Below are 54,777 nucleotides of genomic sequence, written 5' to 3' on the forward strand. Positions count from 1 at the left end.
GGCTGTGCGAAGAACTGAACATGCCCGCCGTCTCGATGGCGCTGGCGAACCTCGGTTTCCCGTACTGGCAGACGGGTCAGCTCGACGAGGCGCTCGCCAACTTCACACGCGCGCTGGCGGTCTCCGAACGGGACGGCGCACGGTTCAGCGTCGCTGTGCTACTGGTCGACCTCGGCAACGTCCACCGCGACCTCGGCCTTCCCGACGACGCCTACGACTTCTACACCCGCGCGCTCGCGGCCAACCGCGAACTGGGCTACACCTACGGCGAGGCGACCGCGCTGTCCGGCAGGGCCGTCCTCGAAAGCAGGCGCGACCCGAGCGAGCAGAACCGCACGGACGCGCTCGAAGCCGTCGAACTCACCCGCAAGATCGGCGACCGGGGCACCGAGGCCTGGACGCTCGTCGGGCTCGGCGAGGTCTGCCTGCGGCTCGGCCAGCCCGAGGAGGCCGCCGAGCACTACCGGCTCGCTTTGTCCATCGCGCGGACGACCAGCTTCTTCTGGTGTGAGGCCGCCGCGCGGACCGGGCTCGCGGAAACCCTGCTGAAACTGGGGAAGCTCACGGAAGCCCGGACACACGGTGAGCTGGCCCTCGAACTCGCCGCGCGCTCCGGTTACCGGCTCGTCGAAGAACGCGCGAAGCTGATCCTGGACGAGCTTTAGCTCTTCGTCCCGGACGACTTCACACTGCCGGCGATCGCCGCCGCGACCGCCGCGAGGACACTGAAGACGATCATCAGCGCCATCGCGGTGCTGTCGCTGTCGTCGAAGCTGAAGAGCCACTTGACCTGGCTGCTCAAGGGCGTGCCCCAGACGAGCGGCATCCCCACGAACACGGCCACCACGTAGAACACGCAAAACCCGAACAGCGTCCACACGCCGGGAATCCTGCGAGCGAACGTGAATCCCGCCGCGACCACCAGCACGACAGCGGACAGGGCGCCGCTGACCATGTTCTGCACCGTGATACCCGACAAGCCGCCGTTCGCCTCCGTGGCGACGAAGACGTTGTAGAGCGCGAACCAGACGAGCATGGCGGCGGCGAGCAACGCCAGGACACCGGCGATCACCGCCGCCGGGGCGTTGGCCCGCGGCTTGGGCCGCGCCGCCGGAATCGGTCCGGCGGCCATCGGCGGCCGACCGTACTGAGGAAAGCCGGGCCCCGGTGGATTCGGCTGCATCCGCTCTCGCTCTCCTCGCGCGTTCGGTCCCTGTCGTTCGCGACCACCCTAGCGATCGGGGCGCTTCGGCGGTGGCCGATGGCAGGAAGCTGTCGCGGGTTCGGAAGGGATCTTCATACATTGCCAAGTACATGAAGGGGGCCTTCACTGCGCCGGACTCCAGGGTCCCGGGAAAGTCGCATAAGTGCCGGCCAGTTCCACTCTCGGCGAACCGCGGATGACAGGAGGTTCACCCTGTTTCCGTCCACAAAGGACGCCGACAGTCGGGTAAATGTCCGTTTGATTCTTATTTGTACGGTTTCCGAGTGGGGTCGTGAGTGGCGATTGTCGTTAGAACGACCAAAAACACTCACGACCACCCCGGAAAACGCCCAAACCGGGCATGACCGCCTTGGCAGTGTCCCCTGTGGACGGTCGAGCGATGTGGGGATCAGCGTGACGAGCCCCCTGGCCGCCGCTTGACCGGCGCTTATTCGACTTTGCCGGGACCCTGGCGCTAGGCGCAACGAAGGGGGCCTTCCGGGCCGTTGGAGGGACTACGCAATCGGCGGTTTCGCGCGACTGGATGGACGACACACGTGACGGGAGGGACGACACGCGTGTCTGGGCGGACGACTCGCGGCGGCGACCGTGCCTCAGACGCGGACCTCCTCCACCCGCACCGGGCGGCGTTCGCGGCGCGAGACCTCGCACGCTTCGGCGATGTAGAACGCCTCCAACGCGTCAGCCGCACCGCACGGGCTCGGCGCGCGACCGGCGGCGACGTCGAGGAACGTCTTCAACTCGCTGACGTACGCGGGGCGGAAGCGTTCCATGAACCCGGGGTACGCCGGGCCGGGCAACGGCTGGACACCGGGTTCGACCGAGGTCAGCGGCGCTCGGTCGTCCAGGCCCACGACGACGTTGCCCGCCGAGCCGAGCACTTCCAGCCGGACGTCGTAGCCCGCGCCGTTGTAGCGCGTCAGCGAAACCACCGCGAGCGTTCCGTCGTCCAGCGTCAGGGTCGCGGCCGCGGTGTCGACGTCACCTGCGTCGACGAAGAAGCGCTCGCCCTTGTTCGTCCCCACGGCGTAGACCTCGACGACCTCGCGGCCGCTCACGAAGCGGACGACGTCGAAGTCGTGCACGCCGCAGTCGCGGAACAGGCCGCCGGAGTGCGCGACGTACTCGGCGGGAGGTGGTGCTGGGTCGAGCGTGGTCGCGCGCAAGGTGTGCAGCCAGCCGAGGTCGCCCGAAGCCACCGCCGCGCGTGCGGCCGCGTAGCCCGCGTCGAACCGGCGCTGGAAACCGATCTGCACCGGGACGTCGGCCCCGGAGATCTTGTCGATCACCGCGAGTGTTCCCGGGATGTCGGCGGCGACCGGTTTCTCGCAGAACACGGGGATCCCCGCGTCAACGGCCTTGAGGATCAGCTCCGGATGCGCGTCCGTCGCCGCGGCGATCACCAGACCGTCCAAAGAGGACGCGAACAGCGAAGGGATGTCCGCCGCCGCTTCGACGCCGAGTTTCGCCGCGGCGGCCTGGGCGCGGGCGGCGTCGACGTCGGCGACGACCACGGACGAAACCTCGTCGAAGCTCTTCAAGGTCTCGGCGTGCGAAGTGCCGATCCGGCCGGTGCCGGCGAGTCCCAACCTCATGTGGTTACCTTTCTGGAGCGGCGGTGGTCGATCGGACCACCAGCGACGGGTGCAGCAGATGACGGACCGGTTCGGCGCGTTCACCCCGGATCCGTTCGAGCAGTGCTTCGACGGCCAGCCTGCCCATCTCCGTACGCGGCTGGTCCACGGTGGTCAGTGAAAGATGGCGCAACGCGGCGAGCGAGGTGTTGTCGTAGCCGACCACGGAAACGTCTTCCGGCACACGCAGGCCCACTTCTTCCAACGCGGAGATCGCGCCGACGGCGTTGAAGTCGTTGCCCGCCACCAGCGCTGTCGGCATTCCGCCTTCCGGAGGATCGCTGAGCAGCTCGTGCACGGCCTTCTCCCCCGCGGTGTCGGTGTGCTCGCTGTGCACGATGACCGGATGCAGCCGATGCCGGCGCATGGCCTGCAGGTATCCCCGGCGCCGGGCCGCCGCGCCGGCGGCGAGCCCACCGTCCAGATGGGCGATCCTCTTATGTCCCAAGGAAACCAGGTGATCGACGGCGAGGGCGGAGCCGGCCTCTCCGTCGTCGTTCACCGTGTCCACGCCCGCCGCGCGCGATGTCCGCGACACCAGGACGACGGGACTTTGCGCGGCCGCCTCCTCGATCGCCGACGCGGGGACCACCGGCGACAGCAGGATCACCCCGGCAGGCCGGAAGGAAAGCAGGCTCTTCAGCGCCGCACGCTCCCGGGCGGGACTCCGGCCGCCGGTGTTGAGGATCAGATGGAACCCGGCCGCTTCGGCCGCCGCGTCGAGCCCCTCGACGACGTCGGCGAAGAACGCGTTGCGGAGATCGGAGACCATCACACCGAGGACGGTCGACGTCCGGCTCGCCAGCGACCTGGCCATCGCGTGCGGCTCGTAACCCAGTTCGTGCGCCGCACACAGCACGCGCGTGCGCCGCTCGTCCGAAACGTTCGGCGCGTTCCGCATCACCAGCGACACGAGCGCACGGGACACCCCCGCTTTCGCGGCGACATCCTCCATCGTCGGTCGCGCCATTTCCCTCGTCCCCCTGCCCTTGACTTTACTGTGACGGACGCTACATGATTAGAGCGCTCTAATCAATAGAGCGCTCTAACCCCGATCCCCCGGAGGCCGCCGATGACCGTCACGACACCCCGGATCCGCGTCGCCGCCGCCCCGATCTCTTGGGGCGTCTGCGAAGTCCCCGGATGGGGCCGTGTGCTCGACGCGGGGACCGTACTGGGCGAAATGGCGGAGCTGGGAGTGCGCGCCACCGAACTCGGCCCGCCCGGATACCTGCCGCGAGACCCGGCCGAGCTGCGCGAACGGCTGAACGGCCACCGGCTCGAACTGGTCGGCGGCTTCCTCGCCGTCGTCCTGCACGAGAATCGCGAAGCCGCGCTGGCGGAGGCCGAAGAATCCGCCGCGTTGTTCGCCGCCTGCGGTGGCGGCATGCTCGTGCTCGCCGCCGCGACCGGGCTCGACGGTTACGACGATCGGCCGGAGCTGAGCGACGCCGAATGGGCGACCCTCGTCGAAACCTCGGGCGAGATCAAGGAAATCGCCGCGCGGCACGGCCTCCGCACCGTGCTGCACCCGCATGTGGGGACGCATGTGGAGACCGAGCGGGAGGTCGAGCGTTTCCTCGCCGACTCCGATCTCCCGCTGTGCCTGGACACCGGGCACCTCCTGATCGGCGGGACCGATCCGGTCGCGCTGGCGAAACGCCATCCCGGGCGGGTCGGGCACCTGCATCTCAAGGACGTGCGCGGCGAACTCGCCGAAGACGTCCGCGCCGGAAGGCTTCCCTACGCCGAAGCGGTGGGCAAAGGTCTGTATGTCCCCTTGGGCGACGGGGACGTCGACATCGAAACGATGGTCAGGTCCGTCCACGAGGCGGGCTACGACGGGTGGTATGTGCTCGAACAGGACACCGCGCTGAGCGAGGGGAGCCCGGAGGGTCTGCCGAAGCGGGACGTCGCCAGGAGCCTGGCGCATCTCGATGGAATCGTCAGCCGGCTCCCGGCTGCCAGGTAACGGAAGAAGCGAGGAGAGACGACGATGTCCCATCGCTTGAAAGGGATTCTGGTGGTCGTGGCGGGGCTGCTGCTCCTGTCCGCGTGCACCGGACCGAAGGCCGAGGAGAAACCCGCCGCCGGCGCGGGCCCGGCGACGACCCAGCCCAGCGGGCCGCTGCGGGTGGCGGTCATCTCGCACGGCACGGCCGGTGACGCGTTCTGGAACGTGGTCAAGAACGGCGCCGAAGAGGCGGGCAGGCAGCTCGACGTCCAAGTCGAGTACAACTCGGACGGAGACCCCGGCAACCAGGCCAAGCTGATCGACAACGCGGTCGCCCAGCGGGTCGGCGGGCTGGTGGTGTCGATGGCGAATCCGGAGGCGCTCAAGACCTCGATCGAGAACGCGGTCCGCGCCGGGATCCCGGTCATCACCATCAACTCCGGTGAGGACAAGAGCGCGGCGTACGGCGCGCTCACCCATGTCGGGCAGAACGAGACCATCGCGGGCGAGGAGGCCGGGAAGAAGTTCCGGGAGCTCGGCAAGAAGAAGCTGCTTTGCGTGGTCCACGAAGCGGGCAACGTCGGGCAGGCGCAACGTTGCGACGGCGCCAAGACCGGTTTCGCGGGCGACGTGCAGACCCTGCAGGTGGACATCAGCAACCCCACCGACGCCGAATCCCGGATCAGGGGCGCGGTGCAGACCGACTCCTCCCTCGACGCCGTCCTGACGCTGAACTCGCAGGTCGCCGCCCGTGCGGTGAGCGCGATCAAGGCGGTCGGTTCGAAGGCCCAGGTCGGCACGTTCGACCTCAACACCGACGTGGTCGGCGCGATCAAGGCGGGCGACGTCGTCTTCGCGGTCGATCAGCAGCAGTACGAACAGGGCTATCTGCCGGTGCAGTTCCTCAAGCTCTACCGGGACAACGCGAACGTCGTCGGCGGCGGGAAGCCGGTGCTCACCGGGCCCGACCTGGTCGACAAATCCACTGTGGACACCGTCGGCCAGTACGTGCAAAGGGGCACGCGATGACAACCACCACCCTCGACGAACGGATCGCGAAACCGCGGCTGATGGACCGGCTGGTCGTCCGGCCCGAGATCGGCGCACTGCTCGGCGCCGTCGTCGTCTTCCTGTTCTTCACAGTCGTCACCGACCAGTTCTTCAGCGGCAGCGGCGTGGCGACCTGGCTGGACGACGCCTCGACGCTCGGCATCATGGCGGTCGCGGTGTCCCTGCTGATGATCGGTGGCGAGTTCGACCTCTCCGCCGGGGTCATGACGGCGTCCACCGCGCTCGTCACCGCGACGTTGGCGACGCAGGCGGGCTGGAACGTCTGGCTCGCACTGTTCGCTTCGCTGGTCTTCGCCCTCGCGGTCGGCGCGTTCAACGGCTGGCTGGTGATGCGCACCGGGTTGCCCAGTTTCATCGTCACCCTGGGCACCTTTCTTGCCTTGCAAGGTCTCAACCTCGGCGTCACCAGGCTGGTCACCGGCACCGTCCAGGTGTCCGGGATGCGTTCGACCGACGGTTACGAGTCCGCCGGTTTCGTCTTCGCGTCCACTGTGGACATCGGGGGCACGGCGTTCCAGATCTCGATCCTCTGGTGGATCGGGTTCGCCGTACTGGCGGCCTGGCTGCTGGTGAGGACCCGCTTCGGCAACTGGATCTTCGCCGTCGGCGGCTCCGCGCAGAGTTCGCGCGCGGTCGGCGTACCGGTGGTGCGCACCAAGATCATGCTGTTCATGACCACCGCGCTCGCCGCGTGGCTGGTCGGCTCGATCAACATCCTGCGGTTCGCGAGTGTCCAGGCGAACCAGGGCATCGGGCTGGAGTTCCAGTACATCATCGCGGCCGTGATCGGCGGCTGCCTGCTGACCGGCGGGTTCGGTTCGGCGATCGGCGCCGCGATCGGCGCGCTGATCTTCGGTATGGCGCGGCAGGGAATCGTGTTCGCCCGCTGGGACAGCGACTGGTTCATGCTGTTCCTCGGGGTGATGCTGCTGTCCGCGGTCCTGGTCAACAACGCCTTCCGGCGGCGAGCGGAAAGGGTCCGGCGATGAGTCGTCTCCTCGAGGTGAAGGACGTCGGCAAGACCTACGGCAGCGTGATCGCGCTGCGCGAGGTCTCCACCGTGGTCAACGCGGGCGAGGTCACCTGCGTGCTCGGCGACAACGGCGCCGGGAAATCCACGCTGATCAAGATCCTGGCCGGAGTCCATCAGCACGACAGGGGCGAGTTCCTGGTCGAGGGCGAGCCGGTCAAATTCGCCTCGCCGCGTGAAGCGCTCGATCGCGGGATCGCGACGGTGTACCAGGATCTCGCGGTCGTCCCGCTGATGAGCGTGTGGCGGAACTTCTTCCTCGGCTCCGAGCCGACGGTGGGTTTCGGCCCGTTCCGCGCGCTGGACCGGAAGAAGGGCCGCGAGACGACCAAGAAGGCGTTGTCCGACATGGGCATCGACCTGCGCGACGTCGAGCAGCCGGTCGGCACGCTCTCCGGTGGCGAGCGGCAGTGCGTCGCCATCGCGCGGGCCGTGTACTTCGGTGCGAAGGTGCTGATCCTCGACGAGCCGACGGCCGCACTGGGCGTCAAACAGGCGGGGGTCGTGCTCAAGTACGTCGCGCAGGCCCGTGACCGCGGTCTCGGCGTCGTGCTGATCACGCACAACCCGCATCACGCGTATCCGGTGGCCGATCGCTTCCTACTGCTCAAACGGGGCGTTTCACTCGGTGCCTACGAGAAGTCCGAGATCGACCTGGCCGAGCTGACCAGGCAGATGGCGGGCGGCGCGGAACTGGAAGCCCTCGAACACGAATTGCGAGCCGCGGAGTCCCCTTCATGACCGTTCTCGAAGCACTGACCGTCGGCCGGGTCGGGGTGGACCTCTACCCCGAGCAGAGCGGCGTGCCGCTGGCCGGGGTCAGCACCTTCGCCAAATCGCTCGGCGGCACCGCGACCAACGTCGCGGTCGCCGCCGCGCGGCTCGGTCGCTCGACGTCGGTGCTGACGAAGGTCGGCCCGGACGGCTTCGGCGAGTACGTGCGGCAGGCACTGCGGGAGTTCGGCGTCTCCCCCGAGCACGTCGGGACGTCGGAAGGGTTGCAGACGCCGGTGGTGTTCTGCTCGCTGGACCCGCCCGCGGATCCGCCGCTGCTGTTCTACCGGTCGCCGATCGCCCCGGATCTGACCATCGGCGAACACGATGTGCCCTGGGACGTCGTGGAATCCGTTCCCCTGCTGTGGGTCACCGGGACCGGTGTCTCGGTCGAACCGGCGCGCTCCACCCAGCGCCGGATGCTCGAACGGCGCGGCCGCCGGTCGCATACCGTGCTGGACCTCGACTTCCGGCCGATGTTCTGGCCGGACACCGCGACGGCACGCGCGGAGATCGGCTGGATGCTCGACCACGTCACGGTCGCGGTCGGCAACCGCGCCGAGGCGGACGTCGCCGTCGGCACGGCGGATCCCGACGAGGCCGCGTCCCGGATGCTGGCCAGGGGTGTCGAACTGGCGGTGATCAAGAAGGGCGCGGAGGGTGTCCTGGTGGCGACCGCCGAGGGCCGTTGGACGGTGCCGCCCCAGCGGGTCGAGGTCGTCTGCGGGCTCGGCGCCGGGGACGGTTTCGGCGGGGCTCTGATCCACGGCCTGCTCTCCGGCTGGGATCCGGTGCGCATCGCCACCTACGCCAACGCGGCGGGCGCGCTCGTCGCCTCCCGGCTCGCCTGCGCCGACGCCATGCCCACCGCCGACGAGATCGAGGAGTTGCTGTGAGCAAGCTGCACCGTCCACTCGGGACGCTTTCGGACGAGCGGGATCCGGTCCGGCTCACCCCGGACTCGGCGGGCTGGACCTACAGCGGTCTGCGGGTTCTCTCGCTGACAGCCGGGGAAACCAGGGTGGTGCGCACCGGCGAATACGAAGCGTTCGTCCTGCCGCTGGCGGGATCGTGCACGGTCCGGGTCGACGGGCAGGTCTTCGAGCTGGCGGGGCGGGATTCGGTGTTCACCCGCGTCACGGATTTCGCCTATGTTCCGCGCGACGCCGAAGTCGAGTTGTCGACAACGGCGGGGATCGAGGTCGCGCTGCCGATGGCCCGCTGCGGCCGCCGTCTCGAAGCGCGCTACGGACCGGCCGAAGACGTACCGGTGGAGGCGCGCGGGGCGGGCCAGGCGACCAGGCAGGTCACCAACTTCGGCGTACCCGGCGTCTGGGACCACGCGGACAAGCTGAACGCGTGCGAGCTGATCACCCCGGGCGGCAACTGGTCGTCGTACCCGCCGCACAAACACGACGAGGTGTCCGAATGCGAGGTGGTCAACGAGGAGATCTACTACTTCCGCATCGCCGGCCGCGACGGGGTGACCCCTTCCCGCGAAGGGTTCGGCCTGCACCGGACGTACACCGCCGACGGTGAGCTGGACGAGGACGTCGCGGTCCGGGACGGGGACGTCTTCCTGATCCCGCGCGGCTATCACGGTCCTTGCGTCGCCGCGCCGGGCTACCCGATGTACTACCTGAACGTCCTGGCCGGGCCCGCCGACGAGCGGTCGATGGCGTTCTGCGACGACCCCGCGCACGGCTGGGTCCGCGACACCTGGGACGACCAGGAGCTCGACCCGCGCTGCCCGGTCACGAGCCATGAAGGACGGGTCTCATGAAGCTGACCACGGCACAGGCCCTGGTGCGCTGGCTGCTCGCGCAGCGGTCGGAAACCCTGGACGGGCGGGAAGTCCCGTTGTTCCCCGGGGTCTTCGCGATCTTCGGGCACGGCAACGTCCTCGGCCTCGGCACCGCGCTGGAGGAGTATCGCGACGAGCTTCCCCTGTGGCGCGGACAGACCGAGCAGGGCATGGCGCTCGCGGCGGTCGGCTACGCCAAGGCGACGCATCGGCGCCAGGTGGGCGTGGTGACGTCGTCGATCGGGCCCGGCGCGCTGAACATGGTCACCGCGGCCGGGGTCGCGCACGCGAACCGGCTGCCGGTCCTGCTGCTCCCCGGCGACACCTTCACCAGCCGCGCCCCCGATCCCGTACTCCAGCAGGTGGAGCATTTCGGTGATCCGACGGCCACGGTCAACGACGCCTTCCGCGCGGTGAGCCGGTACTTCGACCGGATCACCCGGCCGGAGCAGCTGCTTTCGACGCTGCCGCAGGTCGCCAGGGTGCTGACCGATCCGGCGGACGCGGGGCCGGTGACGCTGGCGCTCCCCCAGGACGTCCAGGCCGAGACCTACGACTTCCCGGAAGCGTTGTTCGCGCCGGTGACCCATCGCCCGCAGCGGCCGCGGCCCGATCGCCGGGCACTCACCGAAGCGGCGGGCGTGTTGCGGGCCGCCCGGAAACCGTTGCTGGTACTCGGCGGCGGTGTCCGGTATTCCGGCGCGGGTGAGCGTGCGCTGGCCTTCGCCGGGCGGCACGGCATCCCGGTCACCGAAACCACGGCGGGACGCACGCTCGTGCCGCACGGCCATCCCCTGCACGCCGGTCCGCTCGGCGTCACGGGCTCGACCTCGGCGAACGTGCTGGCCGCCGAGGCCGACGTCGTGCTGGCCGTCGGCACACGGTTGCAGGACTTCACCACGGCGTCCTGGACGGTGTTCTCCCCGGATGTCCGGCTGATCACCTTGAACGCCGCCCGGTTCGACGCCGTCAAGCACGGCGCGCTGGCCGTCGTGGGTGACGCCGACGCGGGTCTCGTGGATCTGTCGGCCCAGCTCGAAAACTGGCGAGTCGATCCACTGTGGACAGAGCGGGCCGCGGCGGAGCGAGGCCGCTGGGACACGCATATCGACACCCTGCGCGCCGTTTCCGGCGAGGTGCCGACGTATGCCCAGGTCGTCGGCGCGGTCAACGATCTCTCCGAACCGCACGACTACGTGATGACCGCTTCCGGCGGGATGCCGGGCGAGCTCATCGGCGGCTGGCGCGGATCGGGCTCGATCAGCATGGACGTCGAGTACGGGTTCTCGTGTATGGGTTACGAGCTCGCGGGCGCCTGGGGTGCGGCGATGGCGCATACCGAGGGCCTGGTCACCACGATGCTCGGCGACGGTTCGTACCTGATGCTGAACTCGGAACTGTTCTCGGCCGCCTTCGCCGGGCATCCTTTCGTGGCGGTGGTCTGCGACAACGACGGTTACGCGGTCATCGCGCGGCTGCAGGAGGGACAGGGCGGCAAGCCGTTCAACAACCTCCTCGGAGACTGCCGGAGCGCGCATGCCACTCCCCCTCGGGTCGACTTCGCGCGGCACGCGGAGTCGCTGGGGTGCACGGTGTTCCCGGCGTCCACTGTGGACGACGTGCGCGCGTCCTACGCGAAGGCACGGGAAGCCGCGGTGGCCGGAAAGCGACCGGCGGTGGTCGTAGTGCGGACCCGGCCGGACTCGTGGACCGAGGCCGGTGCCTGGTGGGAAGTCGGCGTTCCGGAACACCTCTCGGGAAGGGAAGGAATCGAGCGCGGCAAGGCAGCCCAGGTGCGGTACCTGTCCGACCGCATTTAGAGGACTAAATGCGGTCGGTGAAGCTGGCGAAGTAGCCGGCCGCCATGTCCGCGTCGCCGTGTCCGGCCTCGGACGCGCGCGCGAAACGGGCTCGCCCGGCTTCGACGGCGTCCATCCGGACCCCCGCGCGGGCCGCGGCGGCCAGCACGAGCCGGGCGTCCTTCTCGGCGTTGTCGACCGAGAAGGCGGTGGTGTAGTCGTCGTTGAGGATCGCGGCGGATTTGGCCTGGAAGTAGCCGTTGTCCATCGGGCCGCCGGTGACGACGTCGACGAAGTGCCGCGGGTCGACGCCGAGCCCTTCGGCCAGCGCCAGCGCCTCGCCGACGCCGTGGGTCAGCGCGATCACCCAGGTGTTCAGCACGAGTTTGAGCCTGCTCGCCGCGCCGGTGCGGCCGTCTTCGCCGACCCACAGCGTGCGCTTGCCGATCGCGTCGAACAGCGGCTGGACCGTCTCGCGGACGTCGGCCGCGCCCGCCGCCAGCACGATCAACTGGCCCTGTTCGGCGGGCTGGCGGGTGCCCTGCACCGGCGCGTCGACGAAGACGAGCCCCTGCTCGTCGGCGTATGCGGCCAGCTCCTCGACGGCGTCGCCGACGGTGCTGAGCTGCACCCAGATCGTGCCCGCGGCGGGGGCGGCCGCACGAATCGACTCCAGCACCGCCTGGCCGTCCGTGAGGACCGTGATCACGACACGCGCGCCTTCGACGGCTTCCGCGGCGTTCCCGGCGACCTCGACACCATGCTCGGAGAGGGCTTCCGCCTTGGCCGCGGTGCGGTTCCAGGCCCGGACCGCGAACCCGGCCTTGCTCAGGTTGCGCGCGACCGGGGCGCCGATGATTCCGGTGCCGAGCACCGCGACGGTCTCCGTCATGAGTTTGCCTGCTCCTTGCCGATAGTGGAATGCTCGTTAAAGAACGAGACCAAAAGAAATCCGCGCGAGGGCGGGGTTCTGTCACGAAACCTGGAACATCACAACGCCTGGATGGTGGTTTCGACTACTTGGATGAGCGCCTGCCGGTCCGCGGTCTTGCCGAGAACCCGCAGGCCGTACATCGCGGCGAGGGTGAACCGTGCCAACGCCCGCGGATCGCCGCCGATCTCACCCTGCTCCCGCGCGGCGGCGAACTCGGCGTGGAACGCGTTCTCCACCCGCTCGAAGTTGTGGCGGACCCGGGCGGTGACCTCGTCGTCGATGCCGCCGAGTTCGAGGGCGGCGTTGACCGCCAGGCAGCCGCGATGCGCGTCGGACGGGTCCAGCTCGTCATCGACGACGTCCATCAGGACACGTCTGATCCGCGCCCGGATGGTCCCCGGCGCGGCCAGCATCTCCTCGACCCGGGTGGCGGACGTCTCCTCGTAGCGCCGAAGCGCCTGGCTGAACAGCTGTTGCTTGCCCGAAAACGTGTTGTACAGGCTGCCCCGCCCGAGCCCGGTGCCGTCGACCAGGTCCTGGGCCGACGTGGCGGCGTATCCCTTGCGCCAGAACGTGCCGACCGCGGCGTCGAGCACCTCGGTGGGATCGAAACCCTTGGGGCGCGGCATACCGCCCAGCATCCCACGTTCTGTAACGATCAGTCAAATACCGGTCAGTGCTCCGCCAGCAGGGAGCCGAAGCCGCGCACGCGATCGGCGACACCGTTCTGCCGCAGGGCGTGCCAGTACAGGACGACGTTGTTCGAGAGCACCGGTTTGCCGAGCCAGAACTCGGCGGCCGCCGCGAGCCGCGCCATGGCGACGTTGGTACCGACCTGGACGATGGCCTCGACGTCGGCGTCGTCGACCTCCTTGACCGCGTCGCGGAGCGCGGTCTCGGAGATGTGTGCGATCTTGGCCGGGCTGGGCATGCCGAGACCGTGGACACGCAACAGTTCGTAGCCGTTGTCGCCGAAGAAGCGGCGCACCGGATCGTCGCCGACCGGCAGGTACGGCGTGATGACCGCGATCCGGCGGACGCCGTGCGCCGCGAGCGCGGCGTCGATCGCGTCCGGGCTCATCGTCACCGGCCGCCCGCCCGCGGCCTCCCGCATCGCGTCGAGCACGCGGCCGTGCGCCTTCGTTCCCTCCCAATGGCTTTCCGGGGAGACCCCGATGATCACGCAGTCGGGGTCGCAGCCGACGACACCGCGGATCGCCGGCCGCGTCGACCGTCGGATCCCGTGCATGACGTGCTCGAACCCGGGTTCGTCGACCATCGGGTCGTCGTCGATCACCATCCGGCCGGTGTGGTTGGTGACGCCGTCGGGGCGCAGCGCGTCCAGTTCCGGCTGCGCCGAGGTGTTGGTGGACGGGACGACGACGCCGACCTTGAGGCGGGGACCGAGGGAGTCGGGCACTGGCGCTTCTCCTTAGCTCAGCCGGGCACGGATCGCCGAAACCAGTTCGGCGACCCCGTTCTCCTTGAGGACGCTGTAGTGATCGCCTTCGAGCGTCACCACCGCCGGTGGCGTGGCCGAGTACCCGGAGCTGTTCTCGACGAACGAGTAGTCGTCGCCGTCGGCCTTGAACAGCGTCACCCGGGCCGCGATCCGCCGCCGCGCGAGTTCACGGAAGGTGTAGTCGAACTCGTAGGTCTCCTCGACGATCCGGACGATCCGCCGGATCAGCTGCTCGTCAAGTGCGGGAAGCAGCTTCGCCACGAAGGCCACGAAGCCGTCTTCGTCGCGGACGGTTTCCCGGCAGGCCACCGTTTCCGGCCCGGAGATCGAGCCGACGAAGACCGACAGCAGGATCGTCAGGTACGCCGGGTTCGCGTAGCTCGCCACCCGCTCGCCGCCGACCTCGGGATTGCCCGGGCAGATCAGCAGCAGATCGGTCACCCGTTGCCCCTGCTGTTCCAGCTGCCACGCCGTTTCGAAGGCCACCCGCGCGCCGAACGAGTAGCCCCACAGCGTGTACGGCCCCTCCGGCTGGACGCGCCGGATCTCGGCGACGTCGGCCTTCGCCATCTCCTCGACCGTGGCGTACGGTGTCTCGCCCGCGTTGATCCCGTGGGCCTGCACGCCGTAGAAGGGCCGCCCCAGACCGCTTTCCGCAGCCAGCGACCGCAGGTTCATGGGATAGCCGCCGAGACCGGGCCAGCAGAACACCGGGCGACCACCGCCGGTCGCCAAGGGAACCAACCGTGAGGACGGCCCGGTGGAGTCCTCGCCGATGCGGGCGGCCAGGTCGGCCAGCTTCGGGCATTCGAAGACCACCTGCAATGGCAACCGGGTGCCGAACTCGCGATTGATCCGGTTCACCAGGGAGACCGCGGTCAGCGAGTTGCCTCCCGCGGCGAAGAAATCGTCGCGCGCGGAGACGTCGTCGTAGTTCAGCGCCTTGCCCCACACTCCGGCCAGCCACCGTTCGTGGCTCGTCGAGGGAGCGACATAGGGCGCGCCCGTGCTCGCGGAACGGACGGCGTCGGTCTCCGTCAGCGCGTGCGCGTCGACCTTTCCGTTGGCGGTCAACGGCAACGCGTCCAGCACCAGCACCCGGTTCGGGATCATGTAGTCGGGCAGGGTGGTGGCGAGTTCGTCGCGGATGATCTCCGCCGGGCCCTTCATGTGCACGGCGTCTTCGCGCATACCCTCGCTGAGTGCCTGCTCCGGGCTCACCTTGCCACCGACGAAGAAGTACGACGGCCCCGGGGCGATCCCCTGCCCGGCGAGGATGTCGTCGATCCGCCGGGCGGCGGGCAGCGGGTGGCCGCTCTTCGAGCTGTAGCCCGACGACATGAAACCGAACCCCGAACCGTTGCGCTGCAAATGATGCAGCTTCGCGCCGAGACCGATGTACGCCAGCCGCTCGTCGGCGGTGCGGCTCACCGCGGTGATGCCGAAGGCCGCGCGTCCGTACACCTGCTGGTTGATCGCGATCACGTGCTTGGCCTCGATGAGCTTGCCGGAGATCCGTTCGAAGTCCCCGCCGCGCCAGCGGTAGGTGCCGGCGGGCAGGCCCTCGACGCGGTCCGGATGCGCTTGGACGAACAGCTCGACGTCGTCCCGCCGACGCTCGCCATCGTTGGCGTGCAAGGAGAACGTGCCGAGGTAGTGGTCTTCGGCGGCGGCACCGGCCCGCGCGGCGACCGTGGGATCGGACGCCGCCGGACTGATCGCGAGGCCGTATCCGGGCAGGATCTCCTCGAACACCCCGACCATATGTCCGGTCTCGAACTCGAGGACCTCGCGGATGTTGTTCTTGTAAACCGGCTCGATGGCGCCGTTACGCCCGATGAAGTGCACCGAGTGCCCGGTACCCGTGCTCTCGCCGATCCGGACCAGCGTGTGGTCGATGGGGTGGTGGTAGTACAGCCCGGCGCCGAGACCGTCGAGACCGCTGGTCTCCAGGTAGAGCTGCGTCGCGTACAGCGCGCCCGGTGAGGCGTACGCGTACTTCGGCAGCAGCCGCTCGTCGCTGTGGAACCGGCCGAACCACCGGAGCAGCTCACCCAGTTCGGCGAACGCGAGCTCGCCGGGTTCGCGTGAATATGTGCGAACCGGCTCCGGTGCCAGGAGCGCGGCGAGGTCGTCGCGGGTGACCGCGCCGCCCTCGTAATAGCGATACGTCTTGCGGGCGAAGACTTCCCGCCGCTGAAGACCGGTCTCCCGCTTGCCCGGCAACGCGACGGCGAGGAAGCCCGCGACGTCGCGAACACCGGGATTCGACAGCTGCGCCTTGACCTGCAGCTTGCTGGCCTTCGACTGGTGGTGCCCGCCGTGGTTGCCCTGATCCATCACCGCGGCTTCGCGCGGATTCAGCTCCACACAGGCGACGAGCGCCTTCGAGCCGGTCCGCGCGTCGTCGGTCACCACCGCCGCGGCCCGGCGCACCCACGTGTGCTCCTCGATCGCCACCGCGATCTCGTCCAGCTCGACCCGGTAGCCGCGCAGCTTGACCTGGTTGTCGGCACGGCCGACGAACTGGAGGGTGCCGTCGGGGTTCCACTGGACGAGGTCACCGGTGCGGTACAGCCGTCCGGTCGGCACGAACGGATTCGGCACGAACTTCTCGGCCGTCTGCTCCGGCCGGTTCAGGTAGCCCCGCGCGAGCTGCACGCCGCCGATGTACAGCTCGCCCGTCTCCCCGATGTCGACCGGCGAGAGGGCGTTGTCGAGCACGAAGCATTCGGTGTCGTCGACCGGCACGCCGATCGGGACCGTTCCGGCGCTCTCGTCGATCGTGTCCGGGTCGACGACGTGGGCGGTCGCGTTGATCGTGCATTCGGTCGGCCCGTAGAGGTTGATCAGCCGTGCCGACGGCAGCTCACCGGCGAGGTCCTTCGCCAGCCGCCGCGAAAGCGCCTCGCCTCCGGAGAACAGTTTCCGCAGCGTGGTGCAGGTCGCGAGACGTTCGGTGTCGAGCAACGCCTGCAGCAGCGTCGGAACACACTGCAAGGTCGTGACGCCGTGCTTCACCACCGTGTCGATCAGGGCTTCGGGATCCCGGAAACTCCCCGGCGCGCTCATCACCACGCGGGCGCCGGCGGCGGGCGCGAGGATCTCCCATTGCGCGGCGTCGAAGCTCATCGGTGTCTTCTGCAGCACCGTGACGTCCACGTCCAGGTGACCGCAGGCCCGCAGCCAGCGCAGCTGCGACACGACACTGTGGTGCTCGATCATCACGCCCTTCGGTTTCCCGGTGCTGCCGGAGGTGTAGATGACGTACGCGAGCGACTCCGGCCGGGGGCCGCGCGGTACGCCGGTCGCTCGGGAGTCGGTCACCGAGACGATCCGGGTCCCGGCGGGCACCAGCCCGGCCAGGCGCCCGGCGAGATGGGGCTGCGTGACGACGACGCCGGTCCCGCTGTCTTCGAGCATGTACCGCAGCCGGTCTTCCGGATATTCCGGGGACAGCGGCAGATAAGCCGCGCCGGAGGCGAGAATTCCCCACGCGCCGATCATCAGGTCCGCGGAGGGCTCGACGTGCAGGCCGACGGTGTCGTCCACCCCGATTCCCAGCTCGGCGAGATACGCGGCGAGTCCCGCGCTCGCTTCTTCCAGTCCGCGGAAGGTCATTTCCCGGTCGCCGTCGACGACGGCCACCGCCTCCGGCCTTGTCTCCGACCAATACCCGAGCAGATCCGTGAGGCAGGTGCCGGAACGGACGCGATGCGGCGGTGCGAGGTGGTCGATCGGTGGCATGGTCATCCCCCAGTGCGAATTCCGTGGTTTTCGTTTCCACTGCCAAAGGAGTGATGCGCTCTTCGCGAGATACCGGCCGATGAACGAGAACGCCCGGCCGTCCCTTCTTTGCCACCCTTTGGGGCGACCGCCGGTTTCGGGCGTTCGATTCCGCCACAATCGAACGCATGATTCCCACTTTCGTCTTCGTGCACGGTTCGGGAAGTTCGGCACACGCCTGGACGGCCACTCAGCGGGAAATGGCGCTGCGCGGGCATCGGACGCTCGCGGTCGATCTCCCCGGCAGGGGCGCGGGATTCACCAGGGCCTATCACGAACAGGACCTCGAAACCTTCGCGGCCGAGCCGTCGGTGATGAGCGACGTGACCGCGGCCGACTTCGTCCGGCCGGTCGTCGAGGCGGTCCAGCGGGTGCGCCACCACGGCCCCGTCGTCCTCGTCGCGCACAGTTTCGGCGGGCTCCCGGTGACCGCCGCCGCCAACGCGATCCCCGAGCTGATCGACCGGGTCGTCTACGTCGCCGCGCAGTGCCCGGTGGACCGCCACCCCGGCGAGTACGCGATGTCGCCCGAATGGGCTTCCGGCGACTTCTTCTCCGCGATGGCGCCCCTTTTCGTCGGTGATCCGGCGCGCCAGGGATTCGTCCGGCTCAACTGGCGTGGCGCCGACCGCGCACAACGCGAGGCGCTGCGGAAGGCCATCGCCGCCGAACTCACCGAGGAGCAGTTCCTCCAGGTCGTCGTCACGAGCCAGCCCGACGAGGTCTCCTGGCTGACCGGTCAGGAGTGGGACCACCGCGCCGACAAGGATTCCTGGGGCCGGATCCCGCATTCGTTCGTGAGGCTGACCGGCGACCGGTCGATGCCGCTCGCCGTGCAGGACCGCTACATCGCCGAGGCCGACGCGCTCACTCCGGACAACCCGTTCGACGTCCACGATCTCGCGAGCAGCCACGCCGGTTTCTTCCGGCGGCCCGCCGATCTGGCCGCGATCCTCGACCGGCTCAGCGTCCGAGCAGGCGCCGGATCTCGGTGACGGCCGCGCGACCCGCCCGGTTCGCGCCGACGGTGCTGGCGGACGGGCCGTAGCCGACCAGGTGCAGCCGCGGTTCGGCGACGACGCGGGTGCCGTCCATCCGGATCCCGCCCCCGGTGGCGCGCAGGTGCAGCGGCGCCAGATGGTCGATCGCGGCACGGAACCCGGTGGCCCACAGGATGACGTCGGCGGGTTCGAAGGTGCCGTCCGCCCACTCCACACCGTCCGGCGTGATCCGGTGGAACATCGGGCGCCGGTCGAGGACGCCCGCGTCCAGCCCCGCGCGCACTTCGGGGGTCACGGCCAAATCGGTCACGCTGACGACGCTTTCCGGCGGCAGGCCCTCGCGGACGCGCCTGTCGACCTTCGCGACGGCCTCACGGCCCCAGTCCTCGCTGAACGGCTCTTCACGCCACACCGGCGGGCGCCGGGTCACCCAGCGCGTCGACCGCGCGAACGGCGCGATCTCCAGCAGCAGCTGGACGGCCGACGAACCACCGCCGACCACGACGACCCGCTTCCCGCGGAAAGCCTCGACGCCGGTGTAGTCGGCGGTGTGCAGCTGGCGGCCCCGGAAGGTCTCCTGCCCGGGATAGTGCGGCCAGAACGGCCGGTCCCAGGTGCCGGTCGCGCTGATCACCGCCCGCGCGGCCCACGTTTCCGTCGCGCTCGCCACCATCAGCCGATCTTCCCCCGCGCTCACCGACAGGACATCGACCGGACGATGGACAGGGAGGTCGTACGTGCGCTCAAAGCGGCCGAAATACTCGGAAACGACGTCGGCGGCGGGCAGTTTCGGGTCCGGGGTGCCGAAGGCCATCCCGGGGAGGTCGTAGATGCCGTGGACCTTCTCGACGATCAGCGAAGGCCACCGGTACTGCCACGCGCCACCGGGCCGTTTGCCGTGGTCGAGCACGACGAAACCCGCCTCGTTGGCGAATCCCGCGCGGCGCAGGTGATACGCCGCCGACAGACCGGCCTGGCCCGCCCCGATCACCGCCACGTCGACTTCGTGATCCGCCTTCATACCCGGTTCAACGGTGGCGGCCCCCGACTATTTCGTCCGCTGCGTCACAGCCCTGACGATGGCGACGATCAGCAGCACTCCGGCGACGGCCACCAGCACCGGAGCAACCCGTTTGACCACGGATTCGCCCGCGTACTCCATCAGATCGATGGCTTCGCCCTCCGACACCGGCTTCACCGCTTTCAACGGCGGGCGGTCCTCGGTCTTCTCGGGCTCGGGCGTGGTGGCGAGTTTGCCGGACAGGCACTCCGCGAACGAGTCGAGGATCTTGCCGCCGACCTCGGAGATCATCCCTCGCCCGAACTGCGCCGGCTTGCCGGTGACGGCCAGCTCCGTGGCGACGGCGCCGTGCGTGACGCCGTCCTTCTCGGTCAGGGTGAGCGTCACGGTCGCCGACGCCGTGCCCGCCCCTCGGGCGTCTTTGCCCGCGGCCTTGATCACCACTTTCTTCGCGTCGGCGTCCTTCTCGACGAAATGGCCGGTTCCCTTGTAGAGCAGGGAGATCGGCCCGAGCTTGACCTTCACCGTGCCTTTGAAGGCGTCCCCGTCGACCTCGGTGACGGTGGCGCCCGGCATGCATGGCGCCACCCGTTCCGGGTCGACGACGGCCTTCCAGACCTCGCCGACCGGGGCGGGAACGGTGAATTCGTGGTCGAGCCGCACGGGCCGACCTCCCTTCTGTGTCTTAGCCACCCGCGGCCGCGAGGACCGCCCGGCCGGTCAGCACCCGCGCGAGGTGCTGCCGGTACTCGACGTCGGAGTTGCCGTCGGCCGTGGGGTTCGTGCCCTCGGCCGCGCGTTCGGCCGCGCCGCGGATCGCCTCGGCGGTGGCCGCACAGCCGACCAGCGCCTCCTCGACCCCGGCCGCCCGCACCGGCGTCGAACCCATGTTGGTGAGCGCGACCCGCGCCTCCTCGATGGTGCCCGCCTCGGTGCGGACGCAGGCCGCGACGGCGACCATCGACCACGCCTGCGCGACCCGGTTGAACTTCTCGTAGTGGGCGTGCCAGCCGGTGTGCTTCGGCACCCGGACCTCGACCAGCAGTTCGTCCGCGGCGAGCGCGGTGGTGAACATGTCCTGGAAGAAGTCCGCCGCGGCCACCGTCCGCCGCCCGCCCGGCCCGGCGACGACGAGTTCGCAGCCGAGCGCGAGCACCGGCGCCAGCAGGTCACCGGCGGGATCGGCGTGCGCGATGGCGCCGCCGAACGTGCCGCGATGGCGGATCTGCGGATCGGCCACCGTGTCGGTGGCGGCCTTGAGCAGCGCGGCGTGCTCGGCGACCAACGCGTCCCGCTGGACGTCGTAATGCGTGGTCATCGAGCCGATCACCAGCGCGTCGCCGTCCTCGCGGACGCCGCGCAGCTCGGCGACCTTCCCGAGGTCGACCAGCGTGGTCGGCGTGGCGAGCCGCATCCGCAGCACCGGCAGCAGGCTTTGCCCGCCCGCCAGCACCTTGGCGTCCTCACCGGCTTCGGCGAGCGCGGTGATCGCCTCGTCCACTGTGGACGGAGCGACGTAGTCGAACGGGGCCGGGATCACTGGGCACCTCCGGTGGCGTCGATCGAACCGAGACCGCCACCGGCTTCCGAGCCCAGCCCGCCCGCGGCGGCCGACCCGTGCTGGATGGCGTGCCAGACCCGCATCGGGGTCAACGGCATTTCGATGTCGTTCACCCCGAAGTGCCGGACGGCGTCGACCACGGCGTTGACCACCGCCGGGGTCGAGGCGATCGTGCCCGCCTCCCCGACTCCCTTGGCGCCCAACGGGTTCGTCGTCGACGGGGTCTCGGTGCGGTCGGTGGTGAAGCTGGGCAGATCCGCCGCCGACGGGAGCAGGTAGTCGGCGAACGTCCCCGTCGTCAGGGTGCCGCCTTCGTCGTGGACGGCCTCCTCGAACAACGCCTGCGCGATGCCCTGCGCGAGCCCGCCGTGCACCTGGCCTTCGACGATCAGCGGATTGACCGCGACACCGACGTCGTCGACGCAGACGTAGGAGCGCAACCGCACGCGTCCGGTCTCCGTGTCGACCTCGGCCGCGCAGAGATGCGTGCCGTGCGGGAAGGAGAAGTTCTCCGGATCGAACGTGTCCGACGAGTCGAGCGAGGGCTCGACGCCGTCCGGCAGGTTGTGCGCCGAGAACACGGCCCACGCGATGTCCTGGATGGACGTCGAGGAATCCGTGCCCTTGACCGAGAACTTGCCCGCCGAGAATTCGAGGTCGTCCTCGGCGCATTCCATCAGATGCGCCGCGATCGGCTTGGCCTTGGCGAGCACCTTGTCCGCCGCCTTGACCACCGCGATCCCGCCGACCACCAGCGACCGGGAGCCGTAGGTGTCCATGCCCTTGTGCGAGGACTGGGTGTCGCCGTGGATGACCTCGATGTCCTCGAAGGGGACGCCGAGTTTGTCGGCGACGATCTGGCTCCACGCCGTCTCGTGGCCCTGTCCGTGCGCGGAGGCGCCGGTGATGACCTCGATCTTGCCGGTGGGCAGCACCCGGATCTCCGCGTGCTCCCAGCCGCCCGCCGCGTAGTCCAGCGAGCCGAGCACCCGCGACGGCGCGAGACCGCACATCTCGGTGAACGTCGAGATGCCGATGCCGAGCTGGACCGGGTCGCCCGATTCCCGCCGTTCCTTCTGTTCGCGGCGGAGGCCGTCGTAGTCGAAGAGCTGCTTGGCCTTCTCGGTGGCGGCCTCGTAGTTGCCCGAGTCGTAGGTCAGCCCGGCGATCGTGGTGAACGGGAACTCCTCGTGCTTGATCCAGTTCTTCTCGCGGATCTCCATCGGGTCCATGCCCAGCTCGACGGCGAGTTCGTCCATCATCCGCTCGATCCCGAACGTGGCCTCCGGCCGCCCGGCGCCGCGATAGGCGTCGGTGAGCGTGGTGTTGGTGAACACGTTGGTGCAGGCGAAGTGGTACGCCGGGAACTTGTAGATCGCGTTGAACATGAACGCGCCGAGGATCGGCACGCCGGGGCCGACGAGCCCGAGGTACGCGCCCATGTCGGCGAGCAGTTCGACCTTCAGGCCGGTCACCGTGCCGTCGCGGTTCGCGGTGATGGTGAGGTCCTGGATCTGGTCGCGGCCGTGGTGCGCGGCGACCATCGTCTCCGAACGGGACTCGTTCCACTTCACCGGTTTGCCGAGCCGCTGCGCGATGAGCGTCGCCATCATCTCTTCGGGCAGCACGGCGATCTTGCCGCCGAACCCGCCGCCGACGTCCGGCGCGATCACCCGCACCTTGTGCTCGGGCAGGCCGAGCGTGGCCGCCGTCATCGTCTTGAGGATGTGCGGGACCTGCGTGGCCGACCACATGACCAGCTGATTGCCCGTCGGGTCCACGACGCACGCCCGCGGTTCCATGAACGCCGGCACCAGGCGCTGCTGACGGAACCGCCGTTTGAGCACGACCTCGGAGTTCGAGATCGCGTCTTCGACGCTGGAACCCGTTCCCGCGTCGGCGGAATCGAAGACCCACACCGCGTTCTGGTTGGTGCCGAGCTCCTCGTGCACCAGTGGCGCGCCCTCGGCGAGCGCGTTCTCCAGGCCGAGGACGACCGGCAGCTCGTCGTAGTCGACGTCGATCGCTTCGAGCGCGTCGTGTGCTTCGGCCGACGTGCGGGCGACGACCACCGCGACCCCCTCACCGGCGAAGTTCACCGTGTCCGAGGCGAGGATGGGCCGCCTCGGCGATTTCATGTCCGGGGTGATCGGCCACGCGCACGGCATGCCGATGGCGCCCTCGGGGTCGAGGTCCTTCCCGGTGAAGACCGCGACCACGCCCGGCGCGGATTTCGCCTCGGTCACGTCGATCGAGACGATCTTGGCGTGCGCGAACGGGCTGCGGAGCACGGCGAGGTGCAGCATGCCGGGCAGGGTCAGGTTGTCGGTCCAGCGGGTCCGGCCGGTGATGAGGCGCTCGTCCTCCTTGCGGCGGCGGGACTTGCCGACCTCCGGTTCGATCGTGGAGGTCATCACTCACCACCCGCGCCGACACGGGAGGCGGTGTCCGAGGCGAGCCGCTCGGCTTCGGGACCGGCGCCGGGCCGCATCTCGTGGGCGGCGTCGCGGACCGCGCGGACGATGTTCTGGTAGCCCGTGCACCGGCACAGGTTGCCTTCGAGTCCTTCGCGGACGGCCTTCTCGTCGGGGTCGGGATTGTCGGCGAGCAGGTCGAGCGACTGCATGATCATGCCGGGCGTGCAGAAACCGCACTGGAGCGCGTGGTTCTCGTGGAAGGCCTTCTGCACCGGGTGGAGTTCACCGTCGCGGGCGAGTCCCTCGATCGTGGTGACCTCGCAGCCGTCGGCCTGGACCGCGAGCACCGAACAGGATTTCACGCTGTGCCCGTCGAGGTGGACGGTGCAGGCGCCGCAGTTGCTGGTGTCGCAACCGACCACGGTGCCTACCTTCCCGAGCCGTTCGCGCAGATGATGCACGAGGAGGGTCCGGGGCTCGACGTCGTCTGTGTAGCTGGTGCCGTCGACGGTGACGGTGATGCGCATCAGGCCTCCAAAAGCAAGAGAAACCCCGCGCTGGTCCGGGGTCGTTCGGGAGCGGCCGGTCATTCGGTTGTCACGGACCGACCCCGGAACGACCGTGATCGGACTCACAGTCGAGCGTGCTACGTCACTCCTGCCAGGGCAACCCCCACCAGGGGGTGACTCGCGAACAGGTCCGCAGATGCGTTGGCGGCAGCGGAAATCAGGCGCAAGTGCGGAGAAAGCGCGAGTGTCCATTCGGTACAGGTGGTCGTGAGTGGTAAGTGTCGTTAGAACGGCACTTACCACTCACGAGGCCAGGGGGCGTTCGCACCGGTGATCACGGTGGCGACCCGGTCACCCGGGATGTCGTGCACGGTCAGCGCGGCCAGGCCGGCGGCGCCCGCGGGTTCCGGGAGGACGCCGAGGGTTTCCGCGCCCAGCCGCATGGCCGCCCGCAGATCGTCGTTCCCGACCAGCACGAAATCGTCCACGAGCGACCGCAGCCGCCGGATGGATTCGGGTTCCGGCGTGCGGATCGAGATTCCGCCGGCGAACGAGTCGGCCCGGTCGACGGTGATCGGCTCACCCGCCAGCCAGCTCTTCGCCATCGCGGGCGCGGATGTGGTCCCGACGCCGACGATCCGGACGTCCGGCGTATGCGCCTTGAGCCACAGCGCCACCCCGGCGATCAGCGCGCCGTCGCCGACCGGGAGCACGACCGTGTCGATCCCGTCCTCCCGCGCGAGTTCCAGCCCGATCGTGCCCGCGCCTTCGGAGATCGCGGGCTCCCGGCCGTCGACCACGAAGACACGATCGGGGGCTTCGGCGGCGAAGGCGGCCGCGGCGGTCTTCGCCTCGCCCTCGACCCGGCGCACCCGCGCGCCCAGCGTCTTCATCCGCCGCAGTTTGACCGGGGAGATGTCGGCGGGGACGAACACCTCGGCCCGCAGATCGTGCTTCCTGGCGGCGAACGCGACGGCCTGCCCGAAGTTGCCGCTGGTCCCGCACACCATCGTGGTGCCCGGCTCCAGCCCGGCGGCGAAGTAGTCCGCGCCGCGGCCTTTGAAGCTGCGCAACGGGTTCAGCGTTTCGATCTTCACCAGCACGTGACGGCCGAGCCGTCCGTTCAGCTGTTCGTCGCTGTACTGCGGGGAGTCGAGGAAAACGGGGTCGATCACCTTCGCCGCCTCGGCGACGTTGTCCAGCTTCAGGTCCATGACACTCAAGCTAGGCCGGGAGCCGATCACGCCGATTGTAAATTCTCCCGCCCCCATGCAAGATTCTTGCGTGTCCCTAGACGAACTCGACCACCTGCTGCTCGACCTCGTCCAGGCCGACGCGGCCCGCCCCCTGCACGACTTGGGCGACGCCGTCGGCCTCTCCCCCAGCGCGGTCCAGCGAAGACTGACCCGGCTGCGCGCCGAGGGCGTGATCCGCGCCGAGGTCGCCGTGCTCGATCCGGAAGCGCTCGGCGCGGGGATGACGTCGGTCATCCTGGTCGCACTGACCGACGACGACGAGAAAAGCCACGCGGCCTTCCGCGAGCGCATGCTGGCCGAGCCCCGCGTGCAGCACTGCTACAGCATCGTCGGGCAGTGGGACTACGTCGTCGTGCTGCTCACCCCGGATCTCAAGGCGAGCCGGTACCTGTCCAGGAAACTGTTCGACGAGCACGTCAAACGGTTCGAAACCCTGCCCGCCTTCGAGGTGGTCAAGTCGAGCCAGGCGGTCCCGGTGCCCGGTGTCAGCCGTGGATCCGGCCGCTGAGTTCGGCGAGCCGCGATCCCGAACCGCTCCAGCGCAGCGCGATGATCTCCGCCGCGATCGACACCGCGGTCTCCTCCGGGGTCCGCGCGCCGAGGTCGAGCCCGATCGGCGAAGACAGCCGTTCGAGTTCCGCCTCGGTGACCCCGGCTTCGCGAAGCCGCGCGAACCGGTCGTCGTGGGTCTTGCGTGAACCCATCGCGCCGACATAGCCGACGTCGAGACGCAACGCGACCTCCAGCAGCGGCACGTCGAACTTCGGGTCGTGGGTGAGCACGGCGATCGCGGTGCGGCCGTCGATCCGGCCCGCTTCGGCTTCCGCCTTGAGATAGCGATGCGGCCAGTCGACGACGACCTCGTGCGCGTCCGGGAAGCGGCTCTTCGTCGCGAAGACGGGCCGCGCGTCGCAGACCGTGACCTGGTAGCCGAGGTACGCGCCCATCTTCGCCATCGCGGCCGCGAAGTCGATCGCGCCGAAGACCAGCAAGCGCGCGGGCGGCTCGAAGGAGTTGACGAAGACCGTCATCCCCTCGCCGCGCCGCTGCCCGTCCGGCCCGTAGTGCAGCGTGCCGGTGCGGCCGCCGGCGAGCATGCCGCGCGCGTCGTCGACGACCGCGTCGTCCATCCGCGACGAACCGAGCGAACCGGCGACGCGATCCGGCCAGACGATCAGGTGCTCCCCGACCATGCCCTCGCGTTCGTGCTCGATCACCGTGACCACGGCGACCGGCTGTCCACTGTGGACCGATTCGACGACGTCGCCGAGTTCCGGCATCGAGTCGCGGTCGATGTGCTGGACGTAGATGTCGATGATCCCGCCGCAGGTCAGCCCGACGGCGAACGCGTCGTCGTCGGAAACGCCGTAGCGCTGCAACACGGGCGAGCGTTCGGCGACCACCTGCTGCGCGAGTTCGTAGACGGCACCTTCGACGCAGCCGCCGGAGACACTGCCGGTGACCGTGCCGTCCGGGGCGACGAGCATCGCCGCGCCGGGGCTTCGCGGCGCCGACGAGAACGTCGCCACCACCGTGCCGACCCCCACCGTCTCGCCTGCCGCCCATCGGCGGTGCAGTTCGTCCAGTACGTCACGCATCGGCGATCTCCACGAGAAGTCGTTCCAAGGTGGCCAAGCTGTGCCCGGCGAGCAGCCGATCGAGGTACGGGAGCGCGGCCACGATGCCGGACTGCACGGGAGCGTAGCCTGCGCGCCCCGCGTGCGGATTCACCCAGAATACGACGTGCGCGAGCCGCCGCAGCCTGGCGAGCTGCTCGCCGAGCAGGGCGGTGTCGCCCCGTTCCCAGCCGTCGGAGAACACGGTGACCACGGATCGCCTGGCCACGCCGCGTTGTCCCCACCGGTCGAGGAACGCCCGCAGGGTCTCGCCGAGCCGGGTCCCGCCCGCGAAATCGGGGACCGCGGCGGCCGCGGCGAGCATCGCGTGCTCGGGATCGCGCAGCCGGAGCTGGCGGGAGACCCTGGTGAGCCGGGTGCCCAGCGTGAACACCTCGACCCGGCCGGGGGCGCGCCGGGCGACGACGTGCGCGAACCGCAACAGCGCGTCGGCATACGGCCCCATCGAACCGGAAACGTCGATCAGGAGGACGAGGCGGCGCGGTTTGGTGCTCCGTCGCCGATACGCCAGGCGGACGGGCTCGCCGCCGCCGGCCAGCATCGCCCGGAGCGTGCGCGACGGGTCGAGTGCGCCCCGCCGGGCGGCGCGACGGCGCGGTGACGAGCGCGGCGGGAGCGCCGGATGCAGTTTCGCGAGCAGTTCCCGCAGGTGGGCGCGTTCGGCGACACTCAACTCGGCGAGGTCTCGGTGGCGCAGGATCTCTTCTTCGCTCGCCGCCACGCGGAGTTCGTCGGGTTCCGCGCCGGATTCGCCCTGGCCCGCGTGTGCGAGGGTCGCGATCCTGGCTCGCTTCGGCGCCACTTCCCGGCTTCGCCGCCGCGGTGCGGCTTCCTTTTCGGTGAACCAGCCGTCGAACGCGGCGTCGTAGCGCGGGATGTCGTCGGGATCCGCGCACAGCGTCAGCCGTCCGGCCCAGTACAGCTGTTCCGGATCCACAAGGTCGATCGCACCGACTGCCTCGAGATACGCCTGGGTTCGGTGTGCGTCACAAGGCAAACCGGCTTCGCGCAATGTCTCCGCGAAGCCGACGAAGCCGGCCAGTGGATCGCTCACTCCTCCATTATGAGCCTCGGCGGGCGAAGGCCGGGGTCTTCTCGCGGAGGGGGCCGATGCCGCCCATGAACGCCGCCAGGGCGGTGAGCTGCGGGAACCGGTCCGAAATGCGGAGCGGAAGCGGCACCGTCCGCTCGTTCAGAGTCCCGTCCAGAGCGGGTTCGATGAGCATCTTGTGCTCCTCCAATTGCTGCTTCTGGGCGAGCGCGACGGCCACGGCCCGACGGCACTGCACGCGGGCGAGGTCCCGGGCGGTCAGCGTCCCGCGCAGCAGCGGGGCGGCGAGGATCCGCGCGGCCGCCACGGCGTCCTGCACCGCGATGTTGACGCCCATCCCGCCGACCGGTGACATCGCGTGCGCGGCGTCACCGATGCAGAGCACGCGGTCCGAGTACCAGTGCGGGAGCTTGGACATCCGCACGTTCAGCAGTTTGACGTCGTCCCAGCCGCGGATCTCGCTCAACTGCTCGTCGTTCCAGCCGAACAGGCCGCCGATCCGCTCCCGGAACTTCTCGATCCCTTCGGCCCGTTGCGCGGCGTCCTGTCCCTTCCGGATCAGGTACGAGGTCTGGAAGTAGTCGCCGCGGTCCATGGTCACGCCCGCGAGGCCGCCCTCGAAGCGGCCGAACACCTGGGCCTCCTTACCGGTGTCCTCGAGTTTCGGCACCCGGACCCACCAGACGTCCATCGGCACCTCGTACTCCTTCGGCGCGAGCCCCGCCTCCGCGCGGATCAGCGAGTCCCGGCCGTCGCAGCCGACCACGAGCGACGCCGCCAGTTCCCGCTCCTCACCGTCGGCATCGCGATAGCGCACGCCGCCACCTTCGCGCAGGCCGAGCACCTCGGCACCCATCTCCAGGGTGAACGTCGGCTCCTCGGCCGCGGCTTCGGCGAGCAGATTCAGGAAATCCCATTGCGGGACCATCGAGATGTACTTGTGCGGCCCGGGAATCCGGCTGAAATCGGCGGCGACGATGGTCGCGTCGCCGATCAGCATCCGCATCTTCTCCAGCCGCCGCGAAGGTAATTCCGCGAAGCGTTCGCCGAGCCCGAGTTCGTCGAGCAACATCAACGTCGGCGGATGCACCGTGTCGCCACGGAAATCGCGGAAGAAATCCTTGTGCTTTTCGAGAACGGTGACTTCGACCCCGGCCCGCGCCAACAGGAGTCCGAGCACCATCCCCGCCGGACCGCCCCCCACCACACAACACCGTGTACGTCCCATAACCGAGTTGTAGCGCGCGGAATGGGCCGTCGCCATGGATTCGGGTGAGAAGGGGACCTAGGTCCTGAGGCCCGCGATGAGGACCTCGACCATCTTGCGCGCGTTGTAGCGCGGGTCGTTTTCGGCGCCGATACAGAGGTTCCCGACGCCGCGCATGACTTCGAGCGCCTGCAGATCGGAACGGATCTCGCCCGCCTCCGCCGCCGCGTCGAGCAAGCGGGCGCACACCGGCAGGAGGGTGTCGAGGAAGTAGGCGTGCAGCGTCTCGAACCCGGCGTTGTCCGACTGCAGTACCGCCGCCAGACCGTGTTTGGTGACCAGGAAGTCGACGAAGAGGTCGATCCAGCGCCGCAACGCCTCGTACGGGGAATCGCTCGACGCCAGCAGTTCCGGTCCGGCTTCGGCGCACGCGTCGACCTGGTGCCGGTAGACGGCGATGATGAGATCGGCCCTGGTCGGGAAATGGCGATAGATCGTGCCCATCCCGACGCCCGCCTTGGCCGCGATGTCGCGGACCGGCGCCTCGACGCCTGACGTGACGAAGACGGCCGCGGCGGCGTCGAGCAGGGTCTTCTCGTTGCGCCGGGCGTCGGCGCGTTTGGCCTTGGTGCCCTCGTCACTCATCACGCACTCCTCCACGAGCTTGCCAAACGGAACAGTGCTCCGTATCGTTAGCGGAGCAACGTTCCGCTTGCTCATCTTGCCATGGAGGACCTCGTCATGCAGTACCGCACCTTGGGCAGGACCGGTGTGCAGGTCAGCACTCTCGCGCTGGGCGCGATGAACTTCGGCGCGATCGGGCGCACCACCCAGGACGAGGCCACGGCCATCGTCGACGCCGCGCTGGCGGGCGGCGTCAATCTCATCGACACCGCCGACATGTACAGCGCCGGCGAGTCGGAGACGATGGTCGGGAAGGCCATCGCCGGTCGTCGCGAAGACATCGTGCTGGCCACGAAGGCGAGCATGCCGATGGGCGAAGAGCGCAACCACCAGGGCTCTTCTCGCCGCTGGCTGGTCACCGAGCTGGACAACAGCCTGCGCCGCCTCGGAGTCGACCACGTCGATCTCTACCAGGTCCATCGCTGGGACCCGAAGACCAGCGACGAGGAAACCCTTTCCGCGCTCACGGATCTTCAGCGCGCGGGGAAGATCCGTTACTTCGGTTCGTCGACGTTCCCCGCGTATCGCATCGTGCAGGCCCAGTGGGCCGCTCGCGAGCACCGGCTGAGCCGGTACGTCACCGAGCAGCCCGGCTACTCGATCCTGCAGCGCGGCATCGAAACGCATGTGCTGCCGGTGACCGAGGAATACGGGATGGGTGTGCTGGCGTGGAGCCCGCTGGCGTCCGGCTGGCTTTCCGGCGCGGTCCGGGAAGGCCGCGAGATCAGCACGAACCGTTCGGCCGTCCTGCCCCAGCGTTTCGACCTGACGCGGCAGGTCAACCGGACCCGGCTGGAGGCCGTCGAACGGCTGGCCAAGGTCGCCGACCAGGCGGGGCTGAGCCTGACCCAGCTCGCGCTCGGCTTCGTCGTCGCGCATCCGGGTGTGACGAGCGCGATCATCGGGCCCCGCACGCTGGAACACCTCGAGTCGCAACTCGCCGCCGCGGACACGGTGCTGCCGTCCGACGTCCTCGACGCGATCGACGAGATCGTCGCCCCGGGCACCGACCTCGCCCCCGAGGAGAAACACGACACCCCGCCCGCGCTGCTCGACGCGTCGCTGCGGCGCCGCTGAACCTCAGGTGAGCAGCTTGTCCAGTTTGGCCCGGACCCTGTCCAGGTCTTCGCTGTACTTGAGCACCGAGCCGAGCGTCCTGGCGGCGGCCGCGGCGTCCAATTCGGACATCCCGAGCGCGAGGAGCGCCTGAGCCCAGTCCAGGGATTCCGCCACCCCGGGCGGTTTCAGCAACTCCATCGCGCGGAGCCGGTGCACCGCCGTCGCGACCTGGGCCGCGAGCGTCTCGCCGAGACGCGGGATCTTGCGGCGCAGGATCTCGACCTCGCGGCCGAGGTCCGGATGTTCCAGCCAGTGATAGAGACAGCGGCGTTTCAGCGCGTCGTGCACCTCCCGCGTCCGGTTCGAGGTGAGCACCACGAGCGGCGGATGCTCGGCGCGCACCTCGCCGAACTCGGGGATCGTCACCGCGTTCTCGTCGAGGAGTTGCAGCAGGAAGGCTTCGAACTCGTCGTCGGCCCGGTCGATCTCGTCGACCAGCAGGACACACGGCGCGGTCTGCAACGCCTTCAGCAGCGGCCGGGAGAGCAGGAACCGTTCGGTGTAGAGGGACTGTTCGGCGGCCTCGACGTCGAGGCCGCCATCACCCGCTGCTTCCAGCGCCCGCAGGTGCAGCAGCTGACGGGGAAAATCCCATTCGTACAGTGCCTGCGCCGCGTCGATCCCCTCGTGACACTGGAGGCGGATGAGCGGCAGGCCGAGCGCTTCGGCCAGTCCCAGCGCGAGCGAGGTCTTGCCGGTACCCGGTTCGCCCTCGCAGAACAACGGGCGGCCGAGCGTCACGGCGAGGAACCCGGCCGTGGCGATGCCGTCGTCGGCGAGATAGCCGACCGCTTCGAGGGCTTCGGCCAGTTTCTCGGGCGATTCGACGGTCACGGTCTCGATCGTAAGCCCCGGTGAGCCGGAGATCAGCCTGGAAGATCCTCGCGGCGGTCCACGTCGTGCCCGGTGCCGAGGTCACCGCATTCGACGAGCCTCAGGTCTCGGCGCGCGCGGAGCCAGTCGCGGGCGCCCTTGTCCCCGGACGCGCCCGCGACGATCTCCGGCCACCAGCGACGGCCGAGAACCACGGGATGGCCGGGAACGCCGTCATAAGCGGCACGCGCGACGGTGTTCTCATCAGCCCCTTCGGCGACCCGGCGGACGACTTCGGCGCCGACCCCGGGCAGATCCACGAGATGGACGACGGCGGCTTCGGCATCGGTTTCGGCGAGAGCCCGCAGACCTGCGCGCAGTGACGCGCCCATGCCGGACTCCCAGTCCTCGGCCACGACGGCGGCCTCGGGATCGGGCAGGAGCGCGCGGGCTTGCGCGGCCGAGGCGCCCAGCACCACCCGGACCGGGACGCAGCCCGCTTCGGCGAGCACTCGAAGCGACCGGACGACGAACGGTTCGCCGTCGAGGACGGCCAGTGCCTTCGGTCCGCCGAACCGGCGCCCGGCCCCGGCCGCGAGGAGCAGCCCCGCGACCTCAGCCATGCCTCGCCCTGGTCGGCGGCGCCGAGGCCAGATCGGCCTCGATGGCCCGCGCCGCCGCGAGCAGCGACGGCAGCAATTCCTTCTCGACCGACTCCGGCGTGGTGCGGCTGGCGTGCGTGGAGAGGTTGACCGCGGCCACGACCTTCCCTCGCCGGTCTCGGATCGGCGCGGCGATCGAGCGGAGGCCCTCTTCGAGTTCCTGGTCGACCATCGCGTAGCCCTGCCGGTACACCTTCTCCAGCTCGGCGAGCAGGTCTTTTTGCCTGGTCAGCGTATGCGCGGTCAGCTTCTCGAGTTTGGCCGCGTCGAAGTAGCCGTGCAGGTCTTCGTTCTCCAAGCCCGCCAGCAGGACATGCCCCATCGAGGTCGCGTGGGCCGGGAAGCGGGTGCCGACGTTGATGCTGACGGTCATGATCCGCGAGACGGCCACGCGCGCGACGTAGACGATGTCCGGGCCTTCGAGCACGGAGATCGAACTCGACTCGTGCACCTCGGCGGAGAGCCGTTCGAGATGAGGCTGGGCGACCTCCGGCAGTGACAGGCTCGACAGGTACGAGTAGCCGAGTTCGAGGACCCGCGCGGTGAGCGAGAAGTACTTGCCGTCCGTGCGCACGTAGCCCAGGTCGACGAGGGTGAGCAGGAACCGGCGGGCGGCCGCCCTGGTCAGCCCGGTCGCCCGGGCGACGTCGCTCAGCGTGAGTTCGGCCGCGTCCTCGTTGAACGCCTTGATCACGGCCAGCCCGCGCTCCAGCGACTGGACATGATGCGCTCCGCGCTCGGTCACCTCGCCTTCGTCCATGGGAGAACCCTAACTGTCACCTTCCTTCCGGGCCGCAGGCTCACCGAGTTCGGCCAGTACCCGCTGGGCCACCGCGAACGCCGCGTTGGCGGCCGGGGCGCCCGCGTAGACGGCGGTGTGCAGCAGCACCTCGGAGATCTCTTGCGCGGTGAGTCCATTGTGGACGGCGGCGCGGACGTGCATCGCGAGTTCGTCGTGGGCGTGCAGCGCGGTGAGCGCGGCCAGGGTGACGCAGCTGCGGGTTTTGCGGTCGAGCCCGTCCCGCGACCAGACCGATCCCCAGGCGCCCCGGGTGATGTAGTCCTGGAACGGGCGGCTGAACTCCGTGGTGCGCGCCACGGCTCGATCGACGTGCTCGTCCCCGAGGACCTCGCGGCGCACCCGCATGCCGGTCTCGTAGGGGTCTTCGCTCATCGGACGGCCTCCAGATGTTCGAGGATCAACGCGCTGAACCGCTCCGGCTGCTCGAAACTCCCCAGATGCGCGGCGTCTTCGACGACCTCGAGCCGCGCGTCCGGGATGCCGCCGGCGATCACCTCGGCGTGCTCGACCGGGGTGGCCGGATCCTGGGCCCCGGCGATGACCAGGGTCCGCGCCGCGATCTTGGGCAGATCGTCGACGAGGTCCATCCGTTCGATGGCCTGGCAGGACGCCGCGTAGCCCTCGGCGGGGACGCCCGCGATCATCTCGCGCAGGTACTCGGCCTGTTCCGGATACGCGGCGGCGTACCCGGGGGTCAGCCAGCGGCCGACCCCGGCCTCGGCGACCGCCGCGGTGCCGTGCTCCCGGACCGTCTTCGCCCGGTCCGCCCACATACTCGGCGGGCCGAGTTTCGCGGACGTGCAGCACAGCACGAGACTCGCGATCCGGTCCGGCGCGTTGACGCCGAGCCACATCCCGGTCATCCCGCCGAGCGACAGCCCGACGACATGGGCTCGTTCGGCACCGTGCTCGTCGAGCAGCGCGAGCAGGTCACCGCCGAGATCCGCGAGTGTGTACGGCCCGGCAGGCACCGGGGACGCGCCGTGCCCGCGGGTGTCGTACCGGATCACCCGGAAACCCTGCGCCACCAAGGGTTTCACCTGCGGTTCCCACATGCGATGATCGCTGCCGAGCGATCCGCTGAACACCACGACCGGGCCGTCGGCGGGCCCCTCCGCGACGCTGTGCACCTTCACCGGCTCGGACCTCGAAGACCTAGACATCGAAGAACACCGTCTCCCCTTCGCCCTGCAACCGGATGTCGAACCGGTAGCCCTCACCGGTCTTGGTGGCGATCAAGGTGCCTTGGCGCTCCTCCGGGACCGACGCCAGCACCGGATCCCCGGAGTTGTCGTTGTCCTCGAAGTAGATCCGCGTGACCACCCGGTGCAGGAGCCCGCGTGCGAATACCGAGACGTCGATATGCGGCGCCTGCTCGCCGCCTGCCGGTCCGGGCAGCGAGCCGGGCATGATCGTCCGGATCTCGTAGTCGCCGTTCGGGTCGGTGGGGCAGCGGCCGAAGCCCCGGAACCCGCTCGCGACCGCTCCGCGCGGGTCGTCGGGGTGGTCGAACCGGCCGTCGGCGTCGGCCTGCCAGGTCTCGATCATCGCGTCCGGCACCGGTTCGCCCGCGCCGTCGAGGACACGGCCGTGGATACGGATCGCGGCCGGTTCGTCCGCGGGGACGACGTCCGGCCCGTCCGCCCAGGGCAGGCCGATCGACAGGTACGGGCCGACGGTCTGGGAAGGCGTCGTCTCCGGCATCAGTGCTCGTCCTCCTCGTCTTCGAAGACCGAAGCCTCCCGGCCGCGTACGACGATGTCGAACTGGAAGGCCAGCGCCCACTCGGCCTCCGTGCGGTCGAGGTCGAAGCGCGCGATCATCCGCTGCCGCGCCTTCTCGTCCGGGATGGAGTTGAAGATCGGGTCCTGCGAGAACAGCGGGTCTTCCGGGAAGTACATCTGGGTGACCAGCCGCTGGGTGAACGCGCTGCCGAAGACGGAGAAGTGGATATGCGCCGGCCGCCAGGCGTTGTCGTGGTTCTTCCACGGATACGCGCCCGGTTTGACGGTGGTGAAGGTGTAGCGCCCTTCGGAGTCGGTGAGCGTCCGGCCCGCGCCGTCGAAGTTCGGGTCCAGCGGCGACGGCCAGCGGTCGCCGGTGTGCCGGTACCGGCCGCCCGCGTTCGCCTGCCAGATCTCGACGAGCGAATCGCGGATCGGCCGGCCGTCGCCGTCGAGCAGCCGCCCGGTGACGATGATCCGCTGACCCTGCGGCTCCCCCGCGTGCCCCTTGGTGAGGTCGTTGTCGAACTCGCCGATCCGGCCAGGGCCCAGCGCGGGCCCGGTGACCTCGGTCAGCAGATGCGGGAGCACGATCAACGGCTCCTTGGGGTGCCGCAGCGCCGTCGACCGGTAGCCGGCGGAATCGAGCGGCGGATGCGTGCCCTCCGGATCGCGCCGGTAGCGCGGGAGCCTCAGTTCTGCGGGTGCCGACATGCTGTTCCCTCCAGCGCGGATCAGTGGGTCACTGGGCTTCGACGACGATGGCCAGCCCCTGGCCGACGCCGATGCAGATGGCGGCCAGACCCCATCGGCCGCCGGTGCGGCGCAGGTGGTGGGCCAGGGTGCCGACGATCCGGCCGCCGGAGGCGCCCAGCGGATGCCCGATCGCGATCGCGCCGCCGTTCACGTTGACGATCTCCGGGTCGAGCTTCGACCAGTCCCGCAGACAGGCCAGCGACTGCGCGGCGAAGGCCTCGTTCAGCTCCACCGCGGCCAGGTCCTCCCAGCCGATCCCGGCCCGCTCCAAGGCGATCTCGGCCGCGCGCACCGGGCCGATGCCGAAGACGTCCGGATCGACACCCGCCGCGCCCCGGCCGGCGATCCGGGCCAGCGGCGCCTTGCCCAGCCGCTTGCCCGCGGCCTCGTCGCCGAGCAGCAGCGCGGAGGCGCCGTCGTTCAGCGGCGACGCGTTCGCGGCCGTGACCGTCCCTTGTGGACGGAAGACGGGCTTCAGCTTCGCGAGCTTCTCCGGGCTGGAGTCCGGCCGGATACCTTCGTCGCGGGTGAGTTCGACCCCCTCGACCGGGACGACGTGGTCGTCGTAGAAGCCCTCGTCCCAGGCGCGGGCGGCGTTGACGTGGCTGCGGACGGCGAACGCGTCCTGCTCGTCGCGGCCGATGCCGTAGCGCTCCGCGAGCTGCTCGGTGGACTCGCCGAGCGAGACCGTCCACTGCTCGGGCATCTTCGGGTTGACCATGCGCCAGCCCAGCGCGGTGGAGTACAGCGTCTGGTTGCCCGCCGGGAAGGCCTTCTCCGGTTTCTGCATGACCAGCGGCGAGCGGCTCATCGACTCGACCCCGCCGGCGACCGCGAGCGAGGCGTCGCCGACCTGGATCGTCCGGCTGGCCTGCATGACGGCGTCGAGGCCCGAGCCGCACAGCCGGTTCACCGTGGCGCCGGGCACGGTGGTCGGCCAGCCCGCCAGCAGCGCCGCCATCCGCGCGACGTTGCGGTTGTCCTCGCCCGCGCCGTTGGCGTCGCCGAGCACGACCTCGTCGACGGTGGCCGGGTCGAGGTCGTTGCGCTCGGCCAGCGCCCGCAGCACGGTGGCGGCGAGGTCGTCCGGGCGCACCCCGGACAGGGCGCCGCCGTACTTGCCGAACGGGGTACGGATGGCGTCGAACAGGAAGACGTCGGTCATGCGCTCGCCCTTTTGAGGTCTCGGAGGATGCGGAGTTCTGCCTCGGTCGGCGCCGGGGTGGTGCCCAGGTCGCCGGACACCTTCAGTTTCCACCCGGTCGCTTCGACCACCTGATCGACCTCTACACCGGGGTGCAGTTCGGTGAGCGTGAGCTCGGCGGTCTCCGGGTCGGGCCGCATCAGGCCGAGGTCGGTGACCACCAGCGTCGGCCCGGCGCCGGGGAGGCCGAGGCGTTCGCGATCACCCTTGCCGGTGCCGTGGCCGAACGACGTCACGAAGTCGACCTTCTCGACGAACGTGCGGGGGCTCTGCCTGAGCACCACGAACACCTCGCGACAGGAAGCGGCGATCTCCGGCGCCCCGCCCGCGCCCGGGAGACGCACCTTGGGGTTGGCGTAGTCCGGGCCGATGACGGTGGTGTTGATGTTGCCGAACTTGTCCAGTTGGGCGGCGCCCAGGAAGCCGACGTCGATCCGCCCCGGCTGGAGCCAGTAGTTGAAGACCTCGGGGACGCTGACCACGGCGTCCGCGGTGTCGGCGAGTTCGCCGTCGCCGATGGACAGCGGGAGCCTGGTCGGTTTGGCGCCGAGGCAACCGGATTCGTAGATCAGTGTCAGGTTCGGCGCGTGCCCGCGGCGAGCCAGGTTGGCGGCCGTGCTGGGCAGGCCGATGCCGACGAAACAGGACATCCCGTCGCCGAGCGCGCGGGCCGCGGCGACGCTCATCATCTCGTCGGAGGTGTACTCGGTCATGCCTTCACTCCCGTCAGCTCGTCGAGCCAGCGGGTGAAACTCTCCCTGTCCCGGCCGATCGCGTCCCATGCCTGGTAGGCGTCGTTGTCCCGTTCGTAGTAGCCAGCCGCGTACGACGGCCTCGCTCCGCCGGGCACCTCGGCCACGGCGGTGACGGCCCACGACGGAAGGACGATCGCGCCCGGCCGGGGCTCCAGCTCGTCGACGACCTCTTCGACGGTGACCAGCGACCGTTTCGCCGCGAGCACCGCCTCCTTCTGGACGCCGGTGATGCCCCAGATCTGGACGTTTCCGGCCCTGTCCGCGCGCTGGGCGTGGACGATCGTGACGTCCGGGTTGAGCGCGGGGACCGCCGCCAGCCGCTCACCGGTGAACGGGCAGGTGATGGGTTTGATCGTTTCGGTCTGGGCCGGGAGATCGGTGCCGGTGTAGCCGCGCAGGACGGCGAACGGCAGGCCCGAAGCACCGGCGACGTACCGATTCGCCATGCCCGCGTGGCTGTGTTCCTCTATCTCCAGTGGCACCGGCCAGGAGTGCTGGACCGCGTCACGGAACCGGTGCAGCGAGCCGACCCCGGGATTGCCGCCCCACGAGAAGATCAGCTTGCTCGCGCAGCCCGCGCCGATGAGCTGGTCGTAGACGATGTCCGGCGTCATGCGGACCAACGTCAGGCCGGTGCGGCCCTGACGGATGATCTCGTGGCCGGCGGCCACGGGGATGAGGTGCGTGAAGCCCTCGAGCGCGACGGTGTCACCGTCGTGCACCAGCCGTGCCACGGCTTCCTTCAACGACAGCAGCTCCGCCATCCCCACCCTCCCAGGCCGTCCATGATGCTGTTCGGATCGCGCACACATGTTCTGCATATGAACATAGCTCAGCCGACGCGAGCGTGCAACCAAGCGCGATAGCGGCGCAGCGCCAAGGCCTGCAGAACCGTTTCCACCACGAGCGCCACCTTCGGATCCACGCCGGGCCTGGTACGCCGTCCCGCGCCGAGCCGACGAAGCTGCCGCCGGACGCGCGCCATGCTCGCGGCGGACGCGACGGCCTTGTCGCCGATCCGGACCGGCGCGAGTTCCACGGCGGCGTCCGCGTCGTGCCGCCACTTCGCGGGCAGCCCCGGGTCGACGGCCAAGGCGGTGCCCATGCCGACGAGTTCCACGCCGCTCGCCAGGACTTCTTCCGCGACGCGCCTGCGGACCACGCCACCGGTCAGCATCAGCGGCAGCGCACTGGTCCGGACGAGTTGCTCGGCGAGCGACAGGAAATAGGCCTCCCTCGCCCGGGTTCGGTCGTCGCCGGACTGCCCGGTCATCGCCGGGCTCTCGTAGCTGCCACCTGACAGTTCGACCAGGTCGACACCGAGCGGCGCGAGCATCGAGATGACCGACGCGGCGTCGTCGGCATCGAAACCACCCCGCTGGAAATCCGCGGAGTTGAGCTTGACGGCCACGGCGAACCCGGGCGCCACGACGGCGCGGACCGCGCGGACGACGTCGAGCAGGAACGCCGCCCGGTTCTCCAGGCTTCCACCCCACCGGTCTTCACGGCGATTGGCCAGCGGGGAAAGAAACTGCGAGAGGAGATAGCCGTGCGCCGCGTGGATCTCGACGCCGTCGAAACCCGCCTCTTCGGCGCGACGGGCGGTCTCGGCGAACCGCGCCACGGTCTCCTCGATCTGCCGCGCGGACATCTCGACCGGCTCGGCGAACCGCTTGCTGTTCTTGCCGACGTCGACCCGGACGGCCGACGGGCCCCAGGCGACCCCGGGCATGTCCGCCCGCACCTGACGTCCCGGATGGTTGATCTGCATCCACACCCGCGCGCCGCCGCTCTTGGCCGCCGACGCCCACCGCCGGAACGGTTCCAGCGGCGAGTCCGCGTCGAGGACGACACCGGCCGGCCCGGTGAGCGCCTCCGCGTGGACCATGACGTTGCCGGTGATGAGCAGGCCCGCCCCACCCTCGCTCCACCGGCGATACAGCTCGAACAAGGACTTGCCGGGCAGCTGCCCACGGCTCGCCATGTTCTCCTCCATCGCGGCCTTCACCAGGCGGTTCGGCAGCGTCGAGCCACCGGGAAGGGTGAGCGGCTCGAAGACCGGCGAGGAGGTTTTCTCGACTGCAGATGACATCCCTGCTCCCGAACGAGGTATGTTTACATTGCTCACATGAGCATAGGAAGGGGATGTAAGCAGTGTCAACATCGACGAAGAGTGGCTACCATCACGGCGACTTGAGAGCGTCACTGCTGACCACGGCGATGCGCATGCTCGAAGCCGGCGAACAGTTCTCCTTGCGCGCCGTCGCACGCGAAGCGGGCGTTTCGGCGACAGCGCCGTACCGGCACTTCGCCGACAGGGATGCCCTGGAGTCGGCATTGGCCGCGCAAGGCCTGCGCGACCTGAAAGAAGACCTCGCACAGGGGCGCGAACTCCCGGCCTCAGTAGAGGATCTCGCCGAACTCGCGGTCGCCTACGTCGACTTCGCCTTGCGTCGCCCGGCGTTGTTCCGCCTCATGTTCGGGAACGCCTGCGACACGGGGAGCAACGAACGCGTCCAGGCCGCGGCGGACATCCACGAACTCCTGCGACTGGCGATGACGCACGTGTTCTCCGAGCCTTCGGACGCCCTCGCCTCGGCGGGCTGGGCACTCGCCCACGGGCTCGCGTACCTGTTCCTGGACGGCAAACTCCAGGTGGAGTCGGACGACGAGATCGCCGAGCAGGTGCGCGCCGCGTTCACCGCGATCCTGGCGGCACGAGCACGCTAACCGGTGTTGACAGTGCTCACATCGACGCTTAGGGTCTCGAATGTAAGCATTGTAAACATCCCGGGAGATCCGATGACACAGGAAACGGTCACCGTCGATCTGGGTGGACGCGCGGTCGACGTCCCGAAAGGCGGCCTGTACGACCGCTACCGCATGGACATCGATCTCGACACCGTCGCCGCCGACCCGCGCGTGAGCGGCGTCGACTTCTTCCGGCGCCTCCCCAAGGCGCGGGTCGACTCCCCGATCGGCCCGACGCTGACGCCCAACTTCTACTACCGGATCGCGACGGCCCGGCTGACGTTGACGGCGCCTTCCCGGGCGATCCGGCGCCGTCTCCCCGAAGAGCTCGCGCCACTGGAGGTCGCGCCGGGCCTCGGCCTGGTGTCGGTGATGGTGTTCCGGTACGACGTCTGCGACATCGACTTCTACACCGAGGCAGCGGTGGGCATCGCGGTCCGGCCCGCCCGGCACGGACGGCTCGGCTTCTTCGATCTCGTGACCGGCCTCAAGAACGAACACCTTCACTCGTACGTGCTGTCCCTTCCGGTCAGCTCCGACATCGCCCAGGTCCGCGGCCACGACGGCTACGGATTCCCGAAATGGGTGACGAGCCTCGACGTCGACATCGACGCCGAACGCACCGAAGCGCGCGTCGCGAACGACCGCGGCGAAACCGATCTCGCCCTTTCGGTGGCGACGCCACGCCAAACCACGCACAAGTCCGGCGAGCAGGTTTCGAGCCTCACGTCGTACACCACCATCGGGAACGCGTGGCATGCGACGCTGAGCCAGACCAACGTCCTCTCGGCCGGAAGCGCGACGTTCCCGCGCGGCGTCGGCCTCCGGCTGGGCGAGGGACGTCTCTCCGATGACCTTCGCTCGCTCAACCCCCGCAAGCCGATCCGCCTCGACGTGATGACCGAAGGGCAGCTCGCGCTCCACATGCCGGTCCCCACCTCCGTCCGGGAACAGGAGGCCCGCAAATGACCAAACGCGTTCTGACCGTCGTCACCAACGTCGGCCACTACGACGATCCTTCCCACCCGACCGGGTTGTGGCTGTCCGAGCTCACCCATGCCTTCCACGTCTTCGCCGAGCGCGGTTTCGAGCAGACGATCGTCAGCCCGCGAGGCGGACGATCGCCGCTCGAACCCCGATCGCTGAAGTTCCCCAACTACGACAAGACCGCCAAGGCCTGGCACGCCGACCCGGACCGGATGGCGTTGCTGGAGAACACCGCCGCCCCGGACGAAATCGACTCGGCGGACTTCGACGCGATCTACTTCACCGGCGGCCACGCGGTCATGTACGACTTCCCCGACAGCGAAGGCCTGCAACGGATCACCCGCGAGATCTTCGAACGCGGCGGCATCGTTTCCTCCGTCTGCCACGGTTACTGCGGCCTGCTGAACACGAGGCTGTCCGACGGTTCATATCTCGTCGCGGGCCGCAAGGTCACCGGCTTCGCCTGGCGCGAGGAAATCCTCGCGAAGGTGGACAAGCTCGTGCCCTACAACGCCGAAGAAGAGATGAAGAAACGCGGCGCGCACTACGAAAAGGCCAAGCTGCCCTTCGTCTCCTACGCGGTGGTCGACGACAATCTGGTGACCGGCCAGAACCCTGGATCCGCGAAGGAGACGGCGAAGAAGGTGGCGGAGCTGCTGTGATCAGCCGAGCCCACTGCCGGGCGGGAACCATTCGACGGCCTTGAAATCCCCGCTTTCGACCCGTTCGAAGGTCGCGCTGCTCAGGCACGGCGGGACGATCTGCTGGTGCTCGGGATCCGGACCCCAGCTGTAGCCGAGCCGGTCGCGCTTGCCGTTGTCGTACACCGTCATCCCGACCCGGCGGTCCTTGAGACCGGGGACGTCCGTGTCCTCGACGATGCCGGTGACGACGGCGACCGGGCCGCCGACGACCAGGCAGTCGATCCTGCCGCGAAAGTAGGCGGAGAACCCGTCGCCCACGTGGCTCACCCGGAACGTCCCCCGGCTCTCCGGGAAGAGACCGTGCGCGTCGAAGGCGAACCGGACGTCCTGACCGTCCTTGCGCAGCATCTTGGCGCTGCCGACGAGACTCGGCTCGGCCGGTTTGCCCTTGCCCGCTTCCTCGCCCGACGCCGGACCGGCCGCGACAAGTGTCGTGGCGAGGACCATCGCGGCACCGACGGCCGCGAGTTCTCGTGATCGTTTCATGTTCCACCCCTTGAATCCCCTGGTCGCGGAGCGTTTCCGCGCCTCTCACGATCCCGGGGTGCCGGACGGTGACGACTCCCCCGCGCAGGGGAAGCGCCTCCCTCATAACGGGGATTTCCATATTTGGGATACCAACTGCTGCCCACTAGGCTGGGCGCGTGACCTCGACGATCGCGGTGACCCGGTGGATTCCCGACGAAGCGCTGAAAGTGCTCGCCGAGGCCGGGGAGGTGAAACTGTCGCGCGCCGACCGGCCGCTGACGCCGGACGAACTGCGTGAGTTCGTCCGCGGCTCGTCCGCGATCGTCGGCATGCTGCACGACCGGATCGACGGAGAGGTCGCCGACGCGGCGGGCCCGGACCTGAAGGTCGTGGCGAACGTGGCCGTCGGCTACGACAACATCGACGTCCCGGCACTGGCCGGCCGCGGCATCACCGTCACCAACACCCCCGGCGTGCTCACCGACGCCACCGCGGATCTGGCGTTCGGGCTGATCCTCGCGGTCACGCGACGGCTCGGCGAGGGCGAACGGCTGATCCGCTCCCGCACGCCCTGGTCGTTCCACTTGGGTTTCCTGCTCGGCTCCTCACTGCAGGACAAGACACTCGGGATCGTCGGGCTCGGACAGATCGGGCAGGCGGTCGCGCGGCGGGCGCTCGGTTTCGGCATGCGGATCGTCTACTCAGGACGATCGAGGGCCGCCGAAGACGTCGAGAAGACCTTGGGCGCGAAGTACGTGCCCTTCGACGAACTGCTGCGAAGCTCCGACGTCGTGTCTCTTCACTGTCCGCTGACGCCGGAGACCCGGCATCTCGTCGACGCGGACGCGCTGAAGGCGATGAAACCGGGCGCGTACCTGATCAACACCACGCGCGGTCCCGTCGTCCACGAGGCCGCGCTGGCCGACGCGCTCGAAGCCGGGGAAATCGCCGGTGCCGGCCTCGACGTCTTCGAAGCCGAACCCGAGGTCGAACCACGCCTGCTGGATCGCGAAAACGTCGTCTTGACGCCGCATCTCGGATCGGCGACGGTCGAGACCCGTACTGCCATGGCCGTGCTCGCGGCCGAGAACGTCGCGTCGGTACTCACCGGCGGAAACCCGCTGACGGAGGTTCGTCCATGACTCGTGTGGTCATCGCGCCCGACAAGTTCAAGGGAAGCTTGACCGCGGTCGAGGCCGCGGAGGCGATCGCCCACGGCGTCCGCGACGCGCTGCCCGAAGCCGAGGTCTCGTCCTGCCCGGTCGCCGACGGCGGCGAAGGAACGCTCGACGTCCTCGTCGCGGCGGGTGGCCGTCTCGTGGAACTCCCCGTCCGCGGGCCGCTCGACGACACCGTCGACGCCCGCTACGTGACCCTCGACGGCACGGCCTACATCGAATCGGCCCGCGCCTGCGGGATCGAGTTCGTCGAGCCGAGCCCGGAGGTGGCGCTCGCCGCGCACACCTGGGGCGTCGGGGAACTGCTCGCGCACGCGCTCGACAACGGCGCGCGACGGCTGGTGCTGACCGTCGGCGGGACGGCGAGCACCGACGGCGGCGCCGGGATGCTGGCTGCACTGGGTGCCGGGGTCTTCGACGCGTTCGGCGCGCCGGTCGGGCTCGGCGGCGGCACGCTGGGCCGGGTCGCGCTGGCCGAACTCGGCCCGGTGCGTGAACGGCTCCGCTCCGTCGAGGTCGCCGTCGCCACCGACGTCACGAACCCGCTGCTCGGCCCTCGTGGCGCGGCCGCGATCTTCGGCCCGCAGAAAGGCGCGGGCCCACGCGAAGTCGAGCAACTGGACGAATCCCTGTCCCGCTGGGCGCAGGCGTTGCGGAACGCCGGTGCACCCGATGTCTCCGACGTTCCCGGAGCGGGCGCGGGCGGCGGGGTGGCGGCGGGCGCGATCGCGGGACTCGGCGCGAGCGTCGAATCCGGTTTCCAGCTCATCGCCGGGCTCACCGGAGTCGCCGGCGCCATCGAACACGCCGACCTCGTCATCACCGGCGAAGGCTCGCTGGACGAGCAGAGCCTCGACGGCAAGGCACCGGCGGGCATCGCGGCCCGCGCACGGGAACACGCGGTACCGCTGATGGTGCTGGCCGGGCGGATCCAGCTGGACGAGGGCCAGCTCACCGGCCTCGGGGTCGTGGGCAGCGCCGCCCTGATCGACCACGCGCCTTCACTCGACCACGCGCGTGCGCACGCGGCGGAGCTCCTGCGCGAGCGAGCCGGCGAGCTGGTCCGCGCCTGGGCCCGTACTTGAGCCTGGGCAGCGACGCCTGCCCGCGGGCTCAGCTACCGGGCTGAGGCTGAGCCTGCGGGAGTACGGCGAAGGCGACTTCGCCGGTTTCGTCCTGCTGGACGTCGAGGACCTTGTCGTCGAGCAACGCGGCCGCTTCCGGCTCCAAGAACACCTTCGGGCCGCCGTCGGCGCCGAGGACCTTGTCGCCGCTTTCCGGCTCCGGAGCGACGGAAACCGCGAGCTGGGGACTGTCCCCCTGCTGGGAATGCATGGCGAACCGCAGCCCGCCTCCGTCCTGGCCGTTCTCCTGCCCGGTCAGTGCGGTGATCGCCTCGGCGGCGGCTTCGGTGACTGTCAGCATCTCTGCCCTTCCTTCGTCGCGGTCTTGCACTTGACCGACCACGCTAGGGGGTGTCGGCATGGCCCGCCGTCTGAGTGAAGATCATTTTTCGCCGACGTCCGGCTCCTCTTCGGCCAGCCGCATGGCATGCGACTCCCCTTCGCGGATCTCCGCCGGCGTGGTCCCGAACCGGTCGGCCCCGCTCCAGTGCTCGGGCGGTTCGACGCCTTCTTCGAGCGGGTCGACACGGAGTTCGTCCTCGTCGAGCGCTTCGCTGGGATCCAACGTTTCCGGCTCCGCGGTCTCACGGTCGCTCATCGGCCGCTCCCTCCTGGTCGGACGTTGACGGGGGCGTGCTGTACTCGACCCCGTCCCTGTGGCTTACCCGGCGTCTCCGCAGGCCAAACGGCGGTGCTGTCGCGGGGATCACAGTTTCTCAGGTGGTTCATCAGCTTCACAAGTTTGTGAAACAAGGAGTAGCGTCGTCGGTATGACCACCACCAGGTGGGCGCCAGGGCACCGGATCATCCGGCGCGCGCCGGAGCGGCACCACGAACTCGGCAACCACGCCGCTTGGTACGTCGTCGCCGGTGTCGCCGCCACCGGCCTGCAGGCGGTGTTGTTCCTCCTCCTGCAGCCGATCCTCGGCCCGCAGTTGGCCAACCTGGTCGCCCTCGCGGTCACCACCGTCGGGAACACCGAGTTCCACCGCCGGGTCACCTTCGCCACCCGCAAGAGTCACGCGGGCAAGCGGCATTTCCAGGATCTGGCGACCTTCGCCTTCTACGCCGTGTACGGCTCGATCGTGCTCGCGTCCCTCGACGCGGTGATCACCGAGCCCACCGCACTGGAACAGACCGGCGCGCTGCTCGCGGCCAGTGTCGTGGGCGGCATCGCACGCTTCGCGGTTCTTCGCTGGTGGGTCTTCGCGCGGCGGAACGCCTAGGCGGTGTCCGGCCGGCCGGACACCGCCTAGTCTTCATCGCGTGGCAGAGATCAACGGCCCGCACGACGGCGGTTCGGAACCCGACTACCGCTTCACGCTCGCCAACGAACGGACCTTCCTCGCCTGGCTCCGGACGGCGCTGGGCCTGCTGGCCGGCGGTGTCGCCGTCCACCAACTGGTCCCCGACCCGAACGCACTGAGCACCGTCCTGGCGGGGCTGTGCGTCGTGCTGGCCGCCGTCCTCGCGGCGAGCGCCTATCCGCGCTGGCGTCGGGTGCAGACCGCGATGCGCGCGGGGCAGCCGCTGCCGAAGAGCGGGATGCTGCTCCTGCTGACCGCCGGAATCCTCGTGATCACCCTGACCGCCGCGGCGCTGGTCGTCTTCTCGTGAGCCCGGCCGATCACGGAGCGCAAGCGGAACGGACGGGGCTCGCCTGGCGCCGGACCGCGCTCGCGGCTACTGCCTGCACACTCCTGCTTTTGCACACCGCGGCCCGGCGAGGATGGGGCACGGCGGTCATCCCGGTCGCCTTCGCGGGGGCCATGGTGATCACCTTGGCCGCCGTCGGCGCGATCCGTGAACGAGCACTGCGCCGTCCGGAAACCCCGAAACCTCTTAACCCGATCCTTGCTGTCACAACGTCGGCACTCGTCGTAGCGACGGCGGCCGCACTGATCGCGGTGCGCTAAGTCCCGCACACATCCAGCGACGCCGAAGCCTCTTTTCGCGACGCAGAGTCTCGGTTGTATTAAGCCGACTCCGGCGAATGGGCTATCTCTAGTTGAAATCTTTACTGCCGTCCGATCGGCGCTTACGATTACGCTGCGTCGCAACGGCGGCAGATGAATCTGATCTTACGGAGCATCTGCCGCCCTCAATCGTTACGGAGTGTTGACCCCTCGACAGCGACGGTCGCAGGGTCGGCCGGGGAGGACGACCATGCAAGCAACTTCAAGCGCGTCCAGAACCGTCACCCCCGATGCGGTCCCCGGATACACGACTCCGGAGCACCTGCCTCGACCGGGCGGACGGCTGACGAAGGAGGACCTCGATCCCCTCGTCAAGGACGCGGGCGACGGGAATCCCGCCGCGATCCAGTCCCTGCTGCGGATGATCGGCCCCGTCGTGGTCCGGTACTGCCGCGCCAGAATGGGCGGCCGCGACCTGTCCTACCTGTCGGCGGACGACGTCGCGCAGGAAGTGTGCATGGCGGTGCTGAAGGCACTGCCCGGCTACCAGGATCGCGGCGGTTCGTTCCTCTATCTCGTGCACGCCATCGCCGCCAACAAGGTCGCCGACGCCTACCGCGCCGTCTCCCGCGACCGGTCGGAACCGGTACCGGAACTGCCGGAGCGGCCCATCGGCGACAACGAGCCCGAAACCCACGCCCTGCACCTGGACCTCGGTGCCCGCCTCAACCGCCTGCTCTCCACCCTCCCGCGGGTGCAGCAGGAGATCCTCGCCCTCCGGATCGCCGTCGGCCTGTCCGCCGCCGAGACCGCCGAGGCACTCGGGATCTCCGCCGGCAACGTGCGCGTGACGCAGCACCGCGCACTGGCCCGCCTGCGGACGATGGTCAAGCAGGACGAGTTCTGATCTTTCTTCCCCCTGCCGCAGGTCGTCGATCGGCGGTTCTCAGGCGCCCGGACCCCGCGCCGCCCACTTTCTTCCTTCCCCCGGTTTCCCGCCGGGGTTTCGTCGTGTCTTGTGAAGGCGCCTGATGGACTGAGGGGAGCTTTCGCTGCGTCTAATGCGGGGCGGACGTTGCGAAAGTGATTTCTTGACACCGTCCTGGCGGAGCCGAGGCCGGTGAGCGGGGAAGATTTCGGACGTTCAGCGTCCCGAATCCTCCCCACTCGGCCAGACGTCCTTGTCTCTCACGTGAGGCGATAAGCCCGCCGCGCCGTCCCGTCGAAGAAGTCCAGCCGTTCGGCGTCGCTCAGCGAACCCGTCAGCGAAAACGCCGTGTCCACGACGACTTCGTACGCGGCCGCCAGTTCGCAGACCGGCCAGTCGGAGCCGAACATCAGCCGCGAAGCCCCGAACGACTCCAGCACGTGCTCGGACCAGCGCGCCAGCTGGCCGACCTTCCACCGTGCCCAGTCCGCCTCGGTCACCAGCCCCGAAAGCTTGCAGTACACGTTGTCCAGCTCCCCCAAGGCCGCGACACCGTCCGCCCACGGCTGCCATTCGCCCGAGGCGATCGGCGGCTTCGCGGCGTGGTCGAGGACGAAAACCTGATCCGGCAACGCTTTCGCGGCGGCGAGGGCCGCGGGAAGCTGCGGCGGTTTCACCAGGAGGTCGTACGCCAGCCCGGCCTCGCCGAGGGCGGCGAGACCGCGCAGGACCTCGGGCCGCGTCAGCCACGACGGGTCCGGCTCGTCCTCGACCTGGTGCCGGATTCCCACCAGCGGCCCGGAAAACGCGGCCACGCGCTCCGCGACGTCGGGAGCGGCGAGGTCGGTCCAGCCGACGACGCCGGCGATCAGCGGTTCATCCCGCGCCGCGGAAAGGAACTCGCGCGTCTCCTCCTCCGACGAGACCGTCTGCACCAGCACGGTCCCCTTCACCCCCGCCGCCTTCGTCACCGCGCGGAGATCGTCCACTGTGTACGGACGCCGGATCGGTTCCAGCGCCGTGCCCGTCATCCACGGGTAGTCCCGCCGCGACGGGTCCCAAAGGTGGTGGTGCGCGTCGATCACGACTGTCCTTCCTCCCGCAGCACGGTGTCCTCACGCAACAGTCCCGCACGGATCAGGTCCGTCCACAACTCGCGCGGCACCGGGCGGCGGAAGCGTTCGGCGTTGAGCCGGACCTGGCCCGGATCGTGCGCGCCGACGACGACGGACACCACCGACGGATGCGCGGCGGGCAGCGCCAGCGCGGCTTGCGGGAGTTCGACACCGTGCCGCGCGCAGACCTCGGCGATCAGCTGGGCGCGTTCGACCAGCTCAGCGGGGGCCTCGGCGTAGTCGTACATCGTGCCCGGCGTCGCGGTGGCGAGGATCCCGGCGTTGAACGCGCCGCCCGCCACCACGTCCACCCCGCGTTCCGCGCACAGCGGGAGGAGATCGTCGAGGGCGGGCTGGTCGAGCAGGGTGTACCGGCCCGCCAGCAGGATCACGTCGAGATCGAACCGGCGGACGAATTCCGCGAGCATCGGCGCCTGGTTCATCCCGGCGCCGATGGCATCGACGACACCCTGCTCGCGCAGTTCGAGCAGCGCGGGGAAGGCTCCGTTGACGGTGTCCTCGAAGTGCTCGTCGGGGTCGTGCACGTAGACGACGTCGACGCGGTCGAGCCCGAGCCGATCCAGACTGTCCTCAAGCGACCGGAGGATCCCGTCGCGGCTGAAGTCCCACCGTCGTTTGTACGCGGCGGGAACGACGAAACCTTGCGAGTCGGTCCGCGAAGCGCCGTCGGGATCGGGCTCCAGTACCCGGCCGACCTTGGTCGACACCACGAAGTCCGCGCGGGGATACGCCGAAAGCGCCGCGCCCAGCCGTCGTTCCGACAGCCCGAGCCCGTAGTGCGGGGCGGTGTCGAAGTAGCGGATGCCTTCGTCCCACGCCTGGCGGACGGTCGCTTCGGCCGTCTCGTCGGTGATGGCGTGGTACAGGTTGCCCAGCTGCGCGCAGCCGAGCCCCAGCGGGGACAGGGGAATCTTCACGGAAGCTCCCAGACGAGGCCGATACCCGAATCGTTGCCCGAGTAGTCGTCTTCGACGTCGAGCAGTTCGGACATCCGCGCCTGCCAGGGAATGTTGGCCGGATGATCGCGCAGGACCGCGCGCATCTTCGCGTAATCCTCGACCTCGACCACGTGGAACAGGTCGAGACCGTCCCGCCAGATCCGCCACGAACGCACACCCGCGCCGCGCAGGGCTTCGTCCAGGTCGGGCGGGATGACGGCGTGGACCGACTCGTATTCGGCCTCCTTGCCCGGCTTCAGCCGGGTGTGGAGTGCCACTCTTTGTAGTGCGACACCGTGGGTCACCGCGCCTCCTTCATTCGAAACATGGCACTCTGTCAACTAACACTCAAACATCCGAGGTCTTCGGGGAGGGCGGTGGAACATGCCGGTCACCGATGTCGCGATCGACAAGATCAAGGACATGATCATCTCCGGCGAGCTTGCTCCGGGCGACAGGCTGCCGAAGGAGGCCGAACTGGCCCAGCGGCTCGGCCTGTCCCGCAGTTCGCTGCGCGAAGCGGTGAAGGCGCTGTGCCTGATCCGCGTGCTCGACGTCCGCCAGGGCGACGGCACGTACGTCACCAGCCTCGAACCGAATCTCCTGCTCGACGCGATGACGTTCGTGGTGGACTTCCACCGCGACGACACCGTGCTGGACTTCCTCGCCGTCCGCCGGATCCTCGAACCGGCGGCGACGGCGCTGGCCGCACTGCACATGAGCGACGAGGACATCGCGGAACTAGGCCGCCTGCTCGACGAGCTGGCCGATTCGCCGACGGTGGAGGCGCTGGTCGCGAACGACCTGCAGTTCCACCGCAAGATCGCCGACGGCTCCGGCAATCCGGTGCTGTGCTCGCTGCTGGACAGCCTGTCCGGCCCCACCGCGCGCGCCCGCATCTGGCGCGGGCTCACCCAGGAGGGCGCGGTCGCGAAGACCCGCGAGCAGCACACGGCGATCTACGAGGCCATCGCGGCCCGTGAGCCCGAGCTCGCGCGTTCGTGGGCCACCGTGCACGTGGCCGGGGTGGAGCAGTGGCTCCGCAACGCGCTCGGCACCGCCGACGACCCCACCACGGCCGCCGAAGCTTCCTGACACCGCTCTCTCCTCTCTCACGTCCTCTAACCGGCCCTTCGCGCGCTAGGAACGGTCCTTTCCTCGCAAAATTTGCAAGGAAAGGACCGTTCATCGCATCGGCGAGGGGGCTAGGTCTGGGCCTTCCCACCGGCATAGCGGGAAATGATCAACGCGACCAGGATGATCACGCCGTAGATCGCCTTGAGCCATTCCGGCGGCACCTGCGCCACCTGCAGCAGGTTGGTGACGGTCTGCAGCAGCAGCACACCGGTGAGCGCCCCGACCAGGGTGCCCTTCCCACCGTCCAGTGAGACACCGCCGATCACCGCAGCGGCGAACACCTGAAGGATCAATCCGTCGCCCTGGTCCGCACCGAGCGCGCCGACGTAGCCGGTGTACGCGAGCCCACCCAGCGCGGCCAGCACACCGGCCACGACGAAGACGCCCCACGAGATCCGGTCGACGCGGATACCGGCGGCCCGCGCGGCTTCGGAGTTGCCGCCGATGGCGTAAAGCGACCGTCCGATCCGGTGATACCGCAGGCCCAGCCCGAACGCGGTGAACAGCGCCGCGGCCAGCCACACCGACATCGGCAGCCCGATGAACGTCGTCGTGGCCAGCGCGGTGAACACGTCCAGCTGGTCGAAGAGCGTCTTCCCCTGGGTGGAGCCGATCTGCGTGCCGCGCAGCACCGTCAGCATCGCCAGCGTGACGATGAAGGCGTTCAGCTTCAGTTTGACGATCAGGAAACCGTTCACGAAGCCGACCGCGGCACCGGCCACCAGCACGGCGAGGATGCCCGCGAATCCGGGGATCTCGGTGCCGAAACCCGAAGAAGCCACCGGGATGACCAGCATCGCGCCCAGCGCGGGCGCCATGCCCATGGTGGATTCCAGTGACAGGTCGAACTTCCCGGTCAGCAGGACGAGCGATTCACCCAGCACCACCATCGACAGCGCGGCCGAGGCGGACAGGATCCCGACGATGCTGCCGAAGGTCAGGAACGTGTCGCTGATCAGTCCTCCGATGATCAGCACCACGATGAGCGCCGGCACGAGCGCGAGTTCGCGCAGCCAGCGGAACTTCCGGCGCTTCGGCGGGGCCGTGAGCGTCGAAGTCTTCGGATCGGTCATCAGTTCGGTCACCGCTCGACTCCTTCGATGTCGGCCACCAGGTCGCCGTCGGACCAGCCCGCCCGGTGTTCGGCGACCACGGCGCCGGCACGCAGCACCAGCACCCGGTCGCTCAGGCGGAGATCGTCCAGCTCGTCGCTGACGATCAGCACCGCCTTCCCCTCGGCCCGCACCCGGTCGACGACCGCGAGCAGCGCCTCCTTCGATTTGACGTCCACTCCCGCGGTCGGGTTGATCAGCACCACCAGGCGCGGATCACCGGCCAGCGCGCGGGCCAGGACGACCTTCTGCTGGTTGCCGCCGGAAAGGTCGGACACCGGCTGGTCCGCGTCGGCCGCGACGATGTCGTAATCCCGCAACGCTCGCACGGCCCGGCCGTACCGCGCGCCCGGTGCCGCGAGCCCGCCCTTGCCCATACGATCCAAAATGGACAGTGTGGCGTTGTCGGCGACGGAGTGCTCCAGCACCAGTCCTTCGTGATGGCGATCCCTCGGCACACAGCCGATCCCGGCACGGATCGCGGCCGGGATGTCGCCCGGTTTCAACGGTTTCCCGTCCACCCGGACCGTGCCGGAGGACGGCGAACGCAGTCCGTACACGGTTTCGGCGACCTGATGCTTGCCGCTGGCGTTGCTGCCCGCGAGCCCGATCACCTCGCCGCGGTGGATCCGGAACGTCACATCCGCGAAGCCGTCACCGGAAAGCCCGTCGACGGCCAGGACCTCGGCGGCGTCCTCGTCCAGCGCCTCGCGCGTGGAGGCGTCGCGGACGGAAAGCCCGCCCTGTTCGCCGGTCATCGCGTCGATCAGCTCGGCCCGGCCGACCTCGGAGACCGGCGCGGTCAGGATGTGCTTGGCGTCGCGCAGCACGGTGACCGCCTGGCACACCTCGTAGACCTCGTGGAGGTGGTGCGAGATGAACAGGAACGTCACGCCGTTCGCCTGCATCTGACGCATCCGCGCGAAAAGCCGGTCGATCGCCTGGCTGTCCAGCTGCGCCGTCGGCTCGTCGAGCACGATGAACCGGGCGCCGTAGGAGAGCGCCCTCGCGATCTCGACGAACTGCCGGTCCTCGACCGAGAGCTCGCCCGCCGGGGTGTCGACGTCGACCCCCACGTCCCAGGAGTCGAGCAGATCCCTTGCCTGACGGCGCAATCGCTGCCAGCCGATCGCGAACCCCTTACCGGACTGTTTCGATGAGCCCTCGGCGGGAAAAAGTACCTCGGACTGGCGGTTGAGGAACAGGTTCTCCGCGACGGTCAGCTGCGGGACGACCATCGCGTGTTGGTAGACGCAGGCGACCGCGCGTTTCCAGTCGTCCTGTTTGGACAAGGGCGGCGCGGGGACGCCGCCGAACTCGACGTGACCGGTGTCCGTTTTGGACAGTCCGGTGAGGATGGAGACGAGCGTCGATTTCCCCGCACCGTTGCGGCCGACGAGCGCGTGCGACTCGCCGGGGTGCACGGTGAGGCTGACGTCGGACAGCGCCACGGTCGGTCCGTAGCGTTTGCCGACACCCTGTGCGCTGACCACCGGCACGGCGGCGGACCCGGCGGGCAGCGCGCTCACAGGTTGTTCCCCCAGAGTGCCTTGTCGTCCACGTTGTCCTTGGTGACGACGGGCGCGGGGAGCTGGTCTTCGAGGATCCCCGGCCGGACCTCGACGACGGTGCTGCCGTGGTCGGTCGGCCCCGCCTTGAAGGTCTCCCCCGCCATCGCCTTCTTGATCCAGTACATGCCGTACTTGGCGTAGTCGTCGGCGGGTTGGGAGACGGTCGCGTCGAGTTCGCCCGCGCGGATCGCGGCCAGCTCCTGGGGAATGCCGTCGTTGCTGACCAGCACGACGTGCTTCGGGTCGCCGACCGGGAAGGAGAGGTTCTTGCGTTTGAGCGCCTGCTGCGTCGGCGCCAGGTACACCCCGCCCGCCTGCATGTACACGGCCTTGATGTCCGGGTTCGCGGTCAGCAGGCTGTCCAGGCCGGACGAAGCCTTGTCCGCCTTCCATTCGGCGGCGACCTCCAGCACCTGGACGCCCGGGAACTTCGTCTTCATGCATTGACGGAACGCTTCGGAGCGGTCGCGGCCGTTGACCGAGGCCAGGTCTCCCATGACCTGCACGACCTTGCCCGAAGTGACCTTCGCGCCGATCGCCTCGCAGGCCTTGGTGCCGTACGCCTTGTTGTCCGCGCGCACCACCATCGCGACCTTGCCGCCCTCCGGCGCCACGTCGACGGCCACCACCGGGACACCCTTGTTCTCCGCCGCCTTGAGGCCGGCCACGACGGCGGCGGAGTCCAGCGGCGTCACGACCAGGCCCTTGACGCCCTGGTTGAGCAAGGTGTTGATGTCGGTGATCTGCTTCGCCGGATCGCTGTCCGCGTTGACCGTGGGCAGCGCCTCGACGCCCTGTTCCTTCGCCTTCTGCGGTACGTAGTTGTTGTAGGCCTGCCAGAACGGCGAGGTCAGCAACGGGATCGTCGCGCCGACCTTGCCGCCCCCGCCCTGGGGAGCAGTGGCTGCGTTGTTCTTAGTGGACCCACAGGCCGACAGCGCCAGCCCGAGCGCGGTGGCCGCGGCGGCCACCTTGATCACCCTCGTACGCACCGCATCCTCCTTGATGGCAGCGAAACTACTGGTGGTGGATCGGGCCGCGCGGACGCAACCCGTACATCCCTCCGTCGACCGCGAGCGCCGTGCCGGTGGTCGAAGCCGACAGCGGGCTGGCGAGATACACGACCGCGTTGGCGACCTCGTCCGCGGTGACCAGCCTGCCCATCGGCTGACGGG

The 54,777-nt window shown here is 69.3% G+C and carries 58 protein-coding genes and 1 pseudogene (2 of these 59 only partly in view); 21 read left to right on the forward strand and 38 right to left on the reverse strand.

Going from position 1 to position 54,777, the window contains the following annotated elements; genetic code table 11:
* Positions 1-665, forward strand: the 3' end of a protein-coding gene (locus tag AMK34_RS40720) for an AfsR/SARP family transcriptional regulator (protein WP_073849099.1). 2,314 nt of this gene lie to the left of the window's left edge; 665 of the gene's 2,979 nt are visible here — the last part of the coding sequence; the start codon falls outside the window, past its left edge; it ends in the stop codon at positions 663-665.
* Here the strand turns inward: AMK34_RS40720 and AMK34_RS40725 are convergent.
* From AMK34_RS40725 to AMK34_RS40735, 3 genes are all read right to left on the reverse strand, one after another.
* Complete coding sequence (locus AMK34_RS40725) at positions 662-1,132, reverse strand: hypothetical protein (protein WP_083650151.1); 471 nt, start codon at positions 1,130-1,132, stop codon at positions 662-664. The two genes, AMK34_RS40720 and AMK34_RS40725, sit on opposite strands and share 4 nt — an antisense overlap.
* Positions 1,133-1,818: 686 nt before the next feature.
* Positions 1,819-2,820 (reverse strand): Gfo/Idh/MocA family protein, encoded by a 1,002-nt coding sequence (locus AMK34_RS40730; protein WP_037342227.1) that lies wholly within the window; start codon positions 2,818-2,820, stop codon positions 1,819-1,821.
* Between the two features lie 4 nt (positions 2,821-2,824).
* Complete coding sequence (locus tag AMK34_RS40735) at positions 2,825-3,829, reverse strand: LacI family DNA-binding transcriptional regulator (protein ID WP_038509744.1); 1,005 nt, start codon at positions 3,827-3,829, stop codon at positions 2,825-2,827.
* 102 nt (positions 3,830-3,931) lie between these two features.
* On the opposite strand from AMK34_RS40735, the gene AMK34_RS40740 reads away from it, so the two are divergent.
* Genes AMK34_RS40740 through iolD form a run of 7 tightly spaced genes read left to right on the forward strand, consistent with a single transcriptional unit; the run spans position 3,932 to position 11,312 of the window.
* On the forward strand, positions 3,932-4,831 hold the full coding sequence (locus tag AMK34_RS40740; RefSeq protein WP_073849101.1) for a sugar phosphate isomerase/epimerase family protein: 900 nt from the start codon (positions 3,932-3,934) through the stop codon (positions 4,829-4,831).
* Positions 4,832-4,855: 24 nt separating this feature from the next.
* Positions 4,856-5,842 carry a sugar ABC transporter substrate-binding protein gene (locus AMK34_RS40745; protein ID WP_073849102.1) on the forward strand — a complete coding sequence of 329 codons (987 nt, stop codon included), beginning with the start codon at positions 4,856-4,858 and terminating at the stop codon, positions 5,840-5,842.
* Positions 5,839-6,873 carry an ABC transporter permease gene (locus AMK34_RS40750; RefSeq protein ID WP_038509740.1) on the forward strand — a complete coding sequence of 345 codons (1,035 nt, stop codon included), beginning with the start codon at positions 5,839-5,841 and terminating at the stop codon, positions 6,871-6,873. Before AMK34_RS40745 ends, AMK34_RS40750 begins: the two co-directional genes overlap by 4 nt.
* On the forward strand, positions 6,870-7,655 hold the full coding sequence (locus AMK34_RS40755; RefSeq protein ID WP_073849103.1) for an ATP-binding cassette domain-containing protein: 786 nt from the start codon (positions 6,870-6,872) through the stop codon (positions 7,653-7,655). Before AMK34_RS40750 ends, AMK34_RS40755 begins: the two co-directional genes overlap by 4 nt.
* Entirely contained in the window at positions 7,652-8,584 is a 933-nt protein-coding gene (gene iolC / locus AMK34_RS40760) for a 5-dehydro-2-deoxygluconokinase (protein WP_073849104.1), read from the forward strand. The genes AMK34_RS40755 and iolC overlap by 4 nt, the downstream gene beginning before the upstream one ends.
* The gene (gene iolB, locus AMK34_RS40765; protein ID WP_073849105.1) at positions 8,581-9,471 is read left to right on the forward strand and encodes a 5-deoxy-glucuronate isomerase; all 891 of its coding nucleotides are present in this window, start codon (positions 8,581-8,583) and stop codon (positions 9,469-9,471) included. The genes iolC and iolB overlap by 4 nt, the downstream gene beginning before the upstream one ends.
* Positions 9,468-11,312: a 3D-(3,5/4)-trihydroxycyclohexane-1,2-dione acylhydrolase (decyclizing) gene (gene iolD / locus AMK34_RS40770; protein ID WP_073849106.1), complete on the forward strand. Its 1,845-nt coding sequence runs from the start codon at positions 9,468-9,470 to the stop codon at positions 11,310-11,312. Before iolB ends, iolD begins: the two co-directional genes overlap by 4 nt.
* Before the next feature lie 4 nt (positions 11,313-11,316).
* On the opposite strand, the gene AMK34_RS40775 is transcribed toward iolD, so the two are convergent.
* From AMK34_RS40775 to AMK34_RS40790, 4 genes are all read right to left on the reverse strand, one after another.
* Complete coding sequence (locus tag AMK34_RS40775) at positions 11,317-12,183, reverse strand: NAD(P)-dependent oxidoreductase (protein ID WP_073849107.1); 867 nt, start codon at positions 12,181-12,183, stop codon at positions 11,317-11,319.
* A gap of 98 nt (positions 12,184-12,281) precedes the next feature.
* The gene (locus AMK34_RS40780; protein WP_073849108.1) at positions 12,282-12,854 is read right to left on the reverse strand and encodes a TetR/AcrR family transcriptional regulator; all 573 of its coding nucleotides are present in this window, start codon (positions 12,852-12,854) and stop codon (positions 12,282-12,284) included.
* Between the two features lie 44 nt (positions 12,855-12,898).
* Positions 12,899-13,645: a maleate cis-trans isomerase family protein gene (locus AMK34_RS40785; RefSeq protein ID WP_073849109.1), complete on the reverse strand. Its 747-nt coding sequence runs from the start codon at positions 13,643-13,645 to the stop codon at positions 12,899-12,901.
* A gap of 12 nt (positions 13,646-13,657) precedes the next feature.
* Positions 13,658-17,440: a non-ribosomal peptide synthetase family protein gene (locus AMK34_RS40790; RefSeq protein ID WP_073849110.1), complete on the reverse strand. Its 3,783-nt coding sequence runs from the start codon at positions 17,438-17,440 to the stop codon at positions 13,658-13,660.
* A gap of 161 nt (positions 17,441-17,601) precedes the next feature.
* On the opposite strand from AMK34_RS40790, the gene AMK34_RS40795 reads away from it, so the two are divergent.
* Positions 17,602-18,468 (forward strand): alpha/beta hydrolase, encoded by an 867-nt coding sequence (locus AMK34_RS40795; RefSeq protein WP_073849111.1) that lies wholly within the window; start codon positions 17,602-17,604, stop codon positions 18,466-18,468.
* On the opposite strand, the gene AMK34_RS40800 is transcribed toward AMK34_RS40795, so the two are convergent.
* The 6 genes from AMK34_RS40800 to AMK34_RS40825 all read right to left on the reverse strand — a co-directional run bounded on the left by AMK34_RS40800 (position 18,437) and on the right by AMK34_RS40825 (position 25,196).
* Positions 18,437-19,495, reverse strand: coding sequence for an NAD(P)-binding domain-containing protein (locus AMK34_RS40800; protein ID WP_073849112.1), 1,059 nt, complete (start codon positions 19,493-19,495; stop codon positions 18,437-18,439). The genes AMK34_RS40795 and AMK34_RS40800 overlap by 32 nt on opposite strands.
* A gap of 27 nt (positions 19,496-19,522) precedes the next feature.
* Positions 19,523-20,158 (reverse strand): SRPBCC domain-containing protein, encoded by a 636-nt coding sequence (locus AMK34_RS40805; RefSeq protein ID WP_073849113.1) that lies wholly within the window; start codon positions 20,156-20,158, stop codon positions 19,523-19,525.
* Positions 20,159-20,180: 22 nt separating this feature from the next.
* Positions 20,181-21,035: an FAD binding domain-containing protein gene (locus AMK34_RS40810; RefSeq protein ID WP_038509713.1), complete on the reverse strand. Its 855-nt coding sequence runs from the start codon at positions 21,033-21,035 to the stop codon at positions 20,181-20,183.
* The gene (locus tag AMK34_RS40815; protein WP_038509710.1) at positions 21,032-23,470 is read right to left on the reverse strand and encodes a xanthine dehydrogenase family protein molybdopterin-binding subunit; all 2,439 of its coding nucleotides are present in this window, start codon (positions 23,468-23,470) and stop codon (positions 21,032-21,034) included. The genes AMK34_RS40810 and AMK34_RS40815 overlap by 4 nt, the downstream gene beginning before the upstream one ends.
* Positions 23,470-24,000 carry a (2Fe-2S)-binding protein gene (locus tag AMK34_RS40820; RefSeq protein WP_073849114.1) on the reverse strand — a complete coding sequence of 177 codons (531 nt, stop codon included), beginning with the start codon at positions 23,998-24,000 and terminating at the stop codon, positions 23,470-23,472. Before AMK34_RS40820 ends, AMK34_RS40815 begins: the two co-directional genes overlap by 1 nt.
* A gap of 278 nt (positions 24,001-24,278) precedes the next feature.
* The gene (locus tag AMK34_RS40825) at positions 24,279-25,196 is read right to left on the reverse strand and encodes a threonine ammonia-lyase (protein ID WP_073849115.1); all 918 of its coding nucleotides are present in this window, start codon (positions 25,194-25,196) and stop codon (positions 24,279-24,281) included.
* Positions 25,197-25,266: 70 nt separating this feature from the next.
* Between AMK34_RS40825 and AMK34_RS40830 the strand changes: the two genes are divergently transcribed.
* On the forward strand, positions 25,267-25,746 hold the full coding sequence (locus AMK34_RS40830) for an Lrp/AsnC family transcriptional regulator (RefSeq protein ID WP_073849116.1): 480 nt from the start codon (positions 25,267-25,269) through the stop codon (positions 25,744-25,746).
* Here the strand turns inward: AMK34_RS40830 and AMK34_RS40835 are convergent.
* The 4 genes from AMK34_RS40835 to AMK34_RS40850 are packed head-to-tail and all read right to left on the reverse strand — an operon-like array spanning position 25,724 to position 29,778.
* Positions 25,724-26,836 carry an XdhC family protein gene (locus AMK34_RS40835; protein WP_073849117.1) on the reverse strand — a complete coding sequence of 371 codons (1,113 nt, stop codon included), beginning with the start codon at positions 26,834-26,836 and terminating at the stop codon, positions 25,724-25,726. The two genes, AMK34_RS40830 and AMK34_RS40835, sit on opposite strands and share 23 nt — an antisense overlap.
* Positions 26,829-27,929: a vWA domain-containing protein gene (locus tag AMK34_RS40840; RefSeq protein WP_073849118.1), complete on the reverse strand. Its 1,101-nt coding sequence runs from the start codon at positions 27,927-27,929 to the stop codon at positions 26,829-26,831. Before AMK34_RS40840 ends, AMK34_RS40835 begins: the two co-directional genes overlap by 8 nt.
* 7 nt (positions 27,930-27,936) lie before the next feature.
* Positions 27,937-29,190 carry an FAD-dependent oxidoreductase gene (locus AMK34_RS40845; protein WP_338020574.1) on the reverse strand — a complete coding sequence of 418 codons (1,254 nt, stop codon included), beginning with the start codon at positions 29,188-29,190 and terminating at the stop codon, positions 27,937-27,939.
* A 21-nt stretch (positions 29,191-29,211) separates the two neighbouring features.
* Positions 29,212-29,778, reverse strand: coding sequence for a TetR/AcrR family transcriptional regulator (locus AMK34_RS40850; RefSeq protein WP_038509694.1), 567 nt, complete (start codon positions 29,776-29,778; stop codon positions 29,212-29,214).
* Positions 29,779-29,874: 96 nt separating this feature from the next.
* Here AMK34_RS40850 and AMK34_RS40855 point away from each other — a divergent pair, with 96 nt between their 5' ends.
* The gene (locus tag AMK34_RS40855) at positions 29,875-30,894 is read left to right on the forward strand and encodes an aldo/keto reductase (RefSeq protein WP_073849188.1); all 1,020 of its coding nucleotides are present in this window, start codon (positions 29,875-29,877) and stop codon (positions 30,892-30,894) included.
* A 3-nt stretch (positions 30,895-30,897) separates the two neighbouring features.
* Here AMK34_RS40855 and AMK34_RS40860 read toward each other — a convergent pair whose 3' ends face one another.
* The 11 genes from AMK34_RS40860 to AMK34_RS40910 all read right to left on the reverse strand — a co-directional run bounded on the left by AMK34_RS40860 (position 30,898) and on the right by AMK34_RS40910 (position 39,744).
* Positions 30,898-31,770: an AAA family ATPase gene (locus AMK34_RS40860; protein WP_073849120.1), complete on the reverse strand. Its 873-nt coding sequence runs from the start codon at positions 31,768-31,770 to the stop codon at positions 30,898-30,900.
* Between the two features lie 32 nt (positions 31,771-31,802).
* Positions 31,803-32,372: a nucleotidyltransferase family protein gene (locus AMK34_RS40865; RefSeq protein WP_073849121.1), complete on the reverse strand. Its 570-nt coding sequence runs from the start codon at positions 32,370-32,372 to the stop codon at positions 31,803-31,805.
* Positions 32,365-33,171: an IclR family transcriptional regulator domain-containing protein gene (locus AMK34_RS40870; RefSeq protein ID WP_073849122.1), complete on the reverse strand. Its 807-nt coding sequence runs from the start codon at positions 33,169-33,171 to the stop codon at positions 32,365-32,367. The genes AMK34_RS40865 and AMK34_RS40870 overlap by 8 nt, the downstream gene beginning before the upstream one ends.
* Positions 33,172-33,180: 9 nt before the next feature.
* Positions 33,181-33,585, reverse strand: a complete 405-nt coding sequence (gene pcaC, locus AMK34_RS40875) for a 4-carboxymuconolactone decarboxylase (RefSeq protein WP_038509685.1) — start codon at positions 33,583-33,585, stop codon at positions 33,181-33,183.
* Positions 33,582-34,376, reverse strand: coding sequence for a 3-oxoadipate enol-lactonase (pcaD, locus tag AMK34_RS40880; RefSeq protein ID WP_073849123.1), 795 nt, complete (start codon positions 34,374-34,376; stop codon positions 33,582-33,584). Before pcaD ends, pcaC begins: the two co-directional genes overlap by 4 nt.
* The gene (gene pcaG, locus AMK34_RS40885) at positions 34,369-34,917 is read right to left on the reverse strand and encodes a protocatechuate 3,4-dioxygenase subunit alpha (protein ID WP_038509680.1); all 549 of its coding nucleotides are present in this window, start codon (positions 34,915-34,917) and stop codon (positions 34,369-34,371) included. The genes pcaD and pcaG overlap by 8 nt, the downstream gene beginning before the upstream one ends.
* On the reverse strand, positions 34,917-35,651 hold the full coding sequence (gene pcaH / locus AMK34_RS40890) for a protocatechuate 3,4-dioxygenase subunit beta (protein WP_037342185.1): 735 nt from the start codon (positions 35,649-35,651) through the stop codon (positions 34,917-34,919). Before pcaH ends, pcaG begins: the two co-directional genes overlap by 1 nt.
* A 28-nt stretch (positions 35,652-35,679) precedes the next feature.
* On the reverse strand, positions 35,680-36,858 hold the full coding sequence (locus AMK34_RS40895; protein WP_073849124.1) for a thiolase family protein: 1,179 nt from the start codon (positions 36,856-36,858) through the stop codon (positions 35,680-35,682).
* On the reverse strand, positions 36,855-37,610 hold the full coding sequence (locus tag AMK34_RS40900) for a CoA-transferase subunit beta (RefSeq protein ID WP_037342182.1): 756 nt from the start codon (positions 37,608-37,610) through the stop codon (positions 36,855-36,857). Before AMK34_RS40900 ends, AMK34_RS40895 begins: the two co-directional genes overlap by 4 nt.
* Complete coding sequence (locus AMK34_RS40905; RefSeq protein WP_073849125.1) at positions 37,607-38,416, reverse strand: CoA transferase subunit A; 810 nt, start codon at positions 38,414-38,416, stop codon at positions 37,607-37,609. The genes AMK34_RS40900 and AMK34_RS40905 overlap by 4 nt, the downstream gene beginning before the upstream one ends.
* 68 nt (positions 38,417-38,484) lie before the next feature.
* Positions 38,485-39,744, reverse strand: coding sequence for an NADH:flavin oxidoreductase/NADH oxidase family protein (locus AMK34_RS40910; RefSeq protein WP_073849126.1), 1,260 nt, complete (start codon positions 39,742-39,744; stop codon positions 38,485-38,487).
* Positions 39,745-39,845: 101 nt separating this feature from the next.
* Between AMK34_RS40910 and AMK34_RS40915 the strand changes: the two genes are divergently transcribed.
* The 3 genes from AMK34_RS40915 to AMK34_RS40925 all read left to right on the forward strand — a co-directional run bounded on the left by AMK34_RS40915 (position 39,846) and on the right by AMK34_RS40925 (position 42,052).
* A complete protein-coding gene (locus AMK34_RS40915) occupies positions 39,846-40,382 on the forward strand; it encodes a TetR/AcrR family transcriptional regulator (protein WP_228694900.1) in 537 nt (178 codons plus the stop codon).
* Between the two features lie 72 nt (positions 40,383-40,454).
* On the forward strand, positions 40,455-41,372 hold the full coding sequence (locus AMK34_RS40920) for an acetoacetate decarboxylase family protein (RefSeq protein WP_073849127.1): 918 nt from the start codon (positions 40,455-40,457) through the stop codon (positions 41,370-41,372).
* On the forward strand, positions 41,369-42,052 hold the full coding sequence (locus AMK34_RS40925; protein ID WP_073849128.1) for a type 1 glutamine amidotransferase domain-containing protein: 684 nt from the start codon (positions 41,369-41,371) through the stop codon (positions 42,050-42,052). The genes AMK34_RS40920 and AMK34_RS40925 overlap by 4 nt, the downstream gene beginning before the upstream one ends.
* Here the strand turns inward: AMK34_RS40925 and AMK34_RS40930 are convergent, their stop codons facing one another.
* Positions 42,053-42,580, reverse strand: coding sequence for a hypothetical protein (locus tag AMK34_RS40930; RefSeq protein WP_073849129.1), 528 nt, complete (start codon positions 42,578-42,580; stop codon positions 42,053-42,055). It lies immediately after the preceding gene.
* A 158-nt stretch (positions 42,581-42,738) separates the two neighbouring features.
* On the opposite strand from AMK34_RS40930, the gene AMK34_RS40935 reads away from it, so the two are divergent.
* Together AMK34_RS40935 and AMK34_RS40940 are read left to right on the forward strand one after the other, a co-directional pair.
* Positions 42,739-43,704 carry a 2-hydroxyacid dehydrogenase gene (locus AMK34_RS40935; RefSeq protein WP_038509665.1) on the forward strand — a complete coding sequence of 322 codons (966 nt, stop codon included), beginning with the start codon at positions 42,739-42,741 and terminating at the stop codon, positions 43,702-43,704.
* Entirely contained in the window at positions 43,701-44,825 is a 1,125-nt protein-coding gene (locus tag AMK34_RS40940) for a glycerate kinase (RefSeq protein WP_073849130.1), read from the forward strand. The genes AMK34_RS40935 and AMK34_RS40940 overlap by 4 nt, the downstream gene beginning before the upstream one ends.
* 28 nt (positions 44,826-44,853) lie before the next feature.
* Here AMK34_RS40940 and AMK34_RS40945 read toward each other — a convergent pair whose 3' ends face one another.
* Both AMK34_RS40945 and AMK34_RS40950 read right to left on the reverse strand, forming a co-directional pair.
* On the reverse strand, positions 44,854-45,165 hold the full coding sequence (locus tag AMK34_RS40945) for a hypothetical protein (RefSeq protein ID WP_005153325.1): 312 nt from the start codon (positions 45,163-45,165) through the stop codon (positions 44,854-44,856).
* 96 nt (positions 45,166-45,261) lie between these two features.
* Positions 45,262-45,462, reverse strand: a pseudogene (locus tag AMK34_RS40950) (hypothetical protein); the annotation flags it as partial.
* Between the two features lie 172 nt (positions 45,463-45,634).
* On the opposite strand from AMK34_RS40950, the gene AMK34_RS40955 reads away from it, so the two are divergent.
* The 4 genes from AMK34_RS40955 (at position 45,635) to shbA (ending at position 47,687) form a co-directional block, all read left to right on the forward strand.
* Positions 45,635-46,090, forward strand: a complete 456-nt coding sequence (locus AMK34_RS40955; RefSeq protein WP_073849131.1) for a GtrA family protein — start codon at positions 45,635-45,637, stop codon at positions 46,088-46,090.
* A 40-nt stretch (positions 46,091-46,130) separates the two neighbouring features.
* Positions 46,131-46,481, forward strand: coding sequence for a YidH family protein (locus AMK34_RS40960; protein ID WP_038509659.1), 351 nt, complete (start codon positions 46,131-46,133; stop codon positions 46,479-46,481).
* Complete coding sequence (locus AMK34_RS40965) at positions 46,478-46,780, forward strand: DUF202 domain-containing protein (protein ID WP_073849132.1); 303 nt, start codon at positions 46,478-46,480, stop codon at positions 46,778-46,780. Before AMK34_RS40960 ends, AMK34_RS40965 begins: the two co-directional genes overlap by 4 nt.
* A gap of 250 nt (positions 46,781-47,030) precedes the next feature.
* Positions 47,031-47,687, forward strand: coding sequence for an RNA polymerase sigma factor ShbA (shbA, locus tag AMK34_RS40970; RefSeq protein ID WP_016336345.1), 657 nt, complete (start codon positions 47,031-47,033; stop codon positions 47,685-47,687).
* Between the two features lie 281 nt (positions 47,688-47,968).
* On the opposite strand, the gene AMK34_RS40975 is transcribed toward shbA, so the two are convergent.
* Genes AMK34_RS40975 through AMK34_RS40985 form a run of 3 tightly spaced genes read right to left on the reverse strand, consistent with a single transcriptional unit; the run spans position 47,969 to position 50,060 of the window.
* Positions 47,969-48,793: an amidohydrolase family protein gene (locus AMK34_RS40975; protein WP_073849133.1), complete on the reverse strand. Its 825-nt coding sequence runs from the start codon at positions 48,791-48,793 to the stop codon at positions 47,969-47,971.
* On the reverse strand, positions 48,790-49,761 hold the full coding sequence (locus AMK34_RS40980) for an aldo/keto reductase (protein WP_073849134.1): 972 nt from the start codon (positions 49,759-49,761) through the stop codon (positions 48,790-48,792). Before AMK34_RS40980 ends, AMK34_RS40975 begins: the two co-directional genes overlap by 4 nt.
* On the reverse strand, positions 49,758-50,060 hold the full coding sequence (locus AMK34_RS40985) for an L-rhamnose mutarotase (RefSeq protein WP_016336348.1): 303 nt from the start codon (positions 50,058-50,060) through the stop codon (positions 49,758-49,760). The genes AMK34_RS40980 and AMK34_RS40985 overlap by 4 nt, the downstream gene beginning before the upstream one ends.
* A gap of 106 nt (positions 50,061-50,166) precedes the next feature.
* Here AMK34_RS40985 and AMK34_RS40990 point away from each other — a divergent pair, with 106 nt between their 5' ends.
* A complete protein-coding gene (locus AMK34_RS40990; RefSeq protein WP_016336349.1) occupies positions 50,167-50,877 on the forward strand; it encodes a FadR/GntR family transcriptional regulator in 711 nt (236 codons plus the stop codon).
* A gap of 110 nt (positions 50,878-50,987) precedes the next feature.
* Here the strand turns inward: AMK34_RS40990 and AMK34_RS40995 are convergent, their stop codons facing one another.
* The 4 genes in view from AMK34_RS40995 to AMK34_RS41010 are tightly spaced (at most 25 nt apart) and all read right to left on the reverse strand, a layout consistent with a single transcriptional unit that may run on beyond the window.
* Positions 50,988-52,004 (reverse strand): ABC transporter permease, encoded by a 1,017-nt coding sequence (locus tag AMK34_RS40995; RefSeq protein WP_073849135.1) that lies wholly within the window; start codon positions 52,002-52,004, stop codon positions 50,988-50,990.
* Positions 52,001-53,560 carry a sugar ABC transporter ATP-binding protein gene (locus AMK34_RS41000; protein ID WP_073849136.1) on the reverse strand — a complete coding sequence of 520 codons (1,560 nt, stop codon included), beginning with the start codon at positions 53,558-53,560 and terminating at the stop codon, positions 52,001-52,003. The genes AMK34_RS40995 and AMK34_RS41000 overlap by 4 nt, the downstream gene beginning before the upstream one ends.
* Entirely contained in the window at positions 53,557-54,594 is a 1,038-nt protein-coding gene (locus tag AMK34_RS41005) for a sugar ABC transporter substrate-binding protein (RefSeq protein WP_073849137.1), read from the reverse strand. Before AMK34_RS41005 ends, AMK34_RS41000 begins: the two co-directional genes overlap by 4 nt.
* Positions 54,595-54,619: 25 nt before the next feature.
* Positions 54,620-54,777, reverse strand: the end of a protein-coding gene (locus tag AMK34_RS41010; protein WP_073849138.1) for an SDR family NAD(P)-dependent oxidoreductase. 604 nt of this gene lie beyond the right edge of the window; only the last 158 of its 762 coding nucleotides appear in the window; its start codon lies beyond the right edge, outside the window — the gene reads right to left on this strand; it ends in the stop codon at positions 54,620-54,622.

The organism is Amycolatopsis sp. CB00013, from assembly GCF_001905755.1.
GTDB classification, from domain to species: Bacteria; Actinomycetota; Actinomycetes; order Mycobacteriales; family Pseudonocardiaceae; genus Amycolatopsis; species Amycolatopsis japonica.

What these genes read in the sequence shown, in the direction of transcription:
- AMK34_RS40725 (WP_083650151.1), bottom strand. Translation starts at nt 1,132, where the DNA reads ATGGCCGCCGGACCGATTCCGGCGGCGCGGCCCAAGCCGCGGGCCAAC.
- AMK34_RS40730 (WP_037342227.1), bottom strand. Translation starts at nt 2,820, where the DNA reads ATGAGGTTGGGACTCGCCGGCACCGGCCGGATCGGCACTTCGCACGCC.
- AMK34_RS40735 (WP_038509744.1), bottom strand. Translation starts at nt 3,829, where the DNA reads ATGGCGCGACCGACGATGGAGGATGTCGCCGCGAAAGCGGGGGTGTCC.
- AMK34_RS40740 (WP_073849101.1), top strand. Translation starts at nt 3,932, where the DNA reads ATGACCGTCACGACACCCCGGATCCGCGTCGCCGCCGCCCCGATCTCT.
- AMK34_RS40745 (WP_073849102.1), top strand. Translation starts at nt 4,856, where the DNA reads ATGTCCCATCGCTTGAAAGGGATTCTGGTGGTCGTGGCGGGGCTGCTG.
- AMK34_RS40750 (WP_038509740.1), top strand. Translation starts at nt 5,839, where the DNA reads ATGACAACCACCACCCTCGACGAACGGATCGCGAAACCGCGGCTGATG.
- AMK34_RS40755 (WP_073849103.1), top strand. Translation starts at nt 6,870, where the DNA reads ATGAGTCGTCTCCTCGAGGTGAAGGACGTCGGCAAGACCTACGGCAGC.
- iolC (WP_073849104.1), top strand. Translation starts at nt 7,652, where the DNA reads ATGACCGTTCTCGAAGCACTGACCGTCGGCCGGGTCGGGGTGGACCTC.
- iolD (WP_073849106.1), top strand. Translation starts at nt 9,468, where the DNA reads ATGAAGCTGACCACGGCACAGGCCCTGGTGCGCTGGCTGCTCGCGCAG.
- AMK34_RS40775 (WP_073849107.1), bottom strand. Translation starts at nt 12,183, where the DNA reads ATGACGGAGACCGTCGCGGTGCTCGGCACCGGAATCATCGGCGCCCCG.
- AMK34_RS40780 (WP_073849108.1), bottom strand. Translation starts at nt 12,854, where the DNA reads ATGCCGCGCCCCAAGGGTTTCGATCCCACCGAGGTGCTCGACGCCGCG.
- AMK34_RS40790 (WP_073849110.1), bottom strand. Translation starts at nt 17,440, where the DNA reads ATGACCATGCCACCGATCGACCACCTCGCACCGCCGCATCGCGTCCGT.
- AMK34_RS40795 (WP_073849111.1), top strand. Translation starts at nt 17,602, where the DNA reads ATGATTCCCACTTTCGTCTTCGTGCACGGTTCGGGAAGTTCGGCACAC.
- AMK34_RS40800 (WP_073849112.1), bottom strand. Translation starts at nt 19,495, where the DNA reads ATGAAGGCGGATCACGAAGTCGACGTGGCGGTGATCGGGGCGGGCCAG.
- AMK34_RS40815 (WP_038509710.1), bottom strand. Translation starts at nt 23,470, where the DNA reads ATGACCTCCACGATCGAACCGGAGGTCGGCAAGTCCCGCCGCCGCAAG.
- AMK34_RS40820 (WP_073849114.1), bottom strand. Translation starts at nt 24,000, where the DNA reads ATGCGCATCACCGTCACCGTCGACGGCACCAGCTACACAGACGACGTC.
- AMK34_RS40825 (WP_073849115.1), bottom strand. Translation starts at nt 25,196, where the DNA reads ATGGACCTGAAGCTGGACAACGTCGCCGAGGCGGCGAAGGTGATCGAC.
- AMK34_RS40835 (WP_073849117.1), bottom strand. Translation starts at nt 26,836, where the DNA reads ATGCGTGACGTACTGGACGAACTGCACCGCCGATGGGCGGCAGGCGAG.
- AMK34_RS40845 (WP_338020574.1), bottom strand. Translation starts at nt 29,190, where the DNA reads ATGGCGACGGCCCATTCCGCGCGCTACAACTCGGTTATGGGACGTACA.
- AMK34_RS40850 (WP_038509694.1), bottom strand. Translation starts at nt 29,778, where the DNA reads ATGAGTGACGAGGGCACCAAGGCCAAACGCGCCGACGCCCGGCGCAAC.
- AMK34_RS40855 (WP_073849188.1), top strand. Translation starts at nt 29,875, where the DNA reads ATGCAGTACCGCACCTTGGGCAGGACCGGTGTGCAGGTCAGCACTCTC.
- AMK34_RS40865 (WP_073849121.1), bottom strand. Translation starts at nt 32,372, where the DNA reads ATGGCTGAGGTCGCGGGGCTGCTCCTCGCGGCCGGGGCCGGGCGCCGG.
- AMK34_RS40870 (WP_073849122.1), bottom strand. Translation starts at nt 33,171, where the DNA reads ATGGACGAAGGCGAGGTGACCGAGCGCGGAGCGCATCATGTCCAGTCG.
- pcaC (WP_038509685.1), bottom strand. Translation starts at nt 33,585, where the DNA reads ATGAGCGAAGACCCCTACGAGACCGGCATGCGGGTGCGCCGCGAGGTC.
- pcaD (WP_073849123.1), bottom strand. Translation starts at nt 34,376, where the DNA reads ATGTCTAGGTCTTCGAGGTCCGAGCCGGTGAAGGTGCACAGCGTCGCG.
- pcaG (WP_038509680.1), bottom strand. Translation starts at nt 34,917, where the DNA reads ATGCCGGAGACGACGCCTTCCCAGACCGTCGGCCCGTACCTGTCGATC.
- pcaH (WP_037342185.1), bottom strand. Translation starts at nt 35,651, where the DNA reads ATGTCGGCACCCGCAGAACTGAGGCTCCCGCGCTACCGGCGCGATCCG.
- AMK34_RS40895 (WP_073849124.1), bottom strand. Translation starts at nt 36,858, where the DNA reads ATGACCGACGTCTTCCTGTTCGACGCCATCCGTACCCCGTTCGGCAAG.
- AMK34_RS40900 (WP_037342182.1), bottom strand. Translation starts at nt 37,610, where the DNA reads ATGACCGAGTACACCTCCGACGAGATGATGAGCGTCGCCGCGGCCCGC.
- AMK34_RS40905 (WP_073849125.1), bottom strand. Translation starts at nt 38,416, where the DNA reads ATGGCGGAGCTGCTGTCGTTGAAGGAAGCCGTGGCACGGCTGGTGCAC.
- AMK34_RS40910 (WP_073849126.1), bottom strand. Translation starts at nt 39,744, where the DNA reads ATGTCATCTGCAGTCGAGAAAACCTCCTCGCCGGTCTTCGAGCCGCTC.
- AMK34_RS40920 (WP_073849127.1), top strand. Translation starts at nt 40,455, where the DNA reads ATGACACAGGAAACGGTCACCGTCGATCTGGGTGGACGCGCGGTCGAC.
- AMK34_RS40925 (WP_073849128.1), top strand. Translation starts at nt 41,369, where the DNA reads ATGACCAAACGCGTTCTGACCGTCGTCACCAACGTCGGCCACTACGAC.
- AMK34_RS40930 (WP_073849129.1), bottom strand. Translation starts at nt 42,580, where the DNA reads ATGAAACGATCACGAGAACTCGCGGCCGTCGGTGCCGCGATGGTCCTC.
- AMK34_RS40940 (WP_073849130.1), top strand. Translation starts at nt 43,701, where the DNA reads ATGACTCGTGTGGTCATCGCGCCCGACAAGTTCAAGGGAAGCTTGACC.
- AMK34_RS40945 (WP_005153325.1), bottom strand. Translation starts at nt 45,165, where the DNA reads ATGCTGACAGTCACCGAAGCCGCCGCCGAGGCGATCACCGCACTGACC.
- AMK34_RS40955 (WP_073849131.1), top strand. Translation starts at nt 45,635, where the DNA reads ATGACCACCACCAGGTGGGCGCCAGGGCACCGGATCATCCGGCGCGCG.
- shbA (WP_016336345.1), top strand. Translation starts at nt 47,031, where the DNA reads ATGCAAGCAACTTCAAGCGCGTCCAGAACCGTCACCCCCGATGCGGTC.
- AMK34_RS40990 (WP_016336349.1), top strand. Translation starts at nt 50,167, where the DNA reads ATGCCGGTCACCGATGTCGCGATCGACAAGATCAAGGACATGATCATC.